The organism is Bradyrhizobium sp. Rc3b (assembly GCF_900114915.1).
In the GTDB taxonomy this organism is placed as follows: Bacteria; Pseudomonadota; Alphaproteobacteria; order Rhizobiales; family Xanthobacteraceae; genus Bradyrhizobium.
Map to the genome: position 1 here is coordinate 1 of NZ_FOUS01000001.1, position 57,047 is coordinate 57,047.

At 64.4% G+C, this 57,047-nt stretch carries 53 protein-coding genes, 1 tRNA gene and 1 riboswitch (1 of these 55 running past the window's edge); of the genes, 34 read left to right on the plus strand and 20 right to left on the minus strand.

What is annotated here, in order from left to right:
• Both BM190_RS00005 and BM190_RS00010 read left to right on the plus strand, forming a co-directional pair.
• A partial coding sequence (locus BM190_RS00005) for an AMP-binding enzyme (protein WP_143108989.1) occupies positions 1-465 on the plus strand: 465 nt, incomplete at its 5' end.
• A gap of 435 nt (positions 466-900) precedes the next feature.
• Positions 901-1,416, plus strand: a complete 516-nt coding sequence (locus BM190_RS00010; RefSeq protein WP_092251276.1) for a L,D-transpeptidase — start codon at positions 901-903, stop codon at positions 1,414-1,416.
• 56 nt (positions 1,417-1,472) lie between these two features.
• Here BM190_RS00010 and BM190_RS00015 read toward each other — a convergent pair whose 3' ends face one another.
• Entirely contained in the window at positions 1,473-2,063 is a 591-nt protein-coding gene (locus BM190_RS00015) for a thermonuclease family protein (RefSeq protein WP_092251278.1), read from the minus strand.
• Between the two features lie 182 nt (positions 2,064-2,245).
• On the opposite strand from BM190_RS00015, the gene BM190_RS00020 reads away from it, so the two are divergent.
• The 4 genes from BM190_RS00020 to cysC all read left to right on the plus strand — a co-directional run bounded on the left by BM190_RS00020 (position 2,246) and on the right by cysC (position 8,002).
• Positions 2,246-3,964: a methyl-accepting chemotaxis protein gene (locus BM190_RS00020; protein WP_092251279.1), complete on the plus strand. Its 1,719-nt coding sequence runs from the start codon at positions 2,246-2,248 to the stop codon at positions 3,962-3,964.
• Between the two features lie 155 nt (positions 3,965-4,119).
• The gene (locus BM190_RS00025) at positions 4,120-5,139 is read left to right on the plus strand and encodes a sulfotransferase family protein (protein ID WP_092251280.1); all 1,020 of its coding nucleotides are present in this window, start codon (positions 4,120-4,122) and stop codon (positions 5,137-5,139) included.
• A 5-nt stretch (positions 5,140-5,144) separates the two neighbouring features.
• On the plus strand, positions 5,145-6,107 hold the full coding sequence (gene cysD, locus BM190_RS00030; protein ID WP_092251892.1) for a sulfate adenylyltransferase subunit CysD: 963 nt from the start codon (positions 5,145-5,147) through the stop codon (positions 6,105-6,107).
• Positions 6,107-8,002 (plus strand): adenylyl-sulfate kinase, encoded by a 1,896-nt coding sequence (gene cysC / locus BM190_RS00035; RefSeq protein WP_092251282.1) that lies wholly within the window; start codon positions 6,107-6,109, stop codon positions 8,000-8,002. The genes cysD and cysC overlap by 1 nt, the downstream gene beginning before the upstream one ends.
• 50 nt (positions 8,003-8,052) lie before the next feature.
• Here cysC and BM190_RS00040 read toward each other — a convergent pair whose 3' ends face one another.
• Positions 8,053-8,262: a DUF1674 domain-containing protein gene (locus BM190_RS00040; RefSeq protein WP_092251284.1), complete on the minus strand. Its 210-nt coding sequence runs from the start codon at positions 8,260-8,262 to the stop codon at positions 8,053-8,055.
• A gap of 189 nt (positions 8,263-8,451) precedes the next feature.
• Between BM190_RS00040 and BM190_RS00045 the strand changes: the two genes are divergently transcribed.
• The 3 genes from BM190_RS00045 (at position 8,452) to purH (ending at position 13,432) form a co-directional block, all read left to right on the plus strand.
• Complete coding sequence (locus BM190_RS00045; protein ID WP_092251286.1) at positions 8,452-9,798, plus strand: RsmB/NOP family class I SAM-dependent RNA methyltransferase; 1,347 nt, start codon at positions 8,452-8,454, stop codon at positions 9,796-9,798.
• A 157-nt stretch (positions 9,799-9,955) separates the two neighbouring features.
• Positions 9,956-11,674, plus strand: coding sequence for a heparinase II/III family protein (locus tag BM190_RS00050; RefSeq protein ID WP_177236830.1), 1,719 nt, complete (start codon positions 9,956-9,958; stop codon positions 11,672-11,674).
• 58 nt (positions 11,675-11,732) lie between these two features.
• Positions 11,733-11,814, plus strand: a riboswitch (ZMP/ZTP riboswitch).
• A gap of 25 nt (positions 11,815-11,839) precedes the next feature.
• Positions 11,840-13,432: a bifunctional phosphoribosylaminoimidazolecarboxamide formyltransferase/IMP cyclohydrolase gene (gene purH / locus BM190_RS00055; protein WP_092251288.1), complete on the plus strand. Its 1,593-nt coding sequence runs from the start codon at positions 11,840-11,842 to the stop codon at positions 13,430-13,432.
• 115 nt (positions 13,433-13,547) lie between these two features.
• Here the strand turns inward: purH and BM190_RS00060 are convergent, their stop codons facing one another.
• Entirely contained in the window at positions 13,548-14,933 is a 1,386-nt protein-coding gene (locus BM190_RS00060; RefSeq protein WP_092251289.1) for an MFS transporter, read from the minus strand.
• A 100-nt stretch (positions 14,934-15,033) separates the two neighbouring features.
• Between BM190_RS00060 and ggt the strand changes: the two genes are divergently transcribed.
• Positions 15,034-16,785: a gamma-glutamyltransferase gene (gene ggt, locus BM190_RS00065; RefSeq protein WP_092251290.1), complete on the plus strand. Its 1,752-nt coding sequence runs from the start codon at positions 15,034-15,036 to the stop codon at positions 16,783-16,785.
• A 135-nt stretch (positions 16,786-16,920) separates the two neighbouring features.
• Here ggt and BM190_RS00070 read toward each other — a convergent pair whose 3' ends face one another.
• Entirely contained in the window at positions 16,921-17,586 is a 666-nt protein-coding gene (locus BM190_RS00070; RefSeq protein ID WP_018323586.1) for a glutathione S-transferase family protein, read from the minus strand.
• 165 nt (positions 17,587-17,751) lie between these two features.
• On the opposite strand from BM190_RS00070, the gene BM190_RS00075 reads away from it, so the two are divergent.
• From BM190_RS00075 to panE, 4 genes are all read left to right on the plus strand, one after another.
• Complete coding sequence (locus BM190_RS00075; RefSeq protein WP_092251291.1) at positions 17,752-18,348, plus strand: DUF2239 family protein; 597 nt, start codon at positions 17,752-17,754, stop codon at positions 18,346-18,348.
• A gap of 84 nt (positions 18,349-18,432) precedes the next feature.
• Positions 18,433-19,782: an MATE family efflux transporter gene (locus tag BM190_RS00080; RefSeq protein ID WP_177236831.1), complete on the plus strand. Its 1,350-nt coding sequence runs from the start codon at positions 18,433-18,435 to the stop codon at positions 19,780-19,782.
• A 103-nt stretch (positions 19,783-19,885) separates the two neighbouring features.
• The gene (locus BM190_RS00085; RefSeq protein ID WP_026202951.1) at positions 19,886-20,494 is read left to right on the plus strand and encodes a 2-hydroxychromene-2-carboxylate isomerase; all 609 of its coding nucleotides are present in this window, start codon (positions 19,886-19,888) and stop codon (positions 20,492-20,494) included.
• A gap of 122 nt (positions 20,495-20,616) precedes the next feature.
• Positions 20,617-21,540, plus strand: a complete 924-nt coding sequence (gene panE, locus BM190_RS00090; RefSeq protein WP_092251894.1) for a 2-dehydropantoate 2-reductase — start codon at positions 20,617-20,619, stop codon at positions 21,538-21,540.
• A gap of 189 nt (positions 21,541-21,729) precedes the next feature.
• On the opposite strand, the gene BM190_RS00095 is transcribed toward panE, so the two are convergent.
• The 3 genes from BM190_RS00095 to BM190_RS00105 all read right to left on the minus strand — a co-directional run bounded on the left by BM190_RS00095 (position 21,730) and on the right by BM190_RS00105 (position 25,172).
• Positions 21,730-22,323, minus strand: coding sequence for a c-type cytochrome (locus BM190_RS00095; RefSeq protein WP_092251293.1), 594 nt, complete (start codon positions 22,321-22,323; stop codon positions 21,730-21,732).
• A 207-nt stretch (positions 22,324-22,530) separates the two neighbouring features.
• Positions 22,531-23,811: a PQQ-dependent sugar dehydrogenase gene (locus BM190_RS00100; protein ID WP_018323581.1), complete on the minus strand. Its 1,281-nt coding sequence runs from the start codon at positions 23,809-23,811 to the stop codon at positions 22,531-22,533.
• Between the two features lie 374 nt (positions 23,812-24,185).
• A complete protein-coding gene (locus BM190_RS00105; RefSeq protein WP_092251294.1) occupies positions 24,186-25,172 on the minus strand; it encodes an NAD-dependent epimerase/dehydratase family protein in 987 nt (328 codons plus the stop codon).
• Between the two features lie 166 nt (positions 25,173-25,338).
• On the opposite strand from BM190_RS00105, the gene BM190_RS00110 reads away from it, so the two are divergent.
• Both BM190_RS00110 and BM190_RS00115 read left to right on the plus strand, forming a co-directional pair.
• Entirely contained in the window at positions 25,339-25,599 is a 261-nt protein-coding gene (locus tag BM190_RS00110) for a hypothetical protein (protein WP_018323579.1), read from the plus strand.
• Between the two features lie 3 nt (positions 25,600-25,602).
• Complete coding sequence (locus tag BM190_RS00115) at positions 25,603-26,253, plus strand: nucleotidyl transferase AbiEii/AbiGii toxin family protein (protein WP_244550556.1); 651 nt, start codon at positions 25,603-25,605, stop codon at positions 26,251-26,253.
• Positions 26,254-26,395: 142 nt separating this feature from the next.
• On the opposite strand, the gene BM190_RS00120 is transcribed toward BM190_RS00115, so the two are convergent.
• Positions 26,396-26,470 (minus strand) — tRNA-Gly (locus tag BM190_RS00120).
• A gap of 275 nt (positions 26,471-26,745) precedes the next feature.
• Between BM190_RS00120 and trxA the strand changes: the two genes are divergently transcribed.
• On the plus strand, positions 26,746-27,669 hold the full coding sequence (gene trxA / locus BM190_RS00125) for a thioredoxin (protein WP_018323575.1): 924 nt from the start codon (positions 26,746-26,748) through the stop codon (positions 27,667-27,669).
• Positions 27,670-27,704: 35 nt separating this feature from the next.
• The gene (locus BM190_RS00130) at positions 27,705-28,382 is read left to right on the plus strand and encodes an LON peptidase substrate-binding domain-containing protein (protein ID WP_018323574.1); all 678 of its coding nucleotides are present in this window, start codon (positions 27,705-27,707) and stop codon (positions 28,380-28,382) included.
• A 12-nt stretch (positions 28,383-28,394) separates the two neighbouring features.
• Here the strand turns inward: BM190_RS00130 and BM190_RS00135 are convergent, their stop codons facing one another.
• The 5 genes from BM190_RS00135 to BM190_RS00155 form a co-directional block, all read right to left on the minus strand.
• Positions 28,395-30,899, minus strand: a complete 2,505-nt coding sequence (locus BM190_RS00135) for a bifunctional diguanylate cyclase/phosphodiesterase (protein WP_092251296.1) — start codon at positions 30,897-30,899, stop codon at positions 28,395-28,397.
• Positions 30,900-31,098: 199 nt separating this feature from the next.
• The gene (locus tag BM190_RS00140) at positions 31,099-31,692 is read right to left on the minus strand and encodes a cytochrome b/b6 domain-containing protein (RefSeq protein ID WP_177236832.1); all 594 of its coding nucleotides are present in this window, start codon (positions 31,690-31,692) and stop codon (positions 31,099-31,101) included.
• Positions 31,693-31,752: 60 nt separating this feature from the next.
• Positions 31,753-32,031 (minus strand): PepSY domain-containing protein, encoded by a 279-nt coding sequence (locus BM190_RS00145; protein WP_018323571.1) that lies wholly within the window; start codon positions 32,029-32,031, stop codon positions 31,753-31,755.
• Positions 32,032-32,214: 183 nt separating this feature from the next.
• A complete protein-coding gene (locus BM190_RS00150) occupies positions 32,215-33,063 on the minus strand; it encodes an SDR family oxidoreductase (protein ID WP_092251297.1) in 849 nt (282 codons plus the stop codon).
• Between the two features lie 104 nt (positions 33,064-33,167).
• Positions 33,168-33,518, minus strand: a complete 351-nt coding sequence (locus BM190_RS00155; RefSeq protein ID WP_092251900.1) for a hypothetical protein — start codon at positions 33,516-33,518, stop codon at positions 33,168-33,170.
• A 93-nt stretch (positions 33,519-33,611) separates the two neighbouring features.
• Between BM190_RS00155 and BM190_RS00160 the strand changes: the two genes are divergently transcribed.
• A complete protein-coding gene (locus tag BM190_RS00160; protein ID WP_177236833.1) occupies positions 33,612-34,142 on the plus strand; it encodes a TetR/AcrR family transcriptional regulator in 531 nt (176 codons plus the stop codon).
• Between the two features lie 58 nt (positions 34,143-34,200).
• The gene (locus tag BM190_RS00165; protein WP_007598651.1) at positions 34,201-34,398 is read left to right on the plus strand and encodes a Trm112 family protein; all 198 of its coding nucleotides are present in this window, start codon (positions 34,201-34,203) and stop codon (positions 34,396-34,398) included.
• 230 nt (positions 34,399-34,628) lie between these two features.
• Here BM190_RS00165 and BM190_RS00170 read toward each other — a convergent pair whose 3' ends face one another.
• The gene (locus BM190_RS00170) at positions 34,629-35,849 is read right to left on the minus strand and encodes a ubiquinone biosynthesis hydroxylase (protein ID WP_092251299.1); all 1,221 of its coding nucleotides are present in this window, start codon (positions 35,847-35,849) and stop codon (positions 34,629-34,631) included.
• Positions 35,850-35,986: 137 nt separating this feature from the next.
• Between BM190_RS00170 and tesB the strand changes: the two genes are divergently transcribed.
• Positions 35,987-36,850, plus strand: a complete 864-nt coding sequence (tesB, locus tag BM190_RS00175) for an acyl-CoA thioesterase II (protein WP_018323567.1) — start codon at positions 35,987-35,989, stop codon at positions 36,848-36,850.
• Here tesB and BM190_RS00180 read toward each other — a convergent pair.
• The gene (locus BM190_RS00180; RefSeq protein WP_092251300.1) at positions 36,847-37,716 is read right to left on the minus strand and encodes a DUF4339 domain-containing protein; all 870 of its coding nucleotides are present in this window, start codon (positions 37,714-37,716) and stop codon (positions 36,847-36,849) included. The two genes, tesB and BM190_RS00180, sit on opposite strands and share 4 nt — an antisense overlap.
• Positions 37,717-37,748: 32 nt before the next feature.
• Positions 37,749-38,648, minus strand: coding sequence for a DUF4339 domain-containing protein (locus tag BM190_RS00185; protein ID WP_018323565.1), 900 nt, complete (start codon positions 38,646-38,648; stop codon positions 37,749-37,751).
• A 236-nt stretch (positions 38,649-38,884) separates the two neighbouring features.
• On the opposite strand from BM190_RS00185, the gene BM190_RS00190 reads away from it, so the two are divergent.
• The 9 genes from BM190_RS00190 (at position 38,885) to xth (ending at position 49,308) form a co-directional block, all read left to right on the plus strand.
• Positions 38,885-39,223 (plus strand): P-II family nitrogen regulator, encoded by a 339-nt coding sequence (locus BM190_RS00190; protein ID WP_018323564.1) that lies wholly within the window; start codon positions 38,885-38,887, stop codon positions 39,221-39,223.
• Positions 39,224-39,354: 131 nt separating this feature from the next.
• Positions 39,355-40,656 (plus strand): ammonium transporter, encoded by a 1,302-nt coding sequence (locus tag BM190_RS00195; protein ID WP_092251301.1) that lies wholly within the window; start codon positions 39,355-39,357, stop codon positions 40,654-40,656.
• 310 nt (positions 40,657-40,966) lie between these two features.
• Positions 40,967-41,305, plus strand: a complete 339-nt coding sequence (locus BM190_RS00200) for a P-II family nitrogen regulator (RefSeq protein WP_008142813.1) — start codon at positions 40,967-40,969, stop codon at positions 41,303-41,305.
• A 38-nt stretch (positions 41,306-41,343) separates the two neighbouring features.
• The gene (locus BM190_RS00205) at positions 41,344-42,792 is read left to right on the plus strand and encodes an ammonium transporter (RefSeq protein WP_018323562.1); all 1,449 of its coding nucleotides are present in this window, start codon (positions 41,344-41,346) and stop codon (positions 42,790-42,792) included.
• Between the two features lie 218 nt (positions 42,793-43,010).
• The gene (locus BM190_RS00210) at positions 43,011-43,415 is read left to right on the plus strand and encodes a GFA family protein (protein WP_092251902.1); all 405 of its coding nucleotides are present in this window, start codon (positions 43,011-43,013) and stop codon (positions 43,413-43,415) included.
• Positions 43,416-43,730: 315 nt separating this feature from the next.
• Positions 43,731-44,945, plus strand: a complete 1,215-nt coding sequence (locus BM190_RS00215) for an aminotransferase class I/II-fold pyridoxal phosphate-dependent enzyme (RefSeq protein WP_092251302.1) — start codon at positions 43,731-43,733, stop codon at positions 44,943-44,945.
• Positions 44,946-44,954: 9 nt separating this feature from the next.
• The gene (locus tag BM190_RS00220; protein WP_092251304.1) at positions 44,955-47,432 is read left to right on the plus strand and encodes a DNA translocase FtsK; all 2,478 of its coding nucleotides are present in this window, start codon (positions 44,955-44,957) and stop codon (positions 47,430-47,432) included.
• Between the two features lie 151 nt (positions 47,433-47,583).
• Positions 47,584-48,339: an outer membrane lipoprotein carrier protein LolA gene (locus BM190_RS00225; RefSeq protein ID WP_092251305.1), complete on the plus strand. Its 756-nt coding sequence runs from the start codon at positions 47,584-47,586 to the stop codon at positions 48,337-48,339.
• Between the two features lie 153 nt (positions 48,340-48,492).
• Positions 48,493-49,308: an exodeoxyribonuclease III gene (gene xth / locus BM190_RS00230; RefSeq protein WP_092251306.1), complete on the plus strand. Its 816-nt coding sequence runs from the start codon at positions 48,493-48,495 to the stop codon at positions 49,306-49,308.
• A gap of 31 nt (positions 49,309-49,339) precedes the next feature.
• Here the strand turns inward: xth and BM190_RS00235 are convergent, their stop codons facing one another.
• A complete protein-coding gene (locus tag BM190_RS00235) occupies positions 49,340-49,783 on the minus strand; it encodes a cyclic nucleotide-binding domain-containing protein (protein ID WP_018323556.1) in 444 nt (147 codons plus the stop codon).
• Positions 49,784-49,841: 58 nt separating this feature from the next.
• A complete protein-coding gene (locus BM190_RS00240; RefSeq protein WP_007598630.1) occupies positions 49,842-50,528 on the minus strand; it encodes a response regulator transcription factor in 687 nt (228 codons plus the stop codon).
• 179 nt (positions 50,529-50,707) lie between these two features.
• Between BM190_RS00240 and BM190_RS00245 the strand changes: the two genes are divergently transcribed.
• Positions 50,708-51,301 (plus strand): L,D-transpeptidase family protein, encoded by a 594-nt coding sequence (locus BM190_RS00245; RefSeq protein ID WP_092251307.1) that lies wholly within the window; start codon positions 50,708-50,710, stop codon positions 51,299-51,301.
• A gap of 6 nt (positions 51,302-51,307) precedes the next feature.
• Positions 51,308-52,093 carry a 2-keto-4-pentenoate hydratase gene (locus BM190_RS00250; protein WP_092251308.1) on the plus strand — a complete coding sequence of 262 codons (786 nt, stop codon included), beginning with the start codon at positions 51,308-51,310 and terminating at the stop codon, positions 52,091-52,093.
• Positions 52,094-52,255: 162 nt separating this feature from the next.
• On the opposite strand, the gene BM190_RS00255 is transcribed toward BM190_RS00250, so the two are convergent.
• Complete coding sequence (locus BM190_RS00255) at positions 52,256-52,945, minus strand: YggS family pyridoxal phosphate-dependent enzyme (RefSeq protein WP_092251309.1); 690 nt, start codon at positions 52,943-52,945, stop codon at positions 52,256-52,258.
• Between the two features lie 108 nt (positions 52,946-53,053).
• Here BM190_RS00255 and BM190_RS00260 point away from each other — a divergent pair, with 108 nt between their 5' ends.
• The gene (locus tag BM190_RS00260; RefSeq protein ID WP_092251310.1) at positions 53,054-54,757 is read left to right on the plus strand and encodes a diguanylate cyclase domain-containing protein; all 1,704 of its coding nucleotides are present in this window, start codon (positions 53,054-53,056) and stop codon (positions 54,755-54,757) included.
• Here the strand turns inward: BM190_RS00260 and BM190_RS00265 are convergent.
• On the minus strand, positions 54,754-55,800 hold the full coding sequence (locus BM190_RS00265) for a GGDEF domain-containing protein (RefSeq protein ID WP_177236882.1): 1,047 nt from the start codon (positions 55,798-55,800) through the stop codon (positions 54,754-54,756). The two genes, BM190_RS00260 and BM190_RS00265, sit on opposite strands and share 4 nt — an antisense overlap.
• Positions 55,801-55,991: 191 nt before the next feature.
• Here BM190_RS00265 and leuS point away from each other — a divergent pair, with 191 nt between their 5' ends.
• On the plus strand, positions 55,992-57,047 hold the 5' portion of the coding sequence (gene leuS, locus BM190_RS00270) for a leucine--tRNA ligase (protein ID WP_092251311.1). 1,569 nt of this gene lie beyond the right edge of the window; 1,056 of the gene's 2,625 nt are visible here — the first part of the coding sequence; the start codon lies at positions 55,992-55,994; the stop codon falls past the right edge of the window.

Consider the following 57,047-nt stretch of genomic DNA (forward strand, 5'->3'; position numbering starts at 1 on the left):
ACCGGCGACGGCTGCCGCCGCGACGCCGACGGCTATTACTGGATCACCGGCCGCGTCGACGACGTCATCAACGTGTCCGGCCACCGCATGGGCACCGCGGAAGTCGAGAGCGCGCTGGTGGCGCATGAGAAAGTCTCGGAGGCTGCAGTGGTCGGCTTCCCGCACGACATCAAGGGCCAGGGCATCTACGCCTATGTCACCTTGATGGCCGGCGTGCAGCCGACCGAGGACCTGCGCAAGGAGCTCGTCACCTGGGTGCGCAAGGAGATCGGCCCGATCGCATCCCCGGATCAAATCCAGTTCGCGCCGGGTCTGCCCAAGACCCGCTCCGGCAAAATCATGCGCCGCATCCTGCGCAAGATCGCCGAGGACGAACCGGGCAGCCTGGGCGATACCTCGACGCTGGCCGATCCCGCCGTGGTCGATGATCTCGTCAAGAACCGGCAGAACCGGAAGCCGGCGTAAGGCAAGCTCGTGCCCCGGACGCAGCGCAGCGCGCACTTCGCGGTGCGCTGCTGAGCCGGGGCCCATCGAGCCGCGCACGAAGAGAAGAACTGGGTGCCGGCTCTGCGGCGCACCGCTGCGCGCTGCGCCTTGTCCGGGACACGAGACTGCCTTTCACACCGAGGCCCCAAAACAACGGCCGTTCACATCCTCACGCACTCGTCAGCGGGCGGGCCGGTGCGGCCGCATCTTTCCCGCCGAGTGTTGTTTTCAGGTCATTTACTTTATTTCGAACATTTCCTTTGTTCCCCCTGCTGACTGGCCCTTGGCAGCCGTGCGTGGAAACCAACCGGTTAACGGGCGCGGTTAAGAATGTCCCCTGACAAGGACGTGGCCAGCTGGCGATTGCCGGTTCTGCGTAATTTTGGACGATCCGTTCGGGCTAGGGGAAAATCGATGTCGATTAGGATTGTAGTCGCGCTCGTCGCCACCATCGGGGCTGGGGTCTTGATGTCGACGGCGGCGCAGGCGCGGCCGGAAATGGTTGGGGCACATCTGGCCGACTATTCTCCGGGCACGATCGTGGTCAAAACCAGCGAGCGGCGGCTTTATCTCGTCCTCGATAACGGACACGCCGTGCGCTATCCGGTCGGCGTCGGCAAGTCCGGCAAGCAGTGGGCCGGCACCACCCGCATCGACGGCAAGTACCGCAATCCGGCCTGGTCGCCGCCCGCCGAGGTGAAGCGCGACAAGCCGAGCATCCCTGACGTCATTCCCGGCGGCTCGCCGCGCAACCCGATGGGCGTCGCGGCGATGACGCTGGCCGGCGGTGAATACGCCATCCACGGCACCAACGTGCCGGGCTCGATCGGCGGTTTCGTCTCCTATGGCTGCATCCGCATGCTCAACGATGACATCACCGATCTCTATGGCCGCGTCTCCGTCGGCACGACGGTGGTCGTGACGCGCTGATCGCCGGGATCAAGGCAAGACAAGAAAAGGCCGCGTCCGGAGACGCGGCTTTTTCGTTACCAGAAGCGCCAGCTGCGCGCGCACCAGCCGTCGCGATGGCCGCCGTTGTAGCTTCGCGCAAAACCGCCGGCGAGCAATGCCGCCGAAACGTTCGCAGTCCGCCGGGTCGCGACGTCGGCGAGAACGCGGCCGTATTTGTCAGGGCCGAGATTGGCGATCGTCACGTCGCCCTGACCGAGCAGATCGCGCAATGCGCGGGCCGCGGCTTCGGCCTTGTCCTGCTCCTCCCGGCAAGACGCTTTCATCTCGGGCGCGTCGATGCCGCGCAACCGAACCCGCACGACGAGATCGCGGCCGCCGCGCTGACGAACCCGCGCGAGAAAGGTGTCGCCGTCGACGGTGCGAATGACGTCGACCGGCTCGCGAACATCGGGATGGCGCGCTTGCTCGAGAACGATCTCGGCGTTCCGCGTGCGATCGCCATCCGTGTCCGGAATTAGCCAGCCCATTCCGTGGCGGAAGGTGAGCACGACGGCCAGCGCGATGCCCACCACGAACATCCACGGCAATAATCCGGAGAAGCGCCGACCGAACGGCGAGCCGCCGAATTGCGGCCGATAGGAATTGGGTCGGTCCTGGAAACGCATCAACTCACGCTAGGACAGAGTCGGGGGAACTCAAAGCACGAGCGCGCACATAGCGGAACCATGCAGGAAAATTCCATTGTCGGATACGTCGGCCGTAGTTCTACTGGAGATCCGCGAATATTACCCAAATCTCAATCATTGGTTGCGAATACCTGTTATACAGCAAAGCGAGGAGATGAGCGGTGGGGTCATTCAGGTTTCGCATTGGAACAAAGCTCGGCATCGTCACCGGCGTGAGCGTTGTGCTGGTCTGCGGCATGCTGACCAACCAGATGCTCGGCAACCGGTCGATCGCCGAATCCAATCGCCTGGTCACGATCAACTATCTCAACAAAGGCAATGCGCAAGCGGCGCAGACGGCAATGGCGCGGGCGCAGCTCGCAGCTCTCGAGATCAGCTCCGCCTCGTCAGCCGGAGAGGTTGACAAGCTCCTCGAGAATCTCCGCGCGCGAGCAGGCGAAGCCGGCGCGGAAATCGATGCGGCGACCGACCGGGCGACCCGCAAGGTCACCCAGGACGCCTATCGTGAGACCAAGAAATTCGTCGATGCGTATCTGGCCAGCGGCATTGAACTGGCGGGGGCGCAAAAGTCCGTCATTGGCGCCCCCTCCGGCGGCGCCAGGACTGCGGCAGACTCGACGAAGGCAACCATTCTCGCAGAGCGTATGCGTCCGGCAGCCCTGGAAGTCAGCAAACGGATCGACGATCTGGTCGGCGTTGCCAACGAATTCGCGGCGCGCCGCAAGGGCGAGATGCTGGCCGAACTCGACCGCGTCGCCACCTTCGCATTGATCGTCGGCGTCTTCGTCGTTCTGACGTTGATCGGGTCCGCCGTCTTTTCCGTGTCGAACATCGCCCGGCCGATCCGGCGCATCGGCGACGTGCTTCTCCAGCTCGCCGGCGGCAACAAGGCGGTCGAGATTCCCTACACGCGCCGCGGCGATGAGGTCGGCGACAACGCTCGCGCGGCTCAGACCTTCAAGGAAAACCTGATCCGTATCGAGCAGATGGAGGTCGAACAGAAGAATCAGGAAGCCGCTGCGGCCGCTCAGCGCAAGGAAGAAATGGCCCAGCTCGCCGGCGTGTTCGAAGCCGCGGTCGGCGGCATCATCGACTCCGTGTCAGCAGCCTCCCAGCAGCTCGAGGCAGCCGCCGGTACGCTGTCGGGAACCGCGGAAGAGACCCAGCAACTCTCCGGAATGGTCGCGGCGGCCTCGGAGGAAGCCTCCACCAATGTCGGAGCGGTCGCGTCCGCCGCCGAGGAAATGAGCACCTCGGTCGTCGAGATCGGCCGCCAGGTCCACGATTCCAGCCGCATCGCCAGCGAAGCGGTCAGGCAGGCGGAGCGCACCGACGTCCGGATCAATGAACTGCTCAAGGCGGCGGGCCGAATTGGCGACGTCGTCAAATTGATCACCGCGATTGCCGAACAGACCAACCTCCTGGCGCTGAACGCAACGATCGAGGCGGCGCGCGCCGGCGAATCCGGCCGCGGCTTTGCAGTCGTGGCGAGCGAGGTGAAGGCGCTCGCGGCGCAAACCGCGCGAGCGACCGAAGAGATCAGCGCGCAGATCGCCGGCATGCAATCGGCAACCGAGGACTCCGTCGGAGCGATCAAGGAAATCGGCGCGACCATCGCCCGCATTTCAGACATTTCGTCCACCATTGCAGCGACGATCGAAGAACAGGGTGCAGCGACGGCCGAGATTGCGCGCAACGTCAGCGAAGCCGCCAAGGGAACCGTCGAAGTCGCAGACAAGATCGCCCAGGTCAGTCATGGCGCGAGCGCGACCGGCGCGGCGTCGGGGCAGGTGTTGGCATCGGCGCGCTCGCTGTCGAGTGAAAGCAGCCTCTTGAAGACGGAAGTCGAGAAGTTCCTCACCACCGTGCGCGCGGCATGAAACGGCGTAGCGGCGACGAGCAGTTCTTCAATGCTCGTCGCATATGGATAGCGCCTCCGGGATTCCCCGGAATTGTCCGGCACCATGGACAACTGTAGGTTGGAAGAGATCTCACGAGCAATCGCTCGTGGAACTCCCTGCAGTGGGCCCCCGACATGAACATCGACGCAATTTCCGCCGATTCGCTCGAACGAATGGCCGATCTCGTTCGGCAGCAGCACAGTTCCCTCGACACCATGCTGCTGTCCCCAGTGGGCGAATTCCAGACCAGAGCCGTCGCGCTCGCGACGTTGATGCGTGAAGTGACGGACTGCCTCGCCGAGGATTTCCTGCATCGTCCGGCGCAGGACTTTCCGATGCTCTATTTTGCATGCGGCAAGGCCAGAGTCGGATCGACCGCCCTCAGCAATCTGTTCGGCATGACCGGCATGCCTTCATATTATCAACCGCTGAAGGCGATCCTGCGCGACGCGCTCGTCGGCCGCCCGCTGGCGCCCTGGATCATCCCCTCGGCAAGCGACGAGCCGCACATCTTCAGCAAGGAAACGATCGGGCCCTACGTCCTTGCCGAGAGCTTGTTCAATCCGCTGCAGCTCTTGGTGGAGGCAGGCTATCCGCGCCACCGTCTGCATCTCATCATGCTCGACCGCGAGCCGGCGAGTTCGCTGGCGTCATGGCTCGAGAAGCTGATTTCGCGCGCGCCCGAAGACACATTGCTGCGGCACTATGTCGTTGCCGCACTGAGCGCGGCCCGCGTCGCAAGTTACGCGCAACAACACGGCGTTCCCGTCACGCACTACGTCTACGAGGTAAGCAAGGAGGCGCTGTCGTCGGTGCGCGTCTTGTTCGACCGCCTCGGCCTTTCGAACAGCTTTACCGAGAATGCCGTGACGTCATGGCAGGAACCGGGAGACGCGCAAGCAAACAACGCGCGCGTCATCTTCCCGAGCGAAGCGACGATCTACAAGGTGCCCAATCTGCACACCTCCGATAGCGCCTATCGCTACCAGCGTCGCGCGACGGCCTCGATGAGCGAAGCTCAGCTGGAGATTCTGGAGCGCTGCGGGGTCAATGACGCCTATCGAGCTTCGGTCGCGGCGTGCGTCCGCGACCTCGGCCTGAATGCCGCAACGTCGGCGCATCTGTTCGGCGAATGGTTCGCCGAGGCCGCGTGATCAGCATGCTGGACATTCCCACGAGCACCGAGCCCGCCCTCCTTGAAAGAACCGGCCGCGAGCCGCTTCACGCCGCCAGTCATCTCCGGCGCCTGGAGGCGGAAAGCATCCACATCTTGCGGGAGACGGCGGCCGAATTCCGCAAGCCGGTGATGCTGTATTCGATCGGCAAGGACTCCTCGGTGCTACTGCACCTGGCGATGAAGGCCTTTCATCCCGGCAAGCCGCCGTTTCCGCTGCTGCATGTCGACACGACATGGAAATTCCGCGAGATGATCGCGTTTCGCGACCGCCGCGCGCGCGAACTCGGCATCGACCTGATCGTCCATACCAACAATGACGGCTTGAGCCAGGGCATCGACCCCTTCACCCACGGCTCAGCCCGCTACACCGACGTTATGAAGACGCAGGCGTTGCGGCAGGCGCTGGACCTCCACGGCTTCGACGCCGCGATCGGAGGCGCGCGGCGCGACGAGGAGAAATCGCGCGCCAAGGAGCGCGTGTTCTCGCACCGGAGCGCGGCACATCGCTGGGATCCGAAGAACCAGCGGCCCGAGCTGTGGAGCCTGTACAACACGATGCTGGCGCCCGGCGAGAGCATGCGGGTGTTTCCGCTGTCGAACTGGACCGAGCTCGACGTCTGGGACTACCTCCTCGCCGAGGACATCCCGATCGTTCCGCTCTATCTGGCGGCTTCGCGCCCGGTGGTCGAGCGCGACGGCGCGCTGATCATGGTGGACGACGAACGGATGCCGCTGCTTGCAGGCGAAGAGCCGCGATGGCGCTCCGTCAGGTTTCGCACCCTCGGCTGCTATCCGCTCAGCGGCGCCACGGTCTCGACCGCGGCAACATTGCCAGAGATCGTGCTCGAGATGATGGCGTCGCGCACCTCCGAGCGGCAGGGACGCATGATCGACCGGGACAGTCCCGCATCGATGGAGCGCAAGAAAGCGCAAGGCTACTTCTGATGTCCTATCACGAGGCCCCCACGATCGCCGCCTCCGATGCGCCGCGGCTCGAACAGGATGATCGTCCGACGCTGCGTTTCGTCACTTGCGGCAGCGTCGACGACGGCAAGAGCACGCTGGTTGGCCGGCTGCTCTACGATTCCAAGACGCTGCTCGACGATCAGATCGACGCGCTGGCGTCCGAAAGCCGGACGATCGGCACCACCGGTGGCGATTTCGATTTCGCGCTGCTGGTCGACGGCTTGCAGGCCGAGCGCGAGCAGGGCATCACGATCGACGTCGCCTACCGCTTCTTCGCGACCAAGCTGCGCCGCTTCATCGTCGCCGACACGCCGGGGCATGCGCAGTACACGCGCAACATGGCGACCGGCGCCTCCAACGCCGAACTTGCCGTGGTGCTGGTCGATGCCCGCAAGGGCGTGATCACGCAGACGCGGCGCCACAGCCACATCCTGTCGCTGTTGGGTATCCGTCACGTCGTGCTCGCCGTGAACAAGATGGACCTGATCGGATTCGACGGGGATCGCTTTGCGGCCATCACTGCCGAATACCTGACCATGGCCGGACAGCTCGGAATCCCGCAGGTCCAGTGCATTCCGGTCGTCGCACGCGACGGCGACAACATCGTCACGGCCAGCGCGCGGATGCCCTGGTACACCGGGCCGACGGTGACGGCCTATCTGGAATCGGTCGACGTTTCCGGCGATGTCTCGCAGCGGCCGTTCCGGTTGCCGGTGCAATGGGTCAACCGGCCGCATGCGGAGTTTCGCGGCTTCTGCGGCCGGATCGCCAGCGGAACGATCGCGACCGGCGAGACCATCACCGTGCAGCCCTCGGGCCGCCAGACGCGCATCGCGCGCATTCTCACGCCCGGCGGCGAGCGCGATCGGGCTGCGGCGGGCGAATCGGTGACGCTCACATTGACCGACGAGATCGACGTCAGTCGCGGCGACGTTCTGACGGCGGGACCCGCGCCACAGGTCTCCGATCAACTGGCGGCGCATCTGGTCTGGTTCGACGACGAGGCCATGGTCGCGGGCCGTCGCTATTTGCTCAAATGCGGCGCGGCCTCGACCGGCGCGGTGATCACGACGCTCAAGCACCGCATCGCCATCGACACCATGGCGCATGAAAACGCCGCCACGCTCGACGCCAACCAGATCGGCTACGCCCATCTCAGCCTCGACCGTCCCTTGGTGTTCGAGGCCTATCGCGACGACCGCGACATGGGCAGCTTCATTCTCGTCGATCCGATCAGCCACCGCACCGCCGCAGCGGGAATGATCGACCTCTCGCTCCGCCGCGCCACCAACATTCATTGGCAACGGCTTGCCGTCGACAAATCCGTGCGGGCGCGGCTGAAGCAGCAGCGGCCCTGCGTGCTCTGGTTCACAGGGCTGAGCGGTGCCGGCAAATCGACAATCGCCGATCTCGTCGATCGCAGGCTTGCCGAACTCGGACGCCACGCCGTACTGCTCGACGGCGACAATCTCCGTCACGGCATCAACCGCGACCTCGGCTTCTCCACCGCGGACAGGGCGGAGAACGTCCGACGCACCGCGGAGATCGCGGCGCTGTTCGTCGACGCCGGCATGATCGCGCTGGTCGCGCTGATCTCACCGTTCCGCAGCGAGCGCGAGCTGGCGCGCGGGCGGGTCGAGACAGGCGAGTTCATTGAGATCCATGTCGCGACCCCGCTCGCCGAATGTGAGCATCGCGATCCCAAGGGGCTCTATCGCAAGGCACGGGCGGGAGAGCTGCCGTCGTTCACCGGCATCGATCATCCCTACGAGACGCCGCAGGCGCCGGAGATCACCGTCGACACGTCAGAAATGTCGACTGACGCGGCCTGCGAGCGCATCATCCGCTATCTCAGGGAGAATGATTACCTTTAGTGGCAAGACCTTTAGCAGCAAAGGCGGACAGCCTTCGGACCGGCGATCGCTCAGAAGTCGGAGGCGATGCCCTTGCGCTCCCAGTCGCCGTAGCGGGTCGGCTCGGGTCCCTTGGGCCCCTGCAATTCCTTCGGCGCCGCCTTGCCGTCCTCCTTGGCCTGCACGGCCGCGGCCTGCCGGCGCGCCTCGGCTTCGGCCAGCGCGCGCTTGGCTGCCGGCGTGAGCTGTTTGCGGTCGGAAACGGGAGACTGGTCACTCATCGTCAGGCTTTCTAGCGCAGGACGAGCCGCAACGCGATGTCCAATAACGCATTCCTGAAATCGGCCCGGAAGGGCTGAAAAAGCCGGAAGCGATTCTTACATTTGGCATATTCGCGTGCCAGAGATTGGGTTCTCAAGGCATGCGCCCATTGCGGCGGAACTGCCGCTCGCTCAGAACCTTGCTTCCGCATGCCATCTCAACGTTTCGCCCCTCCGTCCGAAGTGCCCGGTCTCGCGGCGCGACGGATTGCCGCCGACATCGTCGACGGCGTGCTGCACAAGCACCGCACGCTCGATGACCAACTCGACGGCAGCGGCGCCCATCCCGGACTGAAGACGCTGGCCGACCGCGACCGCGCGCTGATGCGGCGCCTGGTCGCCACGGTGCTGCGCCGGCTCGGCACGCTCGGCCATGTGCTGTCCCGCCTGCTCGACAAGGGCATCCCCTCCGATGCGCCGCGCGCGCAAAGCGCGCTCCTGATCGGCGCGGCGCAGATCCTCTGGATGGACGTGCCGGATCACGCGGCCGTCGACCTCTCCGTTCGCCTGGTGCAATCCGACCGGCGCGCCGCGCGCTATGCCGGCCTCGTCAATGCCGTGCTGCGCCGCTGCGCGCGCGAGGGCACGGCGCTGGTCGAGGAGGTCGCCGCGCAATCGCTGGATCTGCCGCCATGGCTGCTCGCGCGCTGGAGCGCGCATTATGGCGAAGCAACCGCAAGGGAGATGGCGCTGGCGCTCGGCCACGAGCCGTCGCTCGATCTCACGGTGAAATCCGATGCCGCGCAATGGGCGAGCCGCCTGCACGGCGAGACGCTGCCGACCGGGACGGTGCGGATGCTGCTGCACGGCTCGGTGACCATGCTGCCCGGCTTTGCCGAGGGACAATGGTGGGTGCAGGACGCCGCCGCCGCGCTGCCGGCCCTGCTGTTCGGCGACGTCAAGGGCAAGTCCATTGCCGATCTCTGCGCCGCCCCCGGCGGCAAGACCGCGCAACTGGTGCATGCCGGCGCGCATGTCACGGCGATTGACCGCTCGCCAGCCCGGGTGACGCGGCTGCGTGAAAACCTGGCGCGGCTGTCGCTCCAGGCCGAGACCGTCGTCGCTGACGCCGTGGAATGGGCCGGCCCTGCCGAAGGCTTCGACGGTATTTTGATCGATGCGCCCTGCACCTCGACCGGCACGATCCGCCGTCATCCCGATGTGGCATGGCTGCGGCAGGAATCCGATGTCACCGCCATGACTGTGCTGCAGCAGCGGCTGCTGCGAAAATCGGTATCGTTGCTCAAGCCGGGCGGCACGCTGGTCTACTGTACCTGCTCGCTGGAACCCGAAGAGGGCGAGCAGGCCGTGGCCACGCTGCTGGCAAGCGAACCCGCGCTTCGCCGCGTCCCGATCGAGGCGTCGGAAGTCGCGGGCCTCGACGAAATCATCACAGGGGACGGCGATCTGCGCACCCTGCCCAGCCATCTGCCGAACGCCGATCCCAAGCTCGGCGGGCTCGACGGGTTTTTCGCGACCCGGCTCATTAAATCCTGATTTTGCACCGGATTTTGCGGCCGCGACGCTGATTCGCACACGTTCAAGGTGGTGTCAGACGTCCGATTTTGGGATTAATAGGGATTCGTCGGAATCCTCTCCCCCTTCAAGGCAAAGCGTGTCGGTCGCTCAACGCAGACGTATCTCGACGCTGGTCATGAACCGCTTCGCGCGGAACATGCTCGCGCGCGCGAGCGGCGGTTCCGTTGCGCTGTCGCGGGTCTGGCCCGGCCGCACCGACCGGCTGATCATCGCGCCGCATGATCTGCGCACCGCGGATGCGACTCGCGCCGCTGAAATCTATGCCGGCCGCTTCGTCTTCGCCGGCAAGATCGTCAATTGCCACGGCCGTTCGATCTTCGATCTCGAGCCGCCGTCGGAGGATTGGGAAGTCGCGCTGCTCGGCTTCGGCTGGCTGCGCCATTTGCGCGCCGCCGACACCGCGCTGACACGGGCGAATGCGCGCGCGCTGATCGAGGACTGGATCGCCAACCCCGCCAACAAGCGCCGGCCGGTCGCCCGACGTGCCGACGTGCTGGCCCGGCGCGTGATCTCGCTGCTGTCGCAGGCGCCGTTGGTGCTCAACGAGACCGACAACAAGTTCTACCGCCGTTACCTGCGCGCCCTCGCGCGCGAGATCCGCTTCCTGCGCTACACCATGGTCAACATTCCCGACGGGGTGCCGAAGCTCCAGGTGCTGATGGCGCTGTGCTACGCGGCCTTGTGCCTTGCCAACCAGGCGGGCCAAATCCGCAGCGCATCGAAGAAGCTGTCGGACGAATTGCAGCGGCAGATCCTGCCCGACGGCGGACACATCTCGCGCAATCCGGGGGCGCTGATTGAACTCCTGATCGACCTGCTGCCGCTGCGGCAGACGTTTGCTGCGCGCAACATCGCACCGCCACCGGCGCTGCTCAACGCGATCGACCGCATGATGCCGATGCTGCGCTTCTTCCGCCACGGCGACGGAAATTTCGCGCTGTTCAACGGCATGAGCGCGACATCGTCCGACCTGCTCGCAACGCTGCTCGCCTATGACGACACCCACGGCGCGCCGATGGCAAACATGCCGCATACCGGCTTTCAGCGCCTCGATGCCGGCCAGACCACTGTGATCATCGACACCGGCCCGCCGCCGCCAGCCGGCGTCAGCCACGATGCCCACGCCGGCTGCCTGTCGTTCGAACTGTCTTCCGGCATCAGCCGCATCGTCACCAATTGCGGCATGCCGACCACGGGCCGCGACAATTGGCGGCCGTTCGCCCGCGGCACCGCGGCGCATTCGACGCTGACCTATCACGATACTTCGTCGTGCCAGTTCGTCGAGATGTCGGCGATGAAGCGGCTCCTGCACGGCTCGCCGGTCACGAGCGGGCCCGTCGGGGTCGAGAGCTATCGCGAGATCGTGCAGAACGGCACGCTGCTGACGACCTCGCATGACGGCTATCTTTCCAAATTCGGCGCGATCCACCGCCGCGTGCTGATGATCGCCAATGATGGTGCGCGCATCGACGGCGAGGACACGCTGTCGCCGCCGCAGGGCGGACGCTTCAAGGGCGCCGACGCTGACTTTGCGCTGCGCTTCCATCTGCATCCGGCAGTGAAGGCGAGCCGGCTGTCGGATGCGCGCGGCGTCATGCTGATGCTGCCGAACCGCGACGTCTGGACCTTCGAGGCGCTCGACGACAAGGTCGACCTCGAGGACAGCGTGTTCCTGGCCGGCAATGACGGGCCGCGCCGCACTGCCCAGATCGTGATCCGGCAGGACGCGAGGCAGGCGCCTTCGATCCGCTGGAGCTTTGTCCGCTCCACGGCATCGCCGACCGTCACCAATGCCCGCCGCAACGCCCGGCGCGAACCGGAACTTCCGCTGTAAACGCACGGATTCAGCCCTATCTGATCGTTGTGAAGCACGCCGAAAACTGCTATCGAGCCCTCGCTCGCGCGACTGGCGACCTTGGATGGAGCACCATCGGGAAGCGCGACACATATCTGCCGCGCGCCTGGGCATAGACACTCCTTACGACAGAGGATCTTGCTCATGACTGACCATCCCCGCCGCGTCACCCGCGCGCTTCTTTCCGTCTCCGACAAAACCGGCCTGATCGAATTCGCAAAGGCGCTCGCCGCCCATGATGTCGAGCTGGTTTCGACCGGCGGCACGGCAAAAGCGATCGCCGCGGCCGGCCTCAAGGTGAAGGACGTCTCCGACCTCACCGGCTTCCCCGAGATGATGGACGGTCGCGTCAAGACCTTGCATCCGAAGGTGCATGGCGGCCTGCTCGCGATCCGCGACAATAAGGAGCACGCGGACGCGATGAAGGCGCACGGCATCGCGCCGATCGATCTTCTCGTCGTCAATCTCTATCCGTTCGAGGCGACCGTCGACAAAGGCGCCGGCTTCGAGGATTGCATCGAGAATATCGACATTGGCGGCCCCGCGATGATCCGCGCCGCCGCGAAGAACCATGATGACGTCGCCGTTGTCGTCGAGGCAGATGACTACAAGGCCGTGCTCGACGAGCTCGCCGCCAACAAGGGCGCGACCACGCTGAAACTGCGGCGGCGGCTTGCCGCGAAGGCCTATGCGCGCACCGGCGCTTACGATGCCGCGATCTCGAACTGGTTCAATCGCCAGCTCGAGATCGACGCGCCCGACTTCCGTGCCTTCGGCGGCAAGTTGATCCAGTCGCTGCGCTACGGCGAGAACCCGCACCAGACCGCGGCCTTCTACGCGACCCCCGACAAGCGCCCGGGCGTCTCCACCGCACGGCAGCTCCAGGGCAAGGAGCTCTCCTACAACAACATCAACGACACTGACGCCGCCTATGAATGCATCGGTGAGTTCGACGCCAGACGCACCGCCGCCTGCGTCATCGTCAAGCACGCCAACCCCTGCGGCGTCGCGGAGGGATCGAACCTCGTCGACGCCTATCGCAAGGCGCTGGCCTGCGATTCCACCTCGGCCTTCGGCGGCATCATCGCGATGAATCGTCCGCTGGACGCAGATACGGCCCGCGAGATCACAAAGATCTTCACCGAGGTGATCATCGCGCCCGACGCCACCGAGGAGGCGATCGCCATCATCGGCGGCAAGAAGAACCTCCGCCTCCTGCTCGCCGGCAGCCTGCCCGATCCGCGCGCGCCTGGCATCACCGCCAAGACGGTCGCCGGCGGCCTGCTGGTGCAGAGCCGCGACAACGCCGTCGTCGACGACATGACGTTCAAGATCGTGACCAAGCGTGCGCCGACCGACGCTGAAATGCGTGACCTCAAGTTTGCGTTCCGGGTCGCAAAACACGTCAAGTCCAACACCATCATCTACGCCAAGGATCTCGCCACCGTCGGCATCGGCGCCGGCCAGATGAGCCGGGTGGATTCGGCGCGCATCGCCGCGCGCAAGGCCCAGGATGCGGCGAGCGAGCTGAAGCTCGCCGAGCCGCTCACCAAGGGCTCGGTGGTGGCGTCAGATGCGTTCTTCCCCTTCGCCGACGGCATGCTCGCCTGCATCGAGGCCGGCGCCACCGCGGTGGTGCAGCCCGGCGGCTCGATGCGCGACGACGAGGTGATCAAGGCCGCCGACGAGCACGGCATCGCCATGGTGTTCACGGGCACGCGGCATTTCCGGCACTGAGCCTTTCACCACAAGCGTAGCCCGGATGGAGCGCAGCGAAATCCGGGTCAGCGCCTCTACGGAAACAGGTTTCCCGGATTGCGCTGCGCTTCATCCGGGCTACGAAGGCCCGCGGCTAATCCCGCACCCGCATCAACAGCCCCAGCCCAGCGACGAAGAACACCACCAGCACGGCCATGCCGGCCTTCTGGCTCGCGGTCACCGCCGTGATCGTGCCGATCAGCAACGGTCCGATGAAGGACGTCACCTTTCCGGTCAGCGCGAACAGGCCGAAATACTGCGCGATGCGGTCCTTCGGAGCGAGGTGAATCAGCAGCGTGCGTGAGGCCGCCTGGAGGGGGCCGCCGGCCGCACCGATGAAGCAGCCCAGCACGAGATAGGCGCGCTCGGCCGCGCTCGAGAACAAGGGAGCGTCTGCTTGCGGCGGCGCGACCTTGATGAACAACACACTGTCCTTGTCGACCAGGAGAATCGCCGCCACGGACAGCAGCAGCACGAGCAAGCTGCCGGCGATGACGCGCTTCGGCCCGAGACGATCATCCAGCTTGCCGCCGAACCATGCGCCAAATGCGCCGGCAATCGCGAGCATGATGCCGAAGGTGCCGATCTGGATGGTGTGCCAGCCGAAGGTGCCCGCGGCATAGATGCCGCCGAAGGCGAACAGCGACACCAGACCATCCGTATAGATCATATTGGCGAGCAGAAATGCCGCCAGCGATCTCTGCTGCGGCAAGCCTCTGATCGATTGCCTCAGCTCCCACAGCCCCTCGCGCAACGCCTCGCGCACCGGGCGCTTCGCCGGATAATCCGGCGTGAACAGGAACAGCGGTGTCACGAAGACGATGAACCACAGCCCGGTCAGCGGCCCCACAATGCGATCGCCCTGATGGCTGACCGGATCGAGCCCGAATAGCGGCGTGAAGCCCAGCAATGTGCGGCCGGTCTGCGGGTTGGCCGCGAGGAAGCCGAGCACGATGATCAGGCTGACGATCCCGCCGACATAGCCGGTGGCCCAGCCGGTGCCGGAGAGCCGTCCGATCCGCTCCGGCGGCACCAGCGTCGGCATCATCGCATTGTTGAAGAGGGTGGCGAATTCCGCGCCGACGCTGGCGAGCGCGACTGCGGTGAGCAGGGGCGGAATGATGGAGGGATCGCCGGGCTTGCCGATCCACAGCGTGCAGGATGCCGCCACCAGCAGCGCACCGAACCCCGCGATCCACGGCTTCCGGCGGCCCGAGGCGTCCGCGATGGCCCCCAGCACCGGCGACATCAACGCGATCGCAAGGCCCGCGGCCGCCATCGCAAATCCCCACAGCGATTGGCCGGTGGCGGGGTTCGGCGCAATGCTGGTGGCGAAATAGGGCGCGAACACGAAGGTCGTGATCAGCGTGAAATACGGCTGCGCGGCCCAGTCGAAGAAAATCCAGCTGACGACGGCGGCGCGCGGCGGATAGGTCCGCGCCACGCCGGCCATGCGCACATCCGGGGCGATCGTCGTCATCGCGCAGTCCTCATCACGAACAGTTTTGCCTCTCTTGGGGCAAACCGTATAGCATTGCAGCGAGGCATGTGAACTGGTTCGAAGCCACGGCGGAAGCTTGATGATGTCGTCATATTCGACAAGGCGGACATTTTTCGCCTTCATAGCCGCCCTGGCGTTTGGTCTGTCACCGGCAGCCGCCCAGGATGCGCGACGGGCCTATGTCCCAGCCGCGCCTGACACGGTACGCGCCGTCGCCGCCGAGCACGGCATGGTCGTAGCGCAGGAGAAGATATCCGCGCAGATCGGTGCCGATATCCTGCGGAGCGGTGGCAATGCGGTCGATGCTGCGGTCGCGACCGGCTTTGCAATGGCCGTGACCTATCCGCGTGCCGGCAATATCGGCGGCGGCGGCTTCATGGTGATCCATTCCGCGGACCGCAACGAAGACATCACGATCGATTACCGCGAGACGGCGCCGGCGGCGACCACGCCGCAAATCTTCCTCGGCGCCGACGGCAAGCCCGATATTGCGAAGTCACGGGATTCCGCGCTCGGCGTCGGCGTCCCCGGCACGGTTGCCGGTCTTTCCCTCGCGCTGGAAAAATACGGCTCCGGCCAGTTCACGCTGGCTCAATTGCTCGCGCCCGCCATCGCGCTGGCCCGCGACGGCTTCGTCGTCGGTGACGACATGGCCGACACGATGCCGGCCTGGCACCGGCGGCTGGCTCGCTGGCCGTCTTCGGCCAAAATCTTCTCGCGGCCCGACGGCACGCCGATCGGTGAAGGCGACAGGCTGGTGCAGGGCGATCTCGCTGAAACGCTGTCGGCCGTCGCCGCACTGGGGCCACGCGGCTTCTATGAGGGACCGGTCGCGGATAAGCTCGCCAAGGCCGTGGCGGACGCCGGCGGCATCATGACGCCAGCCGATTTGAAGGCCTATCAGGCCGTGACCCGCACGCCGGTGCGCGGCACCTATCGCGGCTATGACATCGTGTCGATGCCGCTGCCTTCGTCGGGCGGCGTCGTGCTGGTGGAGACGCTCAACATCCTCGAGGGCTTTCAGCTTGCCGATCTGAAGCAGGGATCGCCGGCATCGCTGCATCTTCTGATCGAGGCCATGAAGCGCGCCTATGCGGATCGCGCGCGCTATCTCGGCGACCCCGCCTTCGTCAACGCACCGATCGAGACGCTCGTCGCGAAGGACTACGCCGCCAAGCTGCGCGCCGGCATCTCCGCCGAGCGCGCCACGCCGTCAAAGGAGCTCGTTTCCGCGGCTCCCTCGCCGCGCGAGGGCAGCAACACCACGCATTTCTCCGTCGTCGATGGACGCGGCAATGCCGTCAGCAACACCTATACGCTGAACTTCAGCTACGGCGTGGGCCTCGTTGCCGACGGCACCGGCGTGCTGCTCAACAACGAGCTCGACGATTTCACCGCCGCAATCGGCGCCTCCAATGCCTACGGTCTCGTTGGCTTCGAGGCCAATCTGCCGGGCCCCGGCAAGCGGCCGCTGTCCTCGATGTCACCGACCATCGTGCTGAAGGACGGCAAGCCGGTGCTGGTGACGGGCTCGCCCGGCGGCAGCCGCATCATTTCAAGCGTGTTGCAGGTCGTCGTCAACGTGCTCGACTACAAGATGGATGTTGCGGCCGCCGTCGCAGCGCCACGGCTGCATCACCAATGGTTGCCCGATGAAGTGCGTGTCGAGAGCGGCTTTCCCAGCGATGTTCTGGATAAGCTGAAGGCGATGGGCCACGTCATCGTCGAGCCGATGGGGCAGACGTCGGTCAATTCGATTGTCGTGACACCCAACGGACCGCTCGGCGCGCCCGATCCGCGCACGCGGGGCGCAGAAGCTGCGGGGCAGTAACAACGTCATCTGCATGGCACGGGAGCGCGGATCCGCTAGCTCTCGCTGTCACGCGTGCTATCGCGACATGAACACGCCGGAGCGCCGGACGTACTGGGCCTACGCGGCGGGCTAGGCGCTCGACGGCATGACTAACTACCGTCCCACCTGGTATGGCCCGCCCTTTTCAAGCGCGCGCGCATAGGCCGGGCGCGCGTGGATGCGCTCGAGAAACGCCATCGCCTTGGGATGGCCCTGCTCGAGCCCGCCGCGCGCTTGCGCCGCTTCCAGCGGAAAGCTCATCTGGATGTCGGCTGCGGTGAATTCGTTGCCGGCAAACCATTCGCTCTTGCCGAGCTCGCCTTCCCAGTAATCCATGTGCTGCTTGAGCTGCGGGTTGACCAGCGTGGTGAGCGCCTGGTTCGAGACCTTGCGCACCAGCGGACGAAGCAGCGCAGGCGCGCGCTTCGGCATCAGCGTGAACAGCAGCTTCAGCAGCAACGGCTGCATCGCAGACCCTTCGGCATAATGCAGCCAATAGGTGAAGCGCAGCCGCTCCGGCGTGTTCGGCGGCGGAATCAGCCGGCCGTTGCCATAGGTCGCGATGAGATATTCGATGATCGCGCCGGACTCGGCGATGGTGTTGCCGTTGTCGGTGATGACGGGCGACTTGCCGAGTGGATGAATGGCGCGCAGCTCCATCGGCGCGCGCATGTCCGGCTGGCGCTGATAGCGCACGATCTCGTAGGGCACGCCCAACTCTTCGAGCAGCCACAGCACGCGCTGCGAGCGGGAATTGTTGAGGTGGTGAACGGTCAGCATTGGCGAGGTCCCCGGGGCTAGGCGTGGTGGCTAGGCGTGGTCGGTCGGCGGCGCCGTTCGTGCCAGCCCGAGATCACAATGTCGAGCCATCAGGACGGATATTTTCACCCGGGTATATTGACGTCGATAATTTACCCGGGTATTAAATGGCCCAACGTCGTCAAAATGGCAATGATTCCAATGCAGAAGAATTTCACCGCCTTCCAGGGGCAGCGCCGCCTGGTGTCCGGGCCGGCAGGCGAGGTCGCGCTGGTCGTCAAGCGGGTGGCGACGCGGCCGGACGAGCCCATCATTATCTTCGAGGACGGCACAGGCCGATCGATCGACTTCGATCTGCGCGGCGGGGATCGCGAGGTCCTGGCGCGGTTGGCGAAGCTTGTGCCGCCGCCGGTCGAGGAGAGCACGCCGCCGAGCGAGCCGCGCGGGCGCGGGCGGCCGAAGCTCGGCGTGGTCGCGCGCGAGGTGACGTTGCTGCCGCGACACTGGGAGTGGCTCAACGCACAAGCGGGCGGCGCCTCGGTCGCGCTGCGCAAGCTCGTCGATGAGGCCAGGCGCGCCAGCGGCGACAAGGACCGCGAACGGCAGGCGCGCGATGCGGCCTATCACTTCATGTCGACCATGGCGGGCAACCTGCCGCAGTTCGAGGAAGCCTCGCGCGCGCTGTTTGCCGATGACCGGCGACGCTTCACCGGACTGATCGCGGACTGGCCGACCGATATCCGCGACCACATCGTCAAGCTCGCCTACAGCGACCGCGCTTAAGGCGCTCTGTCTCGCGTTCCCATCGACGGCCGAGCCGCGCATTGCGCGGCAACGGCTTCGCACGCCCTGATGAAAGGCCAATCCATGTCTGCCCCCAAGCCGCTCTGGACGACATTCCTCCGCTTCCTCGCACCCTTGATGCTGAGCAACGCGCTGCAATCGCTGTTCGGCACCGTCAGCAACGTCTATCTCGGCCAGATGATCGGCATTGATGCGCTCGCAGCTGCCTCGACGTTCTTCCCGGTGATGTTCTTCCTGTTCGCCTTCGTCATGGGGCTGAGCACCGGCGCGACCGTGCTGATCGGCCAGGCCTTTGGCGCGGGCGAGCATGGCCGGATCAAGAGCGTCGTAGGCACGACGCTCGCGATCGGCCTTCTGCTTTCAATCTCAGTGGCGCTGATCGGCGGGCTCTTCAGCCGTCAGCTGATGATGGCGCTCGCCACGCCCGCGGACATTCTCGACCAGGCCAGCGCGTATGCGCAGATTATGCTGCTGACGATGCCGCTCGGCTTCGTCTTCCTGCTGATGACGGCGATGATCCGCGGGGTCGGCGACGCGCTGACGCCGCTGCTGGCGCTGGCGTTGTCGACCGCGATCGGCCTGATCCTGACACCGTTGTTGATCCGTGGGTCGTTCGGACTGCCGGCGGCCGGCATCACCAGCCCGGCGTGGGCGGCGGCGATATCGAACGCGCTCACGCTGATCGTGCTGGCGTTCTATCTGCTGCGAAAGAAACACGCGCTCGCGCCGGACGCGGCGCTGCTGCGTCACCTGCGACTCGACCGCGCCATGCTCGGAAAGATTCTCGGCATCGGATTGCCAAGCGCCATCGGCATGGTGGTGATGGCGATCGCAGAGCTGGTCTTGCTCGGCCTCGTCAACGGGTTTGGATCGGACGCCACTGCGGCCTATGGCGCCGTCAACCAGGTGATGGGCTACACGCAGTTCACGGCGATGTCGATTTCGATCGCGGTCTCGATCCTCGGCGCGCAGGCTGTCGGCAGCGGCGACAGGGCCCGGCTCGACGGCATTGTGCGGACCGGGCTCGCTTTCAACTTCGTTTTGACCGGCGGGCTCGTGGCGCTGATCTATCTCGCGCCGCGCGCGATCCTCGGCATCTTCATCACCGATGCCGCCGTGGTCGATCTGGCAAGAGGCCTGCTCGACATCGCCCTGTGGAGCTCGGTGCCGTTTGGCCTCGCCACAGTGTTCTCAGGTGCCATGCGCGCGGCCGGCGTCGCATTGACGCCCATGCTGCTCTCGATCTTCGCGATCCTCGCGATCGAGCTGCCGGCCGCGGTGATCCTGAGCCACACGATCGGCCTTGCGGGCGTGTGGGCCGCCTATCCCATCGTGTTCTGCGCCATGTTCGTTTTGCAGATGGGCTATTACCTCCTGGTCTGGCGCAAGCGGGCGATCCGGCGGCTGGCCTGATTCCCAAAGTATTATGCTCATCATTAAACGGTAGACCCGCAGGGCACGCTGCGTCACAATGCGGGAAAAGCCAGATCAAAAAAGTTAGGTCACGGAGAACGATTTGCCCCGCACAGCCCCGCAGTTCCTGTTCGATTTCGGCAGCCCGAATGCCTATCTCAGCCACCTCGCGATCCCCGCGATCGAGCAGCGCATCGGCGTCAAGTTCGAATACGTCCCGATTCTGCTCGGAGGCATCTTCAAGTCGACCAACAACAAGTCTCCCGCCGAGACGCTCGCGGGCATCAAGAACAAGCGTGAATTCCAGCAGGTCGAGACCGAGCGCTTCATCAAGCGCTTCCATGTCCAGCCCTATGTCTGGAATCCGCATTTCCCCGTCAACACGCTGAACCTGATGCGCACGGCGATCGCCGCTCAGCTCGAGGGCGTGTTCGAAAGATACGTCGAGGCGGCCTTCCACCACATGTGGCGCGAGCCGAAGAAGATGGACGATCCCGAGATCGCGGCGAAGGCGCTGGCGTCCTCCGGCCTCGATGCCCAGAAGCTATTTGCCCGTGCCGGAGAGCCCGAGGTGAAGGGCAGGTTGATCAAGAACACCGAGGAAGCGGTCGCCCGGGGCGCGTTCGGCTCGCCGACCTTCTTCGTCGGCAACGAGATGTTCTTCGGCAAGGAGCAGCTGCGCGAGGTCGAGGAGATGGTGCTCGGGACCTAGCCGCTCATTCTCCGGCGACAGAATGTGATCGCCGCAACATTCTGGACTGCTTCGCTTCGCTCGCAATGACGATTATAAGTGGCCGCCAACAGCAATAATCAAGAGCAACAATGGAGTATCCCATGCGTATCCTCGTGGTCGGCGCCGGCGCCATTGGCGGCTATTTTGGTGGCAGGCTGTTGCAGGCCGGCCGCGACGTCACCTTCCTGGTCCGGCCGCGCCGCGCCGGCGAGCTCGCAAGCGCCGGCCTCGTCATCAAGAGCCCGAACGGCGACGTGACCTTGAAGAATCCGCCGACCGTGCAGGCCGACGCGCTCAAGGACAAGTTCAACGTCGTGCTCTTGAGCTGCAAGGCATTCGATCTCGACGACGCCATCAAATCGTTTGCGCCGGCGGTCGGATCTGACACGGCGATCATCCCGATGCTCAACGGCATGAAGCATCTCGATATCCTCGATGCCAAATTCGGCAAGGAGCGCGTGCTCGGCGGCCTCTGCGCCATCGCGGCGACCCTGAACGAGAAGCGCGAGGTGGTGCAGCTCCAACCGATGCAGTCGCTGAACTACGGCGAGCGCGACGGAAAGCTGTCAGATCGCGTCAAGGCGATCGACGAGGCCTTCAAGAGCGGCATCACCGGCGCCGCCGCCAGCCAGAACATCATGCAGGACATGTGGGAGAAGTGGGTGTTCCTGTCCTCGCTTGCGGCCTCCACCAGCCTGATGCGCACCTCTGTCGGCAACATCCTCGCCGCGCCCGGCGGTCGCGATTTCCTGCTCGGCATGCTGGACGAGACCACCGCCATCGCCACCGCGTCGGGCTATACGCCGGGCGGGCCGTTCTTCGAGCGGGTGAAGGGCAACCTCACCGCCGAGGGCTCGCCGATGACGGCCTCGATGTTCCGCGACATCAAGGCGGGGCTGTCGGTCGAAGCCGATCACGTCATCGGTGATCTCATCGCGCGCGCCGATGCCGCCAAGGTGCCGGTGCCCAAGCTGCGCATCGCCTACACGCATTTGAAGGCCTATGAGAAGCAGCGGGCGGGGTAGGTCGCAGGCACACACTCCGCTGTCGTCCCGGGGCGCGCTAAGCGCGAACCCGGGACCCACCAGACGGAGCAGTGTGACGCGACCCTCCCACTCCGACTCTTCCCAAAAACAGCATCCTGTGGGTATGGGTCCCGGCTCTGCGCTTCGCTTGTCCGGGACGACAGCGGAGCTTGTGGCAACGGCTCCGCGCTATTTCAAATGCGACAGATAGTGCGAGACGGCGGTGATTTCCTCGTCGCTCATGTGATAGGCGACATCGGCCATCGCGGCGACGCCGCCGCCGACGCGCTGGCCAGCTTTGTAGTCGCGCAACGTCTTGACCAGATATTCCTCGCGCTGGCCAGCCAGTCGCGCCACGCCCTTGGTCCCGGCGAAGCTGTCCGTATGGCATGAGGCGCAGCGACGGCCGGCGGAAACTTGCGCACCTTTCTTCGACAGGTCCGGATCGCTGTCCTCCGGTCCCTTCGGCGGCGTCAGCTGCGAGAAATAGGCGCCGAGATTGCGGATGTCCTCATTGGTGATCTCCTCGACGATCGGCTGCATCTGGTCGTTCTTGCGCGAGCCCGCTCGGAAGAACACGAGCTGCCACTGGATGAACTGATCAGGCTGGCCGGCCAGCGAGGGGATGTTCTCGGTCTGCGAAATGCCGTTCTCGCCGTGACAGCCGGAGCAGACGGCTGCCTTCTCCTTGATCGCAGCGTTGTCCGCAGCCTGAGCCGGGACGAATGCGAGCGCTGCAAGCGAAAGCGCGCCGATGGCGTACGAAGAAAACTGGCGGCGCATCGTGGGAATTCCGATCTATCTAGCTCATTCCAGGGCGTGCGAAGCACGAGCTGAGATGCGCAATTGCGCATCTCAGACTCCATAACCCCGATTCGTGGTTATGGGTTCCGGACTTGCGCTGGCGCGCAATCCGGAACGACAGCGTGGCTTTGAAATGAAAGAGACTGCGGCACCTTCCGGCCACCGCAGCCTCGTATCGTACCCGTGCTACTTCTTGCTGTAGCTGATGCGGTAGATCGCGCCGGCCCAGTCGTCCGCGACGAGGATCGAACCATCCTTGTCGAGCAGGATGTCATTGGGACGGCCGAGATAGCCCTGGTCACCCTCGAGCCAGCCGGAGGCGAAGATCTCCTGCTTGGGATTCTTGCCGTCGGGCCCGACGATTACGCGCACGATGCGCGCGCCCTGGTACTTGTGACGATTCCAGGAGCCGTGCTCGGCGATCAGGATGTTGTTCTTGTAATCGGCGGGGAATTGATTGCCGGTGTAGAACTTCATGCCGAGCGGAGCAACATGCGCGCCGAGATTCAGCACCGGCGGCGTGAACTCGGAGCACTTGTGGCCCATGGCGAACTTGTCGTCCGGCAGGTTGCCCTGGTGGCAATAGGGATAGCCGAAATGCTCGCCGATCCGGTTGATCATGTTCAGCTTGTCCGAGGGCAGATCATCGCTGATCCAGTCGCGGGCATTCTCGGTGAACCAGAGCTTGCCGGTGCGCGGATCGACGTCGCCACCGACCGAGTTGCGGACGCCCAGCGCCCAGATTTCGGCGTTGCCGGTCTTGGGATCGACACGCCGGATCTGCGACACGCTGGTCGGTGGGATGCCGACGTTGAAGGGAGGTCCGAACGGCAGGAAGAACCAGCCTTCCTTGTCGACCGCGATGTATTTCCAGCCATGCGCGGCATAGGACGGCATGTCGTCATAGACGACCTTGCCGTCGCCGAGCTTGTCGAGATTGGCCTCCGCATTGTCGTAGCGGATCAGCTTGTCGACGGCGATGACGTAGAGCGCACCGTCCTTGAAGGCGAGACCGGTGGGCATGTTCAGGCCCTTAAGGACGGTCTTGACCTCCTTCTTCCCGTTGTTGTCCTTGATGGCATAGACGTTGCCGAGGCCGAACGAGCCCACGAACAGCGTGCCCTTGTCACCCCAGGCCATCTGCCGCGCGGCCAGCACGCCGGAGGCGTAGACCTCGATCTTGAAGCCTGCCGGCAGCTTGATCTTCTTGACGATGTTGGCGAGCTCGGCATCGGACGCGCCGGTCGGCGGTCCCGAGGGCGGCGCGAGGCCCTTCTGCGCCTCGGTCTCGTCGCCGAGGAACCAGTCATCGGGCGGATGGGTCCAGAACTCCTTGGTGCCGGATTCGTATTTCTTCAGCGCCCGGTTCTTGTCCTGCTGCTGCGCATTGCCAGCGCTGGTCCCCGCGAGAAAGGCAACCGCTGCAAGCGCCAGAACGGATTGAAAGACGGATCGATGGAATTTCATCGCGTCACTCCCCTAAGGCAGCCGTCAGGGCTGCGCATTATTTTATTTTGCTAGTCGAGAGGCGAAGTTTTAAGTCCGACGGCACGACAGACGCAAAAAGGTTAGCACATCTGCGACCGGTGAGAAGCGCGCCGCGTGCGCCGCCGTTGCGCTCCGGAAAAATTGAGACGGAATGTCAACGGACGAACGCCGCGACACCGCTCTCGCTGCAGCGCGGAATCAATTGGCGCGCGGATCGTTCGCAGCCGGCAGGAGGGGGTGGACCTACAAAAACGCGAAAACAACCCCATGCACAGTAGAACGGCTCAAGCGGCTTGCTCCCGGCGAGACCAGACAGACATCTGACGCGTCGAGCAAAACAGCAAATCCGGCGCCTAAGAGGCGACCGGGTAGGGTCCGTCGTCGAACACCGCGTCATGATAGCCCTTCGAGCCGATCTCACGCGCCAGCGGGCTACGGAAATCGCGCTCCGTGCGCAGGCTGTGCAACACATGCGCGAAATCGAATTCCGGCCGCCAGCCCAGCTCGCGCCGCGCGCGTTCGTTGACATAGACACGGTCGATCTCGGGGAGGAGGTTCCAGCCCCGCGCCGCGTAAAGCTGCGCGCAATCCGGGTAGAGCTCGCGCACGACACCGGCCGCATCGCGCGCAAGCGCGGCGAGATGGCGCAGCTCGAACGGGCTGGTGGCGGAGACGATGTAGCGGGCGAAGCCGATCTTCGGGGCGCGTTCGGCGGCGAGCAGATGCGCACTCACGGCGTCCGCGATATCCAGCCGGCGATAGAGCAGCTCGTTGGCCTGCGCGTTCTCCAGCGTGTAAGCCGAGCGCATCGCCGGATCGTCATCCTCTTCCGGAAAGAAGCGCGAGGTCCGCAAGACGACGACCGGCAGGGCGCGCTCGCGATAGAACAGCTCGCACAGGGTCTCCGCCATCAGTTTTGTGGTGCCGTAGATGTTCTTCGGCACCGGCGGCAGATCCTCGGTGACCCAGACCGCCGCCTGCCCGGCCCCGGAGCGGAGCTGCGAGCCGAACGCGCTGGTGGTGCTGGTGAAGACGAAGCTGCGCACGCCGGCGCTCGCCGCCGCCTTGAGCAGGTTGAGCGTGCCGGTGACGTTGGTATCGACGAAGTCCTGCTTGCCGTGGGTTGCCACATGCGGCTTGTGCAGCGTCGCGCTGTGGATGACGGCGGTGACGCCGTCCATCTGGCTGCGCACGAAGCCGGGGTCGACGATTGAGCCGACCGCGTCGGTGAAGGGCGAGGGCTTCAGGTCGATCCCGCGCGCTGGGGAACCGCGCCCGCGCAGGGTGCGGAGGATGGCTTCGCCGAGATGGCCGGCACTGCCGGTGACCAGAATTGTCATGTGATCCCAACTGCCCCTATCTGAACGGCGGAAGGACGTTCCGCTGAGGAATTCTGGCGAGGCGCGCTGCCAGCCACCCCTGCGGACGGAACAAAGAGGAAACCAATCGATTGCCAAGCCCGTTCAGTCGATCCTATATTGACCAGGCAATCAGATAGTGACGCAGATGAATATCCCCGTCCTGGTTATGGCAACCGTGAATGCGCCGTATCGCAAGAGGCTGAGCGTGCAGGAGCTTGTTCATTGCCTGCTGGACCACTCTTCCGCGAAGGCCGCCTGCGGTCCGATGTCATCGTTTTTTGGGGATGTCCACCCCGACTTGCAAGTCGCCTTCGCTGAGATGCATGGCATCAGCCACGAGCAATTGGTTGCCGCGGCGAAGGCGTTTGCAGAGTTTTCGGGACAAACCTATCCGCTTGCGGCGTAGCCGGTGAGCGCTCAATCAGATTGGGCGCAACTGTTTCGCATTGCCGTCGCGATGATTCGGCAGGTGAACGCCGAACAAGAAATCATCGATCGTTGGACGTTCGGCGGCGGCACGGCGATGATGCTGCAAATCGATCATCGGATAAGCCACGATGTCGATATCTTTCTCCCGGATCCTCAAGTTCTTCCGTTCCTGGATCCACAGAAGCATGACTTCGATTTCGAGGTCAGACCTACTGACTACAGGGGAGACGGCGCACGCCTCCTGAAGCTTGGCTTCGAATTTGGCGAGATCGATTTCATCGTCGCACCGTCGCTGACATCCTCACCGACAACGCGAGCAACAGTTGAAGGCGAAGCGGTGCTGCTGGAGACGATCCCAGAGATCATTGCAAAGAAAATCCATTACCGGGGCAAGAGCATTGCCCCGCGCGACATATTTGACATCGCAGCTGGCAGCGACAAACACGCGGAATCGGTTATCAGGGAGTTGGCCGGCTATCGCGACAGCGTCTCAAATACGCTGGCCACAATCGAAAACCTGAAGCCTGATTTCGTGAGTGCGGCGATCAATCAACTCTCGATCAAAGATCCATATAGGCTGACCGCGGATGTAGCGCTGGAAAGGACCAAAGAGCTGCCGCGCGCTGTATAGCTGGGGTCGGCCACCCTGAATTCCGGATTGGCGCCCAATCCAGCCTTGGGACCTGGAGCAGCCCTCACAGCCTGGGACAAAACAGTGCGTCGACTCGCCCCGACGGGAATCGCCCATTCCTTTCGGATGCTTTGGGAAAAATTGGAGCGGGCGAAGGGGCTCGAACCCTCGACCCCGACCTTGGCAAGGTCGTGCTCTACCACTGAGCTACACCCGCATCCTGTGTCGGTCGCGTGACGCGCCGGCAACGGCTGTCGTATGCCAAAAGCGGGAGGGGAATGCAACAGCTACCGGCGACCTAGATTCGGTTCTTGGGACCCCATATGGAGCCTGAATGCGGCCAAATGGCCCGAAACTGCCCCGGAACTGGCGAATCGGCCTCGGTGGATTGAAATTCGGCCGGCCCGGCCCAATTTAGGAGCCGACAGCGAAGCATATGAAATGGCAACGTGCTAAAGACCCGCCATTCCGGACATAGACGAGGGGATCCCCGTGACGATCATCGACCAGGGTAACGGAGCGGCGGGCCCGGCTGCGGCCGATCTGATCAAGGACACGACCACCCAGACCTTCGTGAAGGACGTCATCGAGGAATCGAAGCGCCAGCCGGTGCTGATCGATTTCTGGGCGGAGTGGTGCGGCCCCTGCAAGCAACTCACCCCCCTGCTCGAAAAGGCGGTCAAGGCGGCCAAGGGCAAGGTCAAGCTGGTCAAGATGAACATCGACCAGCATCCGGCGATCCCGGGCCAGATGGGCATCCAGTCGATCCCGGCCGTGATCGCCTTCGTCAACGGCCAGCCCGCCGACGGCTTCATGGGCGCGGTGCCCGAGAGCCAGCTCAACGCCTTCATCGAAAAGCTGACAAAAGGCGTGACCGCGCCGGGCGAGCCCAATATCGCCGAGATCCTGCAGGAGGCTGAAGCCGTGCTCGCCGAGGGCGACCCGGCCGCAGCAGCGCAGATCTACGCCGAGGTGCTCCAGCATGATGCCACCAACATCGCGGCGCTCGCGGGCCTCGCAAAATGCTATGCCGTCTCCGGCGCGATGGAGCAAGCCAAGCAGACGCTCGCCATGGTGCCGGAATCCAAGCGCAGCGACCCCGCGGTGAAGGCCGTGCAGACCGCGATCGATCTCGCCGAGCAGGCGCAATCGCTCGGACCGGTCGCCGAGCTGGAACAGAAAGTCGCCGCAAACCCGCTCGATCATCAGGCCCGATTCGACCTCGCGACCGCGCTGAACGCGCAAGGCAATCGTGCGGCCGCTACCGAGCAGCTGCTCGCGATCGTCAAGCGCGACCGCAAATGGAACGACGACGGCGCCCGCAAGCAGCTGGTGCAGTTCTTCGAAGCCTGGGGCGGCACGGATGATGCAACCGTCGAGGGGCGCAAGCGCTTGTCGACGATCCTGTTTTCGTAGGCGCGGTTGACCAAGTCAGCGGGGACCGGGACCAGATGCCGATCAACATCGAATATCGCGGACCCGCCGACCTCCCGGAGATCATTCCGGTGTTTCCGCTGCCGGGCGCGCTGCTGCTGCCCCGCGGCCAGATGCCGCTCAATATCTTCGAGCCGCGCTACCTGTCGATGGTCGATGATTCCTTCCGCGACGGCCATCGCCTGATCGGCATGATCCAGCCTGATGTCGCGCACTCGCCGAAGAATTCCGACAAGCCAACGCTGTTCCGCGTCGGCTGCGTCGGCCGCATCACCCAGCTCGCCGAATCCGGCGATGGCCGCTACATCCTCGAGCTCACCGGCGTTTCGCGCTTCAAGGTGGTCGAGGAGCTCGAGGTGCTCACCGCCTACCGGCAGTGCAAGGTGGATTTCTTCGCCTTCGTCGACGACTTCACCGCGCGCATGGGCGAGGACGAGGTCGACCGCGAGGCGCTGCTGGCCGTGCTGGCGGACTTCCTGAAGGCCAACAATCTCAAGGTTGACTGGGAAGGCGTCGAAAGCGCGCCCAACGAAGCACTCGTCAACGCGCTGGCGATGATGTCGCCCTATGGCCCCGCGGAGAAGCAGGCCATGCTGGAAGCGCCCGACTTGAAGACCCGCGCCGAGATTCTGATCGCGGTCACGGAGATGGATCTCGCCAAGAAGCGCACCAGCGGCGATCCTCCGCTGCAGTGAGGATGCGGGTACTCACGCAGCGCAGACGGCTGCCTGGGTACCTCGCCTCAGCATTTTCGCAATGTTGGATGCAGGCATCGGCCGACCGAAATAGTAGCCTTGCGTTTCGACGCACCCCTCTTCACGGAGGACGTCCAGCTGCTCCTTCGTTTCGACGCCTTCGGCGGTGGTCGTCTTGCCGAGGCTGACTGCGAAGCGAACGACGGCTCGCGCGAGATGGTGCGCGTCAGCCCTTGCGCTGGACAGTTCGTTGACGAAGCTGCGATCGACCTTGACCTTGTCGAACGGAAATCTTTGCAGAAAGCTCAGCGACGAATAGCCGGTGCCGAAGTCGTCCAGGGCGATTCGCACGCCGAGCTCGCGCAGTTGACCAAGTGCCGCGAATACGGCTTCGCTGTCATGCATGATCACCGTCTCGGTGACCTCGAGCTCGAGCCGGTGTGGCGCAATTCCCGAGTTCGCCAGTGCATCGACAATGACCGGAACAAGCTCCTTGCTCCTGAATTGAGCGGGAGACAGGTTGATCGCGATCCTGAGATGGGCAGGCCATTTGGCGGCTTCCGCACACGCCGTCCTCAAGATCCATTCTCCCAGCGGCACGATCAAGCCGGCCTCCTCCGCGAGCGGAATGAATTCGCCGGGCAAGACCAGACCACGCCTCGGGTGATGCCAGCGCAGCAGGGCTTCGAAGCCGCGGATCTCGCCGGTCGCGGTATTGACGAATGGCTGGTAGTGCAGCTCGAATTCGCGACCAGCAAGCGCATCCCGCATGTCGCGCTCCAGGTTGCGTCGCGCATGCATGAGCTGGTCGAGTTCCGGCTCGAAGAAGCGGAATGCGCCACGTCCACCGCTCTTGGCCGAGTAGAGGGCGAGATCTGCGCTCTTCATCAGAACGTCGGAATCACTGCCATCGCGCGGCGCGATGGCAATGCCGATGCTGGTGCCCACCGTGACCCGATGATCGCCGAGATCAAAGGGTTCACAAAGCGCCTTTCTGATGTTCTCGGCGAGGGTGGCGGCCTCGACGGCCGGGTTGGTCACGTAGTCGATCACCGCGAACTCGTCGCCCCCCAGTCGCGCGATCAGCGCGGTTTCCGTGGTGCATTCGCGCAGACGCGCGGAAACGGCGCGCAGCAGGGAATCGCCCGCCGGATGTCCGAGCGTGTCGTTGACTTCCTTGAAGCGATCGAGGTCGAGCATGAGCACGGCCAGATCGACGCCGCCGCCACGCGTAACCGCAATGGCGTGCTCCATCCGCTCCCTGAGCAGCACGCGATTTGGCAGATCGGTCAACGCATCGTGTTGCGCCATATGAGCGATCCTGGCCTCGGACCGGCGTTGCTCGGTGACATCAAGATGCGTGGCCACCCACCCGCCGCCGGCCATTGGCTGTCGCGTCACGCAGATCAACCGGCCATCCGCGAACTCGTCGATTCTGCTCGAGACTGCATCGAACGGCAACGCTGCCAATTTCGACAGGAACTGCTCGGCTGCGCCCTCGCTGGTGTCGCTCTTGAGAATGCCGGTCACGACGCGATGCCTGATGATGTCGGCGTGCGGGGTCCCCGTTGTCAGCAGTTCCGGCGGCAACCGATAGAGCCGGGCATAGCGCTCGTTGCAGACCACAAGTCGCTTCTCCGCATCGAACATGCAGAGAGCCTCGACCATGTTGTTGATGGCCGTATCCAGCCTGAGCTTCTGGTCCTGCAGTTCGTTCTGCGAGCCTTCGAGCTGCTGCCGGGCGACCGAAAGCTGGTTGATGATCTCCTCGAACCTGGCGGTCCGGGTCGCCAGGCGACGATCGGCCAGCACGCCGATCAGGCTCATTCCCAGCACGGACAGCGCCACGCCGGCGATAGCAAGCGCGAGGAAGGCCGGAGAAAGCGAAAGGCTATCCGTCGTCGCTCGCGTTGGATCTGGCGTGATCTGCACCGCCCCCATGGCCGTGAAATGATGCGATACGATGGCGAGTGTCAGCAGGACTGCCGCCGCAAGCGTGCCCCGGTAGCCCTGGTACCTGAGCGCGACAGCCAGCGCGGCGCAGCCGAGACACATACCTAGAATGATCGAGACGAACACGAGGTCCACCGACCAGGCGACTCGACCCGGCACTTCAAGTGCCCACATTCCGAGATAGTGCATGCTGGCAATGCCGCCGCCGATGATGATGCCCCCTGCCATCGCGCGCCACAGGCCGGAGGTGCCGACTGCAACGCCGAAACCGACCGAGGTCAGGAGCATTGCCGCAGCGAGAGAAAACGCGGTCGGCACGATGCCGTAGCCCGTTGGAACGCCCGGCTCGTAGGCGAGCATCGCGACGAAATGCGTTGCCCAGATGCCGTATCCGATGGCCGCGCCGGCAATCGTGATCCAGATCCACCGCCTTCTTGCGCGCGTCGCGATCGCACGATGAAAGATGCTGACCGCGACAATACTTGCAGCGAAGCAGACCAGACCAGCGAGTACAACGAGCCGCCAATCGTGCTCGACCGCAAGGCAGGAGAAAACGCGGAACATTCAGCAGCGCTCCATCGTCGATTGTTATCGATGGTGGATCGGCTAGACGCCATTCACGTTAATTTTGTGCCGTGCATGATTGCATGCTTACCGGCATGTTAACGGTGCTCGTACAACTTGATCTGACGAACGGCCTGAGGCCATGCGGCGACCGTGCCCGAGCCGGGTGCAGGACGCGTGCAACGATCGGCAATGATATTTAGGAATGGCCGCGGATGCGCTTGCGCCCGGTGATCATCGCGCGGACCAGGCTCTCGCGCTGGAGTAGCCCCATCAGCACCACACCGAGCACGTGCAGCACGACCAGGACGATGACCGCATCCGATGAATAATGATGGGTGTCCTCGACCCACCAGACGCCGAAGAAGGTGGTGGTAACCGACATCGCGCCCGTAATCGTCGAGACGGCGAGCGAGGCCAGCAGCGCGACCAGCATCAGGGTGCCGGCGGGATTGAGCCCGATATAGCGGCCGGTGATGCCGCGGCGCAGATTCCAGAGATAGCTTGGCGCCGCCCGAAGCCTCACTCTGATCATGCGGAAGCGCGAATAGCGACTTCCCCAAAACCCCCAGGCAAGGCGAAAGGCGAGAAGTCCGAGCACCGCATAGCCGACGATGCGGTGAGTCCGGTCGTAAACGGTCGGCGTGAACCACGCGGCCAGAACGCTAGCCGCGAGAGCCCAGTGCCAGAGGCGCAGCGGGAGGTCCCAGACCGCGACCGTCCGCGAAGCGGTTCGATCCGCGGGGGTCCGGTCGGACACCCCGCGCGCTTTTGGCATCGCTTCTTCGATCAAGCGAAGACCATCCTCAAGCCTTGCTTTGCGCGGATCAACTCGCGCAGTTTACTTCGCGGTTTACTTGGCGATCGTGTGCTTCAGGCTGAGATCTTCGGGGCTGTAGAACAGCTCGTAAAGCTTGCCTTCCTTGACGCCATAGACCTCATAGCAGGAGCCTTCGATCTTGGAGCGCCGCACCTCGTAGCCGAGCGCCTTGGCCTTGGCTTCGGCCTCGCTGGCCGGCTTCCATGACGCCTTGTCGAGCTTGGTGCAGTCCTTGAATCCGTCGGCCATGGCCGCCGACCCCATGCCCATTCCAACCGTCAGTGCAATGGCAACAACACGAATGACCTTCACGAACGTCTCCTCCTCTGTCGTGCGCGCTACGCGAGCCGCGAAGCCGGACTGAAGGAAGCAAAGGTGATGGTGAAGTCAATCCGGTACGGGGCCAATTGGATTTAGAGTTGTTCTAACGACCGCCAAAAGATCAGCGCTGTCCGCACGCAGCCCGCCTTCGCAGGGGCGATGCGGCCTTACGCCTCACGGCCGGGATGAACCGCCGACTTTGCCAATTGCGCTAGGCCGCACTTCGCATTCCGGGTACCTGCGCTGCAGCCAGTCCGCCCAGCGGAGACGCCCGCGCACGCCCTGGCTGACGACAAAGCCCATGCCGCGCGCCTTCGCCTCGGACAGGCCGATTGGCAGGATTTTCCGGTGCAATCTCCTCGCCGCCTGGTATTGCCGGGCGAAGGCAACGAGATCGAGAGCTTCGGGGCCGCCGATCTCCGCACGTATGCCGCGCTGCCCGTCGAACGCGCAAGCCAGCACGTGATCCGCGACGTCCGACGTATCGACGGGATTGAACAGCGCCGTTGGCACAGGCCACACCGGAAGCCAGGCGAGGCCCGCGAGCAAGCGGTCGAGCAGGTAATAGAATGGCATCGCGCGAACGACGGACCAGGACAACGCAGACGCACGCACCAGCCGTTCGCCGGCGAGCTTGACCCGGGCGTAGGGCAGGGTCGCCTGGTCGAGCCCGACGATCGAAACGTGCAGCAAGTGCCGAACCCCGGCCTCCCCGCAAAGCGACAACAGCCGCTCCGTACCCGCAACATCCACGGCGGAGGGCGATCTAAAGAAGTCCATCGGACGGATGCCGCCCCGCCGTGCGATCGGCGAATCCGTCGCCGCATTGATGACCGTATCGACCTCACGCAGTGCCTCGCGCAAGCCGGCGCCTGTAGCGAGATCGCCGATCGCCCATTCGACATCCGACCGCGCGCCCCGCGACCGCGCGAAAATCCGGACACGATGTCCGTCGCCAAGGAGGCGATCGACGACGTCCTGCCCGAGATGCCCCGTGCCGCCGGTGACGAGTGTCAGTGGCATGCCTCTATTCCCATCGATCCTGCGCAGCGGTTAGACGCCGCGAATGCGTGGTACCGGGTTCGAAGCCCAGGGTCGCAGTCATGCGTGGCTTGTCGTTTCGGCGCTCAGTAGCCGGCGACCGTCATCGCCACGACGGCGCTGAGCGCCATCCAGCCGAAATGCCGGCCGCGCGTGGCCCAGGCATTGGCGAAGGCGGCGAAACCGAGCACGCAGGCGAGCGTGATGACGATCCAGTGCCGCGCGGGCTCGGACGCCATCCAGGGAGTCGCGAGCAGCAAGACGCCGCCGCCGATCCACGCCACGGTCGAGGTCTGCCAGACCAGGCGGATCAGGGTGCGGAGCCGTTCAGGCTCGATGCGGGCATGGGCGAAGACCTTGGTCTCGCCGAGGACGCCATGAATGAGGGCTACGGCGATGGTGGCGAGGCCGGCGGATTGCAGCAAGAGATCACGCATCATCATCTCTCCATACAGTTATGTATGGTGAGATAGGCGCTGGCCTGCGGCCTGTCAATACACTAGTGTATGGTTCGCCTCCGGGAACCCGAGATGACCGAACAGCTCTCCGCCGACGACTGGATCAAGGAAGGTCTCAAGGCGCTCGCCAAAAGCGGCTTCACCGCGCTCAAGGCCGATCCGCTGGCAAAATCCATGGGCGTGTCGCGCGGCAGCTTCTATTGGCATTTCGCCGATCTCGGCGCGTTCCAGGCCGCCGTGCTGAAGCGCTGGCGCGAGATCGCGGCCGAGCAGATCATCGCCGATGTCGAAGCCGCCGGCGACGAACCGCTCAAGGCGCTGCTGCGGAGGTCATTCGGCGCGCGGCTCGAGCTCGAGCGCGCGGTACGCAATTGGGCGGCCTTCGATGCGGCCGCGCAAGGGGCCGTGCGCGCAATCGACCGCCGCCGGCTCGACTATATCGAGGGGCTGCTGGAAAAACGCGGGCTCACCCCGGCAACCGCGCAGGCCCGGGCGCAGATCCTGTACTGGACTTTTCTCGGCTTTGCCCTGTCGGGCCCGCCGGTGCCGGCAGCACGGCTCCAGGCCCTGCTCGACGAGGTCTTGACGATGATCGCAGCCTGAGCCCGCGATGGGCGGACGCGAATTTCTGTGCTAGAGGCAAGCGATGCCGGAGACCCCAATGAACGCGCCTACCGAACGTCCCGAAGCCAGCGTCGATCCCAAATTGCTGGAGATTCTGGTCTGCCCGCTGACCAAGGGCCCGCTGGAGTTCGATTCCGCAAAGCAGGAGCTGATCTCGCGCAGCGCCAAGCTGGCTTATCCGATCCGTGACGGCATCCCGATCATGCTGCCGGAAGAGGCAAGAAAGATCGATTGAGGTCGTGACGACTGCCCCGGATTACGCTTCGCTCCATCCGGGCTACGAAGTTGGTGTGCGATAGCCGCGCAACATCCTCGGTGTCGTCCTGGCGAAAGCCAGGACCCATAACCACCGAATTGCGTTGTTGTACGCGCTGGTAACTCCGAGTCCTCGCAACACTCTTGCTGCGGAGTATGGATCCCGGCCTTCGCCGGGACGACGACGGGGTGTGTGGCGCCAGCGAAAACCTACAACGCCTCGCCCTTCAGCAGCCGCGGCACCTCGCCCGTCAATCCCGCGGCCTGGCGGATGAAGAGGTTCTTCAGCGGCGGGGCGCGGTCGACGAGGCCGAGGCCGATGTCGCGGACGGTGCGCAGCAGCGTCGACTGGTTGGAGAACAGGAAGTTCAGCGAGTTGGTCGCAACGCCCATCGCCATGGTGTCGAAGCGGCGCCAGCGCTGGTAACGCTCGAGCACGTCGGCGGCGCCGAGATCCATGCCGAGCCGCGCGGCATCGACGACGACCTCGGCCAGCGCGGCGACATCCTTCAGGCCCATGTTGAGGCCCTGGCCCGCGATGGGATGGATGACGTGGGCGGCATCGCCGACCAGCGCGAGGCGGGTGGCGATGAAGGAGCGCGCGACGAAATAGGACAGCGGAAACGCGCGCGGCTTGTCGAGCGCCTTCACCTCGCCGAGATGCAGGCCGAAACGCTGCTCGAGCTCGGCGTGAAACTCTTCGTCGCTGAGAGCAATGATGCGCGCGGCCTCAGCTCGCCGCTCGGTCCACACCAGCGACGAGCGTTTTCCCGAGAGCGGCAGGATCGCGAATGGGCCGGCCGGCAGAAAATGCTCTTCGGCGCGGCCCTCGTGATCACGCTCATGGCCGACCGTGACGACGATGCCGGATTGGTCATACTCCCAGCCATGGGTGGCGATGCCGGCGCGCTCGCGCAGCTTTGACCTCGCACCATCGGCGGCAACCAGCAGGCTGGCCGCGATGACGCTGCCGTCCCCGAGCGTCACGTCGATGCCCTCGGCGCGCGCATCGTAGGATGCGACCGTGGTGGCGCGCAGATCGATGCCCTCGGCCTCGGCACGCACCACCAGCGCATCAATCAGGCGGCGGTTCTCGACCATGTGCGCGAAGGGCTCGCCCGGCGCGACATCGCCGGCAAAATTGAGGAAGACCGGACGAGTGGCATCTTCGAGTTTCGAGTCTGTGACGACCATGTGGAGGATCGGCTGCGCCTCGCTCCTGACGTCGTCCCAGGCGCCGATCGCCTCGAACAGGCGGCGGCAGGCCGCCACGATCGCGGTGGCGCGGGGGTCGCGGCTCGGCCGCGTGGCGAGGGCGGGATCGGCGACGATGACGGGAATCTCGGGCCCGAGCCCCTGTCGCAGCGCCAGGGCCAGCGCAAGCCCTGCAAACGCGCCGCCACCAATGACAATGCTACCCTGTACCGACATACCCAAATTCCCGGTCAAATCCTGGTCTTGCTAGCAGACTTGAGGTGGGCGAAACAGTGCGGTGAAACAAGGGCGGAACGGCCCATTGTGTCATTCCGGACCATCCGCCCCGGAACGACGGCGAGAAAGCTCACTCCATGTCCAAAAGCCTGATCGACCTCATTTCGATCCTCGACCTCGAGCAGCTCGAGGTGAATCTGTTCCGGGGCAACAGCCCGAAGACCAGCTGGCAGCGGGTGTTCGGCGGCCAGGTGATCGGGCAGGCGATGGTCGCGGCCTGCCGCACGGTCGAGGGCCGGCTGCCGCATTCGCTGCACTGCTATTTCGTCCTGCCGGGCGATCCGCAGATCCCGATCATCTACCAGGTCGAACGCCTGCGCGACGGCAAGAGCTATTCGACCCGCCGCGTCACGGCGATCCAGCACGGCAACGCGATCTTCTCGATCATGGTGTCGTTCCACGCCGAAGAGGAGAGTGCGTTCGACCATCAGGACAAGATGCCCGACGTGCCACCGCCGGAGAAGCTCACGGCGGAGGAGGTGGCGAAGCAGCCGATGTTCAAGGAGATGCCGGAGTTCATCCGCCGCTATTATGAATCCGATCGTCCGATCGAGCTGCGTCCGGTCGAGCTCGGCCGTTATTTCGGCCAGAAGATCGACGACGGCCGCATCCACGTCTGGATCAAGACCGCCGCGAAGCTGCCTGACGATCCAGCGCTGCACATGTGCGCGCTCGCCTACGCCTCGGATTTCTCGCTGCTGGATGCAATCATGGCACGCTATGGCCGCACGCTGTTCGACAAGCGCATGATGCCGGCCAGTCTCGACCACGCGATGTGGTTTCACCGCCCGTTCCGCGCCGACGAATGGCTGCTCTACGCGCAGGATTCGCCGAGTGCGCGCGGCGGCCGCGGCCTGACCCGCGGCTCGATCTTCAAGCCGGACGGTACGCTGGTCGCCTCTGTCGCGCAGGAAGGCTCCGTGCGCGAACGGAAGTCTTAGGCATTGGCGGCAGTGCTGCGCTCAATGAGCACGAATTGCGCCATGGTCCAGGTGAAGTACCAGCGCAGCAGCCACGGAATCGGAATGATGAAAAGACAGCCGAGGCAAAACGCGACTGTGCGCCAAAGCAGATCAAGACCGGTGGCGGTGAAGACCATCTCGCGGCGCGTCCCGCTGACGTTGCGGCAAATCCACCGCGTCCACGCGGCCATGACCCAAGCCCAGCCGATGATCGTGAAGACCGCGAGGAACGTCAGGATCTGCCAGCCGACGAAGCCCCAGACGCTGCCTGTGAACGTCATCCGCATCGGCTGACCGTTCGAGCTGATATTGGCGACCACCCAGCGAATGAGCACCCAGGATAAAACGGCCTGAACTAGCACTCCGAAAATCTGGAGGAGGCTGTCGATATAGCCCAGACAGCCCGCCAGTCCCATCGCGATGAAGACGTACCAGATGTCTCCAACCTGTCCGGTAAAGGCGAGGTTCGGCCGCTGCGGAACGTGCATGCGCGGAAACAGCCAGCGATAATATCCTGTCCCGGTCCAGGGCGACGGGATCACCAGCAGACTGCCGATCATCACCAGGATCCACCATCCCGTGAACGACCAGACCGGCAGGTCCACCGATAGCGGACCGCCGCTGTCGCTGCCCGGACTTCCACCGACCGGCAATGACGGCGGCGCTGCGGCGCCGGAGATGATGCCCGGCACCTCGCCGGCTTTCTGCCAACCCGCCATCCCTTCCGCCCAGACCAGCGTATCGGCGCGCACGATGCCCTGGGCGATGAGGTCGCGAAACTGCGGCTCGGGAAACGGCCCCTTCTGCTGGCTGCCCGACGCGTGAAACCAGATGCGGTTCGACATCTTGTCCGTTCGCTACAAGCGGCCAGCAGCCATTACATGGCCGCCTGCGACCCGCGCGGCGCAAGAACGGTCTCCGACGCGAACCAGTTCATGATCCAGCGATACACCCACGGAATCGGGATGATCAGACTGCACAGGATCGCGGCGACGATGCCGCGCCACAGGATGCCGAGACCACTGCCCTTGAACACGATTTCGCGCCGCGTGCCTTCGATGCTGCGGCAGAACCAGCGCATCTGGGCTGCGGCAACCCAGGCCCAACCGATGATGGTGATGATGGAGATCCCGAACAGCAGGCTCCAGCCGATATAGGCCCAGATCGAACCCGTGAAGCTCAAGCCCAGCGGCTGTCCGTTGGAGGCGAGGTTCGCGACCATCCATTTGATCAGGAGCCAGTAGAGGACGATCTGGACGATGAAGAGCAGATTGCTCAGCAGCTGGCTGCCGACGAAGGCGAGCGCGATGGCGAGAACGATGAAGCCGAAATACCACGGCACCAGCGTCATCGCGCTCCCGGTGAAGCTGAGGTTCGGCCGCCCCGGGACCTTGACGCAGGACACGATCCATTGCGTGTACCAGACGAACGCCCACGGCGCCGGAATGACGAAGATCATTCCGATCATCAAGACGATGCTGCGCCAGGTGAACTCGAGGACGCCGAAATCGACCGCCAGCGATCCCGCCACTCCGCCTCCGCCGCCGGCATAACCACCGGAGCCCATCATCGGCGGGCCGCCCGCGGGGATCATTGGCGGCGCGCCGCCGCCCCCGACCAGGCCGGGGATTTCGGCGGCCTTTTGCCAGCCGGCCATGCCCTCGGTCCACACCAGCGTATCCGGGCGCACGACGCCCTGGGCGACGAGATCGCGGAATTGCCCTTCCGGAAAGGGCCCCTGCTGCTTGCCCTCGGATGCGTAGAACCAACTCGCCATGAAGCGTCCCCTCAAAATACTTATGTACCGCTTGGCAGGCGCGGGTTCACCGCATCCATGCCAAAAATGCATTGTGAAGGATGAACGGATGCCCTGTACAGAGGCGGCCGTTCATAAGCTCAAACGTTTTTCCGCTTCAGTCTGCAACTTTTTTGTGCCATTTGCCCGGAAAGATGCCAGATTGACGCTGCGCCGGGGACATACGGCGCGGCGCATCCCGGGGAATAGGCCTGACCATGAAACTCGTCGTCGCGATCATCAAACCTTTCAAGCTCGATGAGGTCCGCCAGGCCCTGACGGCGATCGGCGTCCACGGCATGACCGTGACCGAGGTGAAGGGTTATGGCCGGCAAAAGGGCCACACCGAAATCTATCGCGGCGCCGAATATGTCGTGAACTTCCTGCCGAAGCTGCGCATCGAGATCGCGGTCGCCTCCGACGTCGCCGACAAGGCGGTCGCCGTGATCACCTCGACCGCGCGCACCGGGCAGATCGGCGACGGCAAGATCTTCGTCACGCCGATCGACCACGCGCTGCGCATCCGCACCGGCGAGACCGACAGCGACGCGCTCTAGATCTTAGTTTTTGACGCGTTTTCTTCACGCGAACCGATATCCACTTCGCTTGAAAACGCTTTGATCTTCTTCGATCGCACCGGGCAACGACGCCACAATGTGCGACGCCAATTGATGCCGGGGGGAACGACATGGCGGGATATTTGCGCCGCGCAGCTGCCATGGCTGCGCCGATCGGACTTGTGTCGATCATGGCTTCGCCGGCGCGCGCCGCGGCCTCCGAGATCAACACGGCCGACACCGCCTGGATGATCGTCGCCACCGCGCTGGTGCTGATGATGACGATCCCGGGCCTGGCGCTGTTCTATTCCGGCATGGTGCGCAAGAAGAACGTGCTCGCCACCATGGCGCAGAGCCTCGCCGCGGTGACTTTGATCTCCATTCTCTGGGTCGCGTTCGGCTATTCGCTGTGCTTCGTCGGCGACGGCCCGTGGATCGGCACGCTCGACCGCTGGTTTCTCGCCGGCATGACCATGGACAGCGTCAACCCGGCCGCGAAGACCATCCCGGAAGCGCTGTTCATGCTGTATCAGATGACGTTTGCCATCATCACGGTGGCGCTGGTCGCGGGCTCGGTTGCGGACCGGATGCGGTTCTCCGCCTATCTCCTGTTCTCCGTCGCCTGGTTCATCTTCGTCTACATTCCGCTGGCGCATTGGGTGTGGGGCGGCGGCTTCCTCGCCAGCATGGGCGTCTTGGATTTCGCCGGCGGTCTCGTGGTGCATCTGTCGGCCGGCACCGGCGGCCTCGTTGCGGCAAAGGTGATGGGGCGCCGTCACGGCTACGGCACCGAAAATCTCTCGCCGTTCGATCTTTCGCTCGCGGTGATGGGCACCGGCCTGTTGTGGGTCGGCTGGTTCGGCTTCAACGGCGGCTCGGCGGGCGCGGCCAATTCACGCGCCGTAATGGCGATCATCGCGACCCATCTTGCCGCCTGCTCCGGCGCGCTGACCTGGGGCGCGATCGAGTGGTCGACGCGGCGCAAGCCGTCCGTGCTCGGCATGATTTCCGGCGCGGTGGCCGGGCTCGGCACCATCACGCCGGCCTCCGGCTTCGTCGCACCCTGGCACGGCATCGTCATCGGCATCATTGCGGGGGCGGTTTGCTATTGGGCCTGCACCTGGCTGAAGCATCGCTTCAACTATGACGATTCGCTCGACGTGTTCGGCGTCCACGGCATCGGCGGCCTGACCGGAGCCCTGCTCGCCGGCGTGTTCGCAACCAGCGCCATCGGCGGCACCGCCGGCCTGCTGGAGGGCCACCCGCAGCAGCTCCTGATCCAGTTCTATGGCGTCGCCGTCACCTTTGTCTGGTCGGCTGGCCTGAGCTTCATCCTGCTAAAGCTGGTCGGCCTGTTCGTGCCCTTGCGCGTATCCCGTGAGCACGAACTCGAGGGGCTCGATATTTCGCAGCACGGCGAAGCCCTGCAATAAGCGGTGACGCTACTTAATTACCTCTACACTGCCCGACGCATGAGCAATATTGTGTCGGCAGCCTGTCATGCTCGCATTTTGAGCAGGCATGACCACGTTTTGGGCGCGACGGAATAGCGCACTGCACCGCAATGCGCGTTCATCGCGAAAACACCCGTTTTCATAGCCCGTTAGGCAACGCGCCCGATCTGGCACGGCATTTGATTCTAACGGTCCAGGCTGTGCCCGCGTAGTGAACTTTCTCCCTCGTGGCGAACCAGTCGAGAACGCCCGGCCACGTCCGGACCGGGCCCAAGCGGGGATAGGACCCATGAAAATTGTTATGGCGATTATCAAGCCATTCAAGCTGGAAGAAGTCCGTGACGCCCTGACCGCCATCGGCGTTCACGGTCTCACGGTGACGGAAGTCAAGGGATATGGCCGCCAGAAGGGCCATACGGAAATCTATCGCGGCGCCGAATATGCCGTGAGCTTCCTGCCCAAGATCAAGATCGAGGTCGCTGTCGCCTCCGACCAGGTCGACAAGACCATCGACGCCATCACGTCCGCCGCGAAAACCGGACAGATCGGCGACGGCAAGATCTTCGTCATCAACCTCGACCACGCGGTGCGCATCCGCACCGGCGAGGCCGATGCCGCGGCCCTTTGATTTCGCGCTCAACCTTTATCCAATCAGGAGTGAATAATATGACGTTCAAGCGTCCCTATGGCGCGGGATTGGCGGCTCTCGCAGTCGGCCTGTTCGCTGCGACCGCAGCCTACGCCGAGCCAACGGTCAACAAGGGAGACAACGCCTGGATGCTGACATCGACAGTGCTGGTGCTGTTGATGACGATCCCCGGCCTCGCGCTGTTCTACGGCGGTCTCGTCCGTTCCAAGAACATGCTCTCCGTCCTGATGCAGGTGTTCTACACCGTCTGCGTCGTCACCGTGATCTGGGCCGTGTACGGCTACAGCCTCACCTTCACCGGCGGTTCCGACTTCATCGGCGGCTTCTCCAAGGCCTTCATGATGGGCGTCACCACCGATACGAAGGCCGCGACCTTCTCGGTCGACGCCAACATCTCGGAGCTCATCTATGTCTGCTTCCAGATGACCTTCGCGGCGATCACGCCCGCCCTCATCGTCGGCGCCTTCGCCGAGCGCATGAAGTTCTCGGCGATCGCCCTGTTCATCCCGCTCTGGGTCACGCTGATCTACTTCCCGATCGCGCACATGGTCTGGTACTGGCAGGGTCCGGACCTGATCCAGGATGCGGCCAAGGCGCTCGCTGCCGCCACTGATGCGGCCGCGAAGACCGCGGCGCAGGCCAAGCTCGACGAGATTAATGCCGACGCCGGCTGGATCTTCAAGAAGGGCGCGATCGACTTCGCGGGCGGCACCGTGGTGCACATCAACGCCGGCATCGCAGGCCTCGTCGGCGCTCTCCTGATCGGCAAGCGCGTCGGCTACGGCAAGGAGCTGATGGCCCCGCACTCGCTGACCATGTCGATGATCGGCGCCTCGCTGCTCTGGGTCGGCTGGTTTGGCTTCAACGCCGGCTCCAACCTCGAAGCCAACGGCGGCGCCGCCCTCGCCATGACCAACTCCTTCGTCGCCACCGCAGCCGCCGCGCTGTCGTGGATGTTCGCGGAGTGGATCATCAAGGGTCACCCGTCGGTGCTCGGCGTCATCTCCGGCGCTGTCGCGGGCCTCGTGGCGGTCACCCCTGCGGCCGGCTACTCCGGCGTCATGGGCGCGATCGTCCTCGGCCTCATCGTCGGCGTGGTCTGCCTGTTCTTCTGCACCGTCGTGAAGAACGCACTCGGCTACGATGACAGCCTCGACGTGTTCGGCGTGCACTGCGTCGGCGGCATCGTCGGCGCCATCGGCACCGGCATCCTCGTCAACCCCGCCCTCGGTGGCGCTGGCGTCATGGACTACACCGCGATCCCGCCGAAGGTCGGCGACTACGACTTCGCGGCGCAGATGATGTCCCAGATCTGGGGCGTCGGCACCACGCTGGTGTGGTCGGGCATCGGTTCGGCGATCCTCTACAAGGTCGTCGACGTGATCGTTGGGCTGCGGACCAATGTCGAGAGCGAGCGTGAAGGCCTCGACATCACCGAGCACACCGAGCGCGCCTACAACATGTAAGTCTCCTCCCGGGCGTGGTCTCCTCGGAGACCACGTCCAGAACTACGGTTCGGGCACATACCCGGCAATGCCCTGACCGTTGAGGGGCTCCAGCGCAAGCTGGAGCCCCTTTCTTTTTGGCAGGGTGCTTTTTGATTTCACAGCCAAGAAAAGGATTGCCATTCCGCACCGCCGGCGCAGAAATATCGACCACAAGAAACGATAATCGGGAGGTCGTCATGCGCTTGGAAGGCGGATGCTATTGCGGCGAAGTGCGTTACAAAGCCGAAGGTGATCCGATGATGCAGGCCCAGTGTCATTGCCGCGAGTGCCAGTACATCTCGGGCGGCGCACCCAACACCTTCATCGCGATGCCGGCGGCCGGCTTCAGCTACACCCTGGGGCAGCCCAAGCAGTTCACGCGCAAGGATCTCGAACGCGCCGTCACGCGCGAATTCTGCGCCGAGTGCGGCACCCATCTGGTGACCAAGGTTCCCGGACTGCCGGCGGTGGTCGTGAAAGTCGGCACGCTGGATGATCCGACCCAGTTCCATCCGCAGATGGCGATCTACACCTGCGACATCCAGGAGTTTCATGCGATCCCGGCGGGCATGAAGACATTCGAGAAGCTGCCGGGGCGCTGAAGTTCGAATCAAACCAAGGTGACGGTGCGCTCCCTCTCCCGCTTGCGGGGGAGGGCGGGGTGGGGGTGCCTCCGCGGGCGAGAACCCCCAAGAGGAGAGAGCCCTCACCCGGCGCTACGCGCCGACCTCTCCCGCAAGCGGGAGAGGTCGGGGGCCTCGCATCCCGTTGTTATCCGGCCTCATTATTCCTGCTCTGGACGGACCCGCCCGCCGATGGTTAATCGCGTCTTAACCTCGCCCTATCTATGGTGAACTGAACCGCTTCCCGCCGGGGCCTTCGCGCGACCGGCTGTTCCGAGAGTGCTGGCGCCCAGAATGGTCATGACCGCTTCATCCCGTGCGCCACAGGCCAGTGGAAGCTCCGATACCGGACGCTCGCCCTTCGTCCGGCTGAACGAGCTGCTGGCGCCGCATCAACCCGGCAAGCCTTTGATTTCGCTCGCGGTCGGCGAGCCGCAGCACCCCGTGCCTGATTTCGTCGGCCCGGTGCTGGCCAAGCATATCGCCGATTTCGGCCGCTATCCGATGAACCAGGGCACCGACCCGTTCCGCCAGGCCGCGAGCACCTGGCTATCATCGCGCTTCAAGCTGCCGCGACCGCTCGACCCCAAGAGCGAGATTCTCGTCCTCAATGGCAGCCGCGAGGGGCTGTTCCTCGCCGCGATCGCGGCCGTCCGCTATGTCGGCCCGCGCCCCGGCAAACCGGCGATCCTGATGCCGAACCCGTTCTATCCGGTCTACGGCGCCGGCGCGGGTGCTGCAGCGTGCGAGCCGGTCTATCTGCCGACCACGGTCGAGAACGGCTTCCTGCCTGACCTCGATGCCATCGACGAGGCGACGCTGGCGCGCACGGTGGCGTTCTATCTGGCCTCGCCGGCCAATCCGCAGGGCTCGGTCGCCTCGCGCGACTACTTCACGCGCCTGAAGAGCCTCGCCGATCGCTATGGCTTCATGATCCTCAGCGACGAATGCTATTCGGAGATCTATACCCGCGAAGCGCCGGGCAGTGCGCTCGAATGCGCCGGCCCCGATTTCACCCGCGTGGCTGCGTTCCAGTCACTGTCGAAGCGCTCCAACCTGCCGGGCCTGCGCGTCGGCTTTGCCGCCGGCGACAAGAAATTCATCGGCATGTTCCTGGAGCTGCGCAACATCGCGGCGCCGCAGGTGCCGGTGCCGCTCCAGCATGTCGCGACCTTTGCCTATGGCGACGAGGCGCATGTCGAGGAGAACCGCCGGCTCTACCGGATCAAGTTCGATCTCGCCGACCAGATCATCGGCAACCGCTACGGCTATCGCCGGCCTGATGCCGGCTTCTGCGTCTGGCTCAACACGTCCGAGATTGGAGATGACGTGTCGGTAACGCTGAAACTCTTCAAGGAAGCAGGCGTGCGCGCGGTGCCCGGCAGCTTTTTGGCGCGGCAACAGCCCGACGGCTTCAATCCCGGCGCAGGCTATATTCGCCTGGCGCTGGTGCAAGATGGCGAGACCACGGCGCAGGCGCTGCACCGGCTGGTCGAGACTCTGGGTTAGGCGGGGCCCATGAGCATGTCGGCAATCGAACGTGTCATTCCACTGGTCGGCCATCTGCCGCCCTCGATCCGCGAGGGTCTGGCGCGGCGCGTGCGCGAGCTCACCGGCTTCGGCCTGATCGCGTTGTCGGGCGTTGCCTCGGCAGCGCTGATGACCTGGTCGGTTCAGGACCCCAGCCTGAGCCACGCGACCTCGAGGCCGATCCGCAACATTCTCGGTTATGCCGGCGCGATCGGCGCCGACCTTGCGATGCAGATCCTCGGGCTCGGCGCCATCATGCTGGTCCTGACCGTCGCGGTCTGGGGCTGGCGTATGATGACCCACCGCCCGTTCGACCGCGAGGCGCTGCGGCTCGGCTCCTGGATTCTCTGCACGGTGATCGCGGCAGGCTTCGTCAGCTGCTGGCCGCATGGCGGCGCATGGCCGCTGCCGACCGGCCTCGGCGGCGTGGTCGGCGATGCGCTCGTACGCGCGCCTGCAGTGATTTTCGGGCCGGCCGGCACGATCTATCGGATCGTGCTGGGCACGATCCTGTTCGCTGCGATGGCCGCGACATTCCTGATCGCATGCGGTCTTAGCGCCCGCGAGCACGACGACGAGCTCTCGGAGATCGAGGACGACGACAAGCCGCTCGACGAGGACGAGGAGAACGATCGCGGCTCGGTGTCGCTGGGCTGGCTGTTCCATGCGCTGATGAGCACGAAGGCGCGGCTGATCTGGCTGTGTGGTGCCGCTTACCGCTCGCTGGTCTCGAGCGGCCCGAAGACCAAGGCCGTCGCGTTCAGCCGCCAGGAGCCGAATCTGGGCGGCGGCCGCGCCGCACCCTCGATCTCGCCGCAGGACGAGGACGAGGACTACGAGGATCAGCACGAGGAAGAGGAAGAAGACGAGGAGGAAGAGGAGGAGCCTGCCGCGCGCGCCCCGCGCAAGAAGGCTGCCCCGAAAGCCGCCGCGAAGAAATCCTCCGACAAGTTCGAGCTTCCGTCCGTCTCCGTGCTGGCCGCGCCCAAGGCCGGCGATCGCCAGCCGCTCAGCAAGGCCGAGCTGGAAGCCAATTCGCGTTCGCTTGAAGGCGTGCTCCAGGACTTTGGCGTGCGCGGCGAGATCGTCAAAGCCAATCCGGGCCCCGTGGTCACGCTGTACGAGCTTGAGCCGGCGCCCGGCATCAAATCGTCGCGCGTGATCGGGCTCGCCGACGACATCGCCCGCTCGATGAGCGCGCTGTCGGCGCGCGTCGCGGTCGTGCCCGGCCGTAACGCCATCGGCATCGAGCTGCCGAACGCGCATCGCGAAAAGGTCTATCTGCGCGAGCTGCTGATCGCCAAGGAAGCCACCGAGACGGTGGCGAAGCTGCCGCTCTGCCTCGGCAAGACCATCGGCGGCGATCCTGTGATCATCGACCTCGCGCGCACGCCGCACATGCTGATCGCCGGCACCACCGGCTCCGGCAAATCGGTCGCCATCAACACCATGATCCTCAGCCTGGTCTACCGGCTGCGTCCGGACCAGTGCCGCCTGATCATGGTCGATCCGAAGATGCTCGAACTCTCCGTCTATGACGGCATTCCCCATCTGCTCACGCCCGTCGTGACCGACCCGAAGAAGGCGGTGGTCGCGCTGAAATGGGCCGTGCGCGAGATGGAGGAGCGCTACAAGAACATGGCCAAGCTCGGTGTGCGCAACATCGACGGCTACAACACGCGCCTGCTCGAATTGAAGGCCAAGGGCGAAGAGCCGACGCGCACCGTGCACACCGGTTTCGACAAGGAAACCGGCAAGGCGATCTACGAGGAAGAGAAGCTCTCGCTCGATCCGCTGCCCTACATCGTCATCATCGTCGACGAAATGGCCGACCTGATGATGGTCGCCGGCAAGGACATCGAAGGCGCGGTGCAGCGCCTCGCGCAGATGGCGCGCGCCGCCGGCCTGCACGTGATCCTGGCGACGCAGCGTCCGTCGGTCGACGTCATCACCGGCACCATCAAGGCGAACTTCCCGACCCGCATCGCCTTCCAGGTCACGTCCAAGATCGATAGCCGCACCATTCTGGGCGAGATGGGCGCCGAGCAGCTGCTCGGCCAGGGCGACATGCTCTACATGGCGGGCGGCGGCCGCATCAGCCGCGTGCACGGACCTTTCGCCTCCGACGACGAAGTCGAGAAGGTGGTGCGTCACCTCAAGACGCAGGGCCAGCCGGAATATCTCGAAGCCGTCACGGCCGAAGAGCCCACCGAGGACGAGGACGGTGCGGTGTTCGACGCCACCGGCATGGGCGGCGATGGCGGCGGCGACCTCTTCCAGCAGGCCGTTGCGATCGTCAAACGCGACCGCAAGGCCTCGACCAGCTACATCCAGCGTCGCCTGCAGATCGGCTATAACCGCGCCGCATCCTTGATGGAGCGCATGGAACTGGAAGGCATCGTCGGACCCGCCAACCACGCCGGCAAGCGCGAGATTCTGGTCGAGGAAGAAGACAGCCATATGTGAGGCAGCCGCCTCCAGACATCATTTCACGCGAAATCGTTATCTGCTTTTGCCCGAAATCACGCTAAAAGACGCCCAGCCACGTTAGGACGACGCGTTGATCAGACATCCGGACATTCGATTCGCTGCCACCATCGCTGCGCGAAGCGCGCGCGTGGCCGGCGTGCTTTTCGTCACCGCTGCGATGGTGACGGCGTCCTCGTTCGCGCAGAACGTTCCGGTGCCGAAACCCGCGCCGAAGGGCCGCGACGGCGGAACGTCCGCCGGCGGGCCCGCTGTCACCGGTGCGACTCAGGCGCCGCCGAATCCGGTGATCCCGGATCCGCGCCGCAACGTGCCTAGCAGCATCTTCCAGACCTTCGATGCCAACCAGAAGGCGCAGGCGGCCAAGGTCAGTGCCTATCTGTCGTCGCTGTCGACGCTGGTCGGGAATTTCGTCCAGGTCGGCCCCGACGGCAGCAAGACGCAAGGCGATTTCTACATCCAGAAACCGGGCAAGGTGCGCTTCGAATATGACGCGCCGAGCCCGATCGACATCGTCGCCGACGGATCCTCGCTGGTGGTGCGCGACCGCAAGCTCGCGACCCAGGACGTCTATCCGCTGTCGCAGACGCCGCTGCGTTTCCTGCTGTCGGATCGCATCGACCTGATGAAGGACACCAATGTCGTTGGCGTCTCGGCCGACGACGTCTTCGTCAGCGTCACCATCGAGGAGAAGCAGGCGCTGGTCGGCACCAGCCGCCTCCTCTTGATGTTCGGCGCCAAGGACGGTCAGTTGAAGCAATGGACCGTCACCGATCCGCAGGGCTACGACACCACGATCGCGGTCTACAATCTGGACTCGAGCAAGAAGCTCGATCCCGGCATGTTCAAGATCGATTTCACCAATTACGGCCCGGCACCGGGATAGGTCTCGTAGGGTGGGTAAAGGCGCACTTGCGCCGTGCCCACGATCTCTCGCCTCATGGCAGGCACGTGGGCACGCTTCGCTTTGCCCACCCTACGAGAGCGCGCTGTGGACAAGCATTTTCCCCGCGTTAATCCATGCTAAGACGCATCCCCCATGCGTTTTTCCCTGACAACCTGGAACATCAATTCGGTGCGGCTGCGCATCGATCTGGTCGCGAAATTCCTCAAGAGCGCGCGGCCGGACGTGCTGTGCCTGCAGGAGACCAAGTGCATCGACGATGCCTTTCCGCTGAAGCGCTTCAAGCGGCTCGGCTATGAGCACGTCGCGCTGAACGGGCAGAAGGGCTATCACGGCGTCGCCATCGTCTCGAAGATTCCGTTCGAATCGACGGACATCCGCACCTTCTGCGACAAGGTGGATTCGCGTCACATCTCCGTATCGTTCGGCGAGAAGGCCAACGTCGCAAAGCCGCTGGTCGTGCATAATTTCTACGTGCCCGCCGGCGGCGACATTCCCGATCCCGCACTGAACGAGAAGTTCGACCACAAGCTTCGCTTCCTCGACGAGATGAAGGCGTGCGAGCCGTTGCATCCGCGCGGAGAGGATCGCCACATCCTGGTCGGCGATCTCAACGTCGCCCCGCACGAGAACGATGTGTGGTCGCACAAGCAGCTTCTGAAGGTGGTCTCGCACACGCCGATCGAAACCGAAAAGCTGCAGGCCGCGCTGGCCGCCGGCGAATGGGTAGACGTCGCGCGCGAGCGGATTCCGATGTCGGAAAAAGTCTACACGTGGTGGAGCTACCGCTCCGCCGACTGGACCGTCGGCGATCGCGGCCGCAGGCTCGACCACATCTGGGTCTCGCGCGCGTTGAAGGATGCGGTCAGCGATTTCAGGATCCTGCGCGATGCGCGGAGCTGGGAGCGGCCGTCGGACCATGTCCCGGTGACGGTGACGCTGGAGGTGTGACCTCCCGTAGCCCGGATGGAGCGACAACCTCTCACGACGTCAGCTTCGCACCCGCCATCAGGATATCGCTGGCAATCTGGCTGGAGCGGACCGCGAATTCATCGCGCAGCCGAACCGCTGCGGCGGGGTCGCTTTCGAGCACGCGCTGAAACAGGCTGCGTGCGACGCGAATGACGGAGGAATGCTCCAACGCGATCGCGCTCGATGGCCGCTTCATCGGCACCACCAGCGCAAGCTCGCCGATCAGCGCGCCGGGACCTGCGATCATCTCGGCGCCGGCGCCGTCATCGACCCGAAAGGCGCCGCGCTGGACTACGAAGCCGGCATCGGCGTCGTCGCCGAGATTGAACAGGGTATCGCCGCGGACGAAGTTACGCTGCTCGGAGCCGATCGCCAGCATGCGCAACGAGGCGTCTCCCAACAGGCGCAATGTCGGGACACGCTCGAGAAGCGCTACGTCGTCGTCGATTGACATTCAGATCCGAGGCTCAAAGGCATGCGATCTAAAACGATTCGCACGCCCTTCGAGCGTATCACGGCACCAGCTTGTAGCCACCGGCTTCCGTGACCAGGATTTCCGGGTTGGCGGCATCCTTCTCGATCTTCTGGCGGAGGCGGTAGATGTGGGTTTCCAGCGTGTGGGTGGTGACGCCGGAATTATAACCCCAGACCTCCTGGAGCAGGGTCTCGCGCGAGACCGGCATTTGGCCGGCGCGGTAGAGGAAGCGGAGGATCGCGGTCTCCTTCTCCGTCAGCCGCACCTTGCGCGCATTGGCGGCGGTGAGCATCTTGGAGCCGGGCCGGAAGGAGTAGGGGCCGACCGAGAACACCGCGTCCTCGCTGGCTTCGTGCTGGCGCAGCTGGGCGCGGATGCGGGCCAGCAGAACGGCGAAACGAAAGGGCTTTGCCACATAGTCGTTGGCGCCGGATTCAAGCCCCAAAATCGTATCGGAATCGGTGTCGTGCCCGGTCAGCATGATGATCGGAGCCTTGAAGCCGCCCTTGCGCAAGGAGCGGACCACCTCGCGGCCGTCGGTGTCGGGCAGGCCGACGTCCATCAGGACGAGATCGGGAGCATTGGCCTTGGCCGCGCTCGCGCCTTTGGCGCCGGTATCGACCGCGGAAGCTTCGAATTCTTCGTGTAGCGATAATTGCTCCACCAACGTGTCGCGCAGATCGGTATCGTCATCCACGATCAGGATCTTGCGGGCATTGGCCATAGGGGGTCATCCTTTTGGGGTCCGGCTCGGCGCGCATCCATGCTGCACCCAGCCGTGAGGGGAAGTTTAGGGGTCGCTGTTATTATTGTTGTTCGTGTTGAAGTAGTGGGCTGTTACCGATTCACAAGCCGGAAGCACTCTAACTCAGAATAGCAGGCCGGTTTGATGAATGTCCTGTAATGAATTCGACATTGCACGTTCACATGAAAAATAAAGCAGCTTCAGTTAGTTACACCAAGAATCGAAGCGCCGGACCGCTCTCTGTGATCCGCGTTAAGCCTGCGGCCGGGAATCCGCGCCGAGGCTGGCTGACGGCGGGATCGCTGACCATACCGGTTGCGCTGGGGCGGGGCGGCATCCTGGCCAACAAGCGCGAGGGCGACGGCGGCACCCCCAGGGGCAGCTTCCGTCCGAGGCGCTTGTGGTGGCGGGGTGACCGGCACAGCCGTCCGCAGAGCTTCCTGCCCGCCCGGATCATCACCGCAGAAGACGCCTGGTGCGAGGACCCCAGGGATCGCCATTACAACCAGGGAATCCGGCTCGACGAGGGGCAGGGCGGTGACCGGCTCAAGCGGGCCGACCATCTCTATGACTTCATCATCGAAATCGACCACAACACGCGACCGCGGGTCGCCGGCCGCGGCAGCGCGGTATTCTTGCACCTGGCCCGCGACAATTTCGGCCCGACCGCGGGCTGCGTCTCCATGACGAAATCTGCGATGCTGCAATTGCTGCGGCGATTGGGGCCACGAACAAGAATCATCATCGGGTGAGGATGCATGCTCGACAGGGATCAGATCGCGGCCGCCTCGCGCACCCTCGTTCAACATTGGCGCGACGGCACCAAGCTTGAGGTGCTGGAGTCGCAGCTGCGGCCGCAGAGCCGCACGGAGGGCTATGCTATCCAGGCCGGGCTCGAAACACTGTCGCACGGGACATTGTTCGGCTGGAAGATCGCGGCCACGAGCGTATCAGGACAGAAGCACATCAACGTCACCGGACCGCTGGCCGGCCGCATCATGAGCGACACCGTGATCGCCGATGGCGGCACTGCGTCGATCAAGGGCAACGAGATGCGCGTCGGCGAACCTGAATTCGCCTTCCGCATGGGACGCGATCTGCCGCCGCGTGCAACGCCCTACAGCGTCGATGAGGTGCTCGCCGCCGTCGACACCTTCCATCCTGCGATCGAAATTCCCGATTCGCGGTTTGCCGATTTCGCTGGAGCGGGCGAGGCGCAGCTGATCGCCGACAATGCCTGCGCGCATCTGTTCGTGCTGGGCGCGGCGACGACTGCGAACTGGCGTGGGATGGATCTGGTCGAGGAACGGCCACAGATCACGCTGCGCGGCGAGCGCTATGTCGGCCACGGCAAGAACGTGCTCGGCGATCCCCGCGTAGCGCTCGCCTGGCTCGCCAATGAGCTGGGCGGACTTGGATTGACCTTGCGGGCAGGGGAGGTGGTGACCACAGGCACGTGCCATCCGCCGCTGCCGATCCAGGCCAGCGATCATCTCGCGGCGGACTTTGGCGTGCTCGGGAAGGTATCGGTGGGGTTTGTGTAGGCCCGACCCACTCCGCCGTCGTCCCTGCGAACGCAGGGACCCATAACCCCAGGGAGAAGTTTGGCGAGGATTGGGAGTTACCTGAGTTTCGTCGGTACGAAGACCACCTATCAATCGGAGATCACGCGGTATGGGTCCCTGCGTTCGCAGGGACGACAACAACTATCTATGCCCGAAGATCGCACTCCCCACGCGCACATGGGTGGCACCTAGCATGATGGCATTGGCGAAATCCGCGCTCATGCCCATCGAGAGATTGGTCAATCCATTACGCGCGGCGATCTTGGCGGTCAGCGCGAAATGCGCCGCCGGCGGCTCGTCGACCGGCGGGATGCACATCAATCCAGAGATCGTCAGCCCATAGGTGTCGCGGCAGCTGGCGAGGAAGGCGTCGGCCTCGCCGGGCGCGATGCCGGCCTTCTGCGGCTCCTCGCCGGTGTTGATCTGGACGAAGAGTTGCGGGTGCTTGTTCTGGGATTCGATTTCCTTGGCTAACGCCTGGCAAATGCTCGGACGGTCGACCGAATGGATCGCATCGAACAGCGCGACCGCCTCTTTCGCCTTGTTGGATTGCAGCGGACCGATCAGATGCAGCGCGATGCCGGAGTAAACAGACGTTAACGCAGGCCACTTGCCTTTGGCCTCCTGTACCCGATTCTCGCCGAATACGCGCTGTCCGGCGTCGATAACCGGGGTAATTGCATCCGCGGCGAAAGTCTTGGACACCGCGATCAGGGTCACGGAGGCGCGATCGCGTCGCGCATCCTTGCAGGCACGGGCGATTTCGGCTTCGACCGCGGCAAGCGCGATTGGTGAATGGCCGGTTACCGGCGCGGCGTTGGCTTCTGTCATGACGTCGATTGGCTATGATCCTGACCGAGGTAAGTCCAATTTTACCGAGTTCAAGAAAGAGTTTTTGAACCCTTCGCTTTACCTTGGCCGACGGGGTGGGTAGCGAAGATGGCAACAATCAGTCTCAACCGCAAACGAGCGAAACTCAAGCAGGTTCTCGGAATCCGGGCGCGGCTTGCATTGCTCGCGGTGATTCTGGTGGCACCCTTGATGCTCGAGCGCATCCGTTCGCTCGAAGATACCCGCACCCGGCAGATCGCACAGGCCACCGTTGAATTCACCACCGTCGCGCGGCACAGCGCCGATGCGCAACGCGAGGTGATCTCGTCGGTCGAGACCATCCTGAAGTCGGAGGCCTTCATTCGTGCCTCCGCCGGCGGCGTCAGCAAGAGCTGCGACGTGCTGCGCGCGAGCCTGCCGTCGAACCTGCCCTGGATCCGCACGCTTTTGATCGCCGGCGCAGACGGGCGCATCCAGTGCGCGACGAACAATATGTATGTCGGCCTCGACCTGAGCGACCGGCCCTACTTTCAGCAGGCCCAAACGAGCGGCCGCTTCGTGCTGAGCGATTTCATCCTGTCGCGGCCGATAGCAGCACCGACGGTGATGGCGGCTTATCCCGTATCGGCCTTCAGCGGCGTGTCCGATGCCGTCGTCCTTGCCACGGTCAATCTCGACTGGATGTCGAAGGTCATGAGCAATCTGGGCGGCCGCGCCGGCATCACGGCCGTGCTGGTCGACAGCGCAGGCACCGTGCTGGCCGCGCCGGCCGATCAGCACAGCGCAGTCGGCCGTCCGCTCGACAACATGCCGCTGATGTCGGCGATCGCCGACAGGGCGCTGCGTTCCGATCAGGATGAAGGCTCACTGTCTTTCCTCGCCGCCGACGGCTCGCGCCGCGCGGTCAGCTACATCCGCATCTCCGGCACCAACGCCCGCCTGATCGCCAGCATCGACGAAGACAAGGTGTCCGCGGCGGTCAACCGCGACATCCGCACCGCCTATCTCCAGCTCGCTTTCGTCGTCGTGTTCGTCCTGCTCGGCGCGCTGATCGCCGCCGAAAAGCTCGTCATCAAGCCGATCGAGATGCTCGTCGACATGGCCAAGCGTCTCGGCGAGGGCGATCTGTCGGCGCGCGCGGCGCGCAATCGCCTGCCGGCCGAGTTCGTGCCGCTGGCCCGCGCGTTCAACGCGATGGCGGCGCAGCTGAGCCAGCGCGAGCGCGAGCTGATCGCGAGCAACGACCGGCTGACGGTGATGGCCTCGATCGACATGCTGTCGGGGCTCGCCAACCGGCGCGGCTTCCAGAGCCGGCTCGACTTCGAGTGGATGCGCGCGCAGCAATATGGCAGCGACCTCGCGCTGCTGATGATCGACGTCGACCATTTCAAGCTGTTCAACGACACCTATGGCCATCTCGAAGGCGATTCCTGCCTGACCAGGCTCGGCGAGTCGCTGTCCGGCATCGCCGCCGACACGATGGGCTTCGCGGCACGCTATGGCGGCGAGGAGTTCTGCCTGCTGCTGCCGAACACCGACGTGAACCGCGCCGTCGAAATCGGCGAGCTGGCCCGCGCGGCCGTGCTGAAGCTGTGCCTGCCGCACATCACCTCGGCCCACATGATCGTCACCGTCTCGATCGGCGTTGCCGCGACGAAGCCGAACGAGGCCTTGCGTCCCGGCGACTTGATCGAAGCCGCCGACGCCGCGCTCTACGCCGCAAAACACCGCGGCCGCAACAATGTCGTCGAGCACGGCGTGCAGGCGATCGAGACCGGCGCCGTCGAAATGATGATGGCGGCGAGCGCCTAACCCGCAGTCCCCACGCGATCGAGCTCGGTTTCCGTCACCACGCGATTGCGGCCGCTGCCCTTGGCGAGATAGAGCGCGCGGTCGCAGCGCTCGATGAGATCGTTGACCGCTTCGCCGGCCCGGTACTGCGCCACGCCGATCGACACGCTGATGCTGGGCAGGACCTCGCCGGTGGAGCGGCGGGTGATCGTGCACTCGGCGAGCGCGCGCCTGATCCGCTCGGCAATCTCGGCACAGGTGGCGAGATCGGCATCCGGCAGCACCGCGATCAGCTCCTCGCCGCCATAGCGGGCCGGCAGATCCTGCTCGCGAACCTTTTCACGCAGCACCTTCGCCATCAGGCGCAGCACTTGGTCGCCGACGCCGTGGCCGAAATTGTCGTTGAAGGTCTTGAAGTGGTCGATGTCGAGCATCAGCACGCTGAGCGGCTCGCCCCACGCCGCAGTCGCCCGCGCCTTGCGCAGGAATTCGTCGAGCGCCCGCCGGTTTGCGAGGCCGGTCAGCGTGTCGGTCCGGGCGCGCTCCTCGGACCTCGATAGCGAATCGCGGATCACGTCGAGCTCGCGGGTCTTTTCCGCAAAGCCTGCTTCCAGCCGTGTCGCCCGTGTGGCGGCCCGCGCCAGCTCGTTCATGAGCTGGGCAACCAGCGCCTTCGGATCGACGCCGGCCTTGCCCTGGTCCGCCACCTCGCTGATGACCTGCATCTGCGAATGATTGTCGGCGATCGCGGTCGCCAGAAACTCCTTCGCGGCCCCCATGAGCGCCTGCAGCCGCTCGGACGTGTCGACCACGGCGGCACTCACCTGGGGCGCGACATAGGTCTTGAACAGGTCCTGATTGGTTCGGGCGTCGAACGGACGATTGTGGTCGATCAGGAGATCGATCGCGTTGCGCAGATCCTCGTGGCCGTCGCCGAAATACAGGAACCAGACGGCAAAATTGGCCGGGGTCGGCGCAATCCGCTGTTCGGCCATGCTCCGCATCGCCCGTCCGGCAATGGACGCGGCATAGTCGTAATCGGGCTCGTCGAAGCTGGAATCCATCGCACTCATGCGGTCTCGTCGGGCCGCAAATTGGCATTGACCCCTTAATCACACCCCAACGTCGACCTTCGTAGTTATGCGGAGGCGCCGGCAAGGTTCCAAACTGCGGCAACCCATTGACCCCCTAAGGACTTCTATGGCCTAGTCCGCCGTCTTGAGACGGCCGAACCCACGAAAACCCCAACGATTCCATGACCTCCGAACGCTATAACGCCCGCGACGCCGAACCGCGCTGGCAACGCCTCTGGGACGAACAGGCGATCTTCGTCTCCAAGAACGACGATTCGCGGCCGAAATATTATGTGCTCGAGATGTTCCCCTACCCGTCCGGGCGCATCCATATCGGCCATGTCCGGAATTATACGCTCGGCGACGTGCTGGCCCGCTTCATGCGCGCCAAGGGGTTCAACGTGCTGCATCCGATGGGCTGGGACGCCTTCGGCCTGCCGGCCGAGAATGCCGCGATCGAGCGCAAGGTCGCGCCGAAAGCCTGGACCTACGACAACATCGCCGCGATGAAGAAGCAGCTCCGCTCGATCGGGCTGTCGCTGGACTGGTCACGCGAATTCGCGACCTGCGACCCCAGCTACTACAAGCATCAGCAGAAGATGTTCCTGGACATGCTTGCCGCCGGCCTCGCCGAGCGCGAGAAGCGCAAGCTCAACTGGGATCCGATCGACATGACCGTGCTCGCCAACGAGCAAGTGATCGACGGCCGCGGCTGGCGCTCCGGTGCGATCGTCGAGCAGCGTGAGATGAGCCAATGGGTCTTCAAGATCACGAAGTACTCGCAGGAGCTGCTGTCCGCGCTCGATGGGCTCGATCGCTGGCCCGACAAGGTGCGGCTGATGCAGCGCAACTGGATCGGCCGCTCGGAAGGGCTGCTGGTTCGCTTCGCGCTGGATCAGGCGACGACGCCCGCCGGCGAGAGTGAGCTGAAGATTTTCACGACGCGCCCGGACACGCTGTTCGGCGCGAAATTCATGGCGATCTCGGCAGATCATCCGCTGGCGCAGGCAGCCGCCGCGAAGAACCCCGAGCTTGCGGAGTTCATTGCCGACATCAAGAAGATCGGCACCGCGCAGTCGATCATCGACACCGCGGAGAAGCAGGGCTTTGACACCGGCATCCGCGCCGTGCACCCGTTCGATCCGTCCTGGAAGCTTCCGGTCTATGTCGCGAATTTCGTGCTGATGGAATACGGCACCGGCGCGATCTTCGGCTGCCCGGCGCATGACCAGCGCGAC

Bases quoted from the DNA above. Each gene is read 5' to 3' on its own strand.
- tesB (WP_018323567.1), top strand. From the start codon at position 35,987: ATGTCCAAAAGCCTGATCGACCTCATTTCGATCCTCGACCTCGAGCAG.
- cysC (WP_092251282.1), top strand. From the start codon at position 6,107: ATGTCCTATCACGAGGCCCCCACGATCGCCGCCTCCGATGCGCCGCGG.
- BM190_RS00025 (WP_092251280.1), top strand. From the start codon at position 4,120: ATGAACATCGACGCAATTTCCGCCGATTCGCTCGAACGAATGGCCGAT.
- BM190_RS00110 (WP_018323579.1), top strand. From the start codon at position 25,339: ATGAATATCCCCGTCCTGGTTATGGCAACCGTGAATGCGCCGTATCGC.
- BM190_RS00070 (WP_018323586.1), bottom strand. From the start codon at position 17,586: ATGCTGACCGTTCACCACCTCAACAATTCCCGCTCGCAGCGCGTGCTG.
- BM190_RS00265 (WP_177236882.1), bottom strand. From the start codon at position 55,800: ATGGATTCCAGCTTCGACGAGCCCGATTACGACTATGCCGCGTCCATT.
- purH (WP_092251288.1), top strand. From the start codon at position 11,840: ATGACTGACCATCCCCGCCGCGTCACCCGCGCGCTTCTTTCCGTCTCC.
- BM190_RS00015 (WP_092251278.1), bottom strand. From the start codon at position 2,063: ATGCGTTTCCAGGACCGACCCAATTCCTATCGGCCGCAATTCGGCGGC.
- BM190_RS00095 (WP_092251293.1), bottom strand. From the start codon at position 22,323: ATGCGCCGCCAGTTTTCTTCGTACGCCATCGGCGCGCTTTCGCTTGCA.
- BM190_RS00080 (WP_177236831.1), top strand. From the start codon at position 18,433: ATGTCTGCCCCCAAGCCGCTCTGGACGACATTCCTCCGCTTCCTCGCA.
- BM190_RS00060 (WP_092251289.1), bottom strand. From the start codon at position 14,933: ATGACGACGATCGCCCCGGATGTGCGCATGGCCGGCGTGGCGCGGACC.
- BM190_RS00045 (WP_092251286.1), top strand. From the start codon at position 8,452: ATGCCATCTCAACGTTTCGCCCCTCCGTCCGAAGTGCCCGGTCTCGCG.
- BM190_RS00100 (WP_018323581.1), bottom strand. From the start codon at position 23,811: ATGAAATTCCATCGATCCGTCTTTCAATCCGTTCTGGCGCTTGCAGCG.
- BM190_RS00180 (WP_092251300.1), bottom strand. From the start codon at position 37,716: ATGTCGAACCGCATCTGGTTTCACGCGTCGGGCAGCCAGCAGAAGGGG.
- BM190_RS00050 (WP_177236830.1), top strand. From the start codon at position 9,956: ATGAACCGCTTCGCGCGGAACATGCTCGCGCGCGCGAGCGGCGGTTCC.
- BM190_RS00250 (WP_092251308.1), top strand. From the start codon at position 51,308: ATGCTCGACAGGGATCAGATCGCGGCCGCCTCGCGCACCCTCGTTCAA.
- BM190_RS00150 (WP_092251297.1), bottom strand. From the start codon at position 33,063: ATGCCACTGACACTCGTCACCGGCGGCACGGGGCATCTCGGGCAGGAC.
- BM190_RS00260 (WP_092251310.1), top strand. From the start codon at position 53,054: ATGGCAACAATCAGTCTCAACCGCAAACGAGCGAAACTCAAGCAGGTT.
- BM190_RS00165 (WP_007598651.1), top strand. From the start codon at position 34,201: ATGAACGCGCCTACCGAACGTCCCGAAGCCAGCGTCGATCCCAAATTG.
- panE (WP_092251894.1), top strand. From the start codon at position 20,617: ATGCGTATCCTCGTGGTCGGCGCCGGCGCCATTGGCGGCTATTTTGGT.
- BM190_RS00010 (WP_092251276.1), top strand. From the start codon at position 901: ATGTCGATTAGGATTGTAGTCGCGCTCGTCGCCACCATCGGGGCTGGG.
- BM190_RS00155 (WP_092251900.1), bottom strand. From the start codon at position 33,518: ATGCGTGATCTCTTGCTGCAATCCGCCGGCCTCGCCACCATCGCCGTA.
- BM190_RS00210 (WP_092251902.1), top strand. From the start codon at position 43,011: ATGCGCTTGGAAGGCGGATGCTATTGCGGCGAAGTGCGTTACAAAGCC.
- BM190_RS00160 (WP_177236833.1), top strand. From the start codon at position 33,612: ATGACCGAACAGCTCTCCGCCGACGACTGGATCAAGGAAGGTCTCAAG.
- BM190_RS00245 (WP_092251307.1), top strand. From the start codon at position 50,708: ATGAATTCGACATTGCACGTTCACATGAAAAATAAAGCAGCTTCAGTT.
- BM190_RS00105 (WP_092251294.1), bottom strand. From the start codon at position 25,172: ATGACAATTCTGGTCACCGGCAGTGCCGGCCATCTCGGCGAAGCCATC.
- BM190_RS00075 (WP_092251291.1), top strand. From the start codon at position 17,752: ATGGCAATGATTCCAATGCAGAAGAATTTCACCGCCTTCCAGGGGCAG.
- BM190_RS00040 (WP_092251284.1), bottom strand. From the start codon at position 8,262: ATGAGTGACCAGTCTCCCGTTTCCGACCGCAAACAGCTCACGCCGGCA.
- ggt (WP_092251290.1), top strand. From the start codon at position 15,034: ATGATGTCGTCATATTCGACAAGGCGGACATTTTTCGCCTTCATAGCC.
- BM190_RS00235 (WP_018323556.1), bottom strand. From the start codon at position 49,783: ATGTCAATCGACGACGACGTAGCGCTTCTCGAGCGTGTCCCGACATTG.
- BM190_RS00200 (WP_008142813.1), top strand. From the start codon at position 40,967: ATGAAAATTGTTATGGCGATTATCAAGCCATTCAAGCTGGAAGAAGTC.
- BM190_RS00185 (WP_018323565.1), bottom strand. From the start codon at position 38,648: ATGGCGAGTTGGTTCTACGCATCCGAGGGCAAGCAGCAGGGGCCCTTT.
- BM190_RS00135 (WP_092251296.1), bottom strand. From the start codon at position 30,899: ATGTTCCGCGTTTTCTCCTGCCTTGCGGTCGAGCACGATTGGCGGCTC.
- BM190_RS00130 (WP_018323574.1), top strand. From the start codon at position 27,705: ATGCCGATCAACATCGAATATCGCGGACCCGCCGACCTCCCGGAGATC.
- BM190_RS00220 (WP_092251304.1), top strand. From the start codon at position 44,955: ATGAGCATGTCGGCAATCGAACGTGTCATTCCACTGGTCGGCCATCTG.
- xth (WP_092251306.1), top strand. From the start codon at position 48,493: ATGCGTTTTTCCCTGACAACCTGGAACATCAATTCGGTGCGGCTGCGC.
- BM190_RS00240 (WP_007598630.1), bottom strand. From the start codon at position 50,528: ATGGCCAATGCCCGCAAGATCCTGATCGTGGATGACGATACCGATCTG.
- BM190_RS00255 (WP_092251309.1), bottom strand. From the start codon at position 52,945: ATGACAGAAGCCAACGCCGCGCCGGTAACCGGCCATTCACCAATCGCG.
- BM190_RS00205 (WP_018323562.1), top strand. From the start codon at position 41,344: ATGACGTTCAAGCGTCCCTATGGCGCGGGATTGGCGGCTCTCGCAGTC.
- cysD (WP_092251892.1), top strand. From the start codon at position 5,145: ATGCTGGACATTCCCACGAGCACCGAGCCCGCCCTCCTTGAAAGAACC.
- BM190_RS00215 (WP_092251302.1), top strand. From the start codon at position 43,731: ATGGTCATGACCGCTTCATCCCGTGCGCCACAGGCCAGTGGAAGCTCC.
- BM190_RS00190 (WP_018323564.1), top strand. From the start codon at position 38,885: ATGAAACTCGTCGTCGCGATCATCAAACCTTTCAAGCTCGATGAGGTC.
- BM190_RS00170 (WP_092251299.1), bottom strand. From the start codon at position 35,849: ATGTCGGTACAGGGTAGCATTGTCATTGGTGGCGGCGCGTTTGCAGGG.
- BM190_RS00195 (WP_092251301.1), top strand. From the start codon at position 39,355: ATGGCGGGATATTTGCGCCGCGCAGCTGCCATGGCTGCGCCGATCGGA.